Source organism: Qipengyuania gaetbuli (assembly GCF_020171365.1).
GTDB lineage: Bacteria > Pseudomonadota > Alphaproteobacteria > Sphingomonadales > Sphingomonadaceae > Qipengyuania > Qipengyuania gaetbuli_B.
The window spans coordinates 899510-956465 of the sequence record NZ_JAIUZO010000002.1 but is presented as its reverse complement, the minus strand read 5'-3'; the positions used below and the strand labels follow the sequence as shown (position 1 = coordinate 956465).

Below are 56956 nucleotides of genomic sequence, written 5' to 3'. Positions count from 1 at the left end.
GTTTCGATCTGCACAGGTTTGCCTTCGGAATGTTTCATTCCAATCCAGGTGTGTCTAACGATGCCTGCAATGGAAAACGATGTGCCCGACATGATAAAGAGAAGACTGCCTAGGGCCCTGCGCGAGAAGCTTGCTCTTTGCCATGAACAACCAGAGCGAGTGATGTTCCTCGATATCGAGACCACCGGTCTAAGCCACTACTATGATGAAATCACCGTTGTTGGCTGGGCGATGGATGGGCGTTCAGGAACCTTCATAAAGGGAGATGATCCAAAGCCAATGCTCGAAGCCGTCGAGCAGGCCGTTTCGCTGGTCACGTTTAACGGAATACGTTTCGATGCGAAATTCCTTGAACAGGAATTTCCGACTATCCAGTTACCAGAGCCTCATATCGACCTCATGTACCTTTGCCGCCGGGTCGGTCTGAAAGGTGGTCAGAAGGCAATTGAGCAAGAACTTGGCGTCAATTTCAGAGATGACATTGAAGGCGTTGATGGTTTCGCAGCAGTGCTTCTTTGGCACCGGTATCTCAGAGGTGAACTGGACGCGCTTCGGACCTTGATTACCTATAACCGGGCGGACATCGCCGCGATGGGAGCCCTGTTTGATCATGCCTTAAAAAGGCTCGGTTTCGAAGCCGATCTCCTGAGCGAACCTATCGATTTTGTGGACTTGTCCGCTCCGCAAGATCGGCATGTTTTGCCTGAAATTACAGGGGTATCTGGTAGTGAATTGGCGAGGGCGCCCACCTTTCGCGAGCTGTTCAGTGGGATGAAAGCCGAGTTTTCGCGAGTCGTCGGAATTGATCTGACTGGCTCAGAGAAGCGCCCATCAGGCTGGTGTGTTTTAAACGGGCATCGGGCTGAGACGGCAACCTTATCAAGCGATGAAGAGATTATTGCTGCAACGGTTGCAGCTAACCCTGAGCTAATCTCGATAGACTCGCCCCTTTGCCTCCCAACCGGACGCTTGTCCGTTTTTGACGACGATCCTGGTCGTGATCGATATGGAATCATGAGGGTTTGCGAACGCGAGCTGAAACGCAGGGGGGTCAACGTCTACCCCTGCCTACTTCCGAGTATGCAGAAGCTTACGGCTAGGGGGATCAAACTTGCCCAAGAGTTTCGCAAGCTCGGCTTCCCAGTGATCGAGAGTTATCCAGGTGCCGCGCAAGACATCATGAGAATTCCCCGGAAGGGGGCAGGTGAGGAATGGCTAAAGTTGGGGCTGAGCGAGTTCGGCATTGATGGTAGATACGTGCGCCAACGGGTGACCCACGACGAGCTTGATGCGATTACGTCTGCGCTCGTTGGGACCTTTCACCTTGCTGGCTTGTCAGAGTCGCTCGGTACGGAAACAGAGCCGCCCTTAATAATCCCACGCCTTCAGCGAGAAGAACTGCCTTTCGTAGTGGGTGTGAGTGGGCCGATCGCAGCAGGAAAGACGACGCTCGCGAAGGGGCTAGAAGAACTTGGGTTTGCCTACACGCGCTTCAGCCTAGTGATTGACGATCTGTTGCGGGAGTGTGGCCAACCGCTAGATCGCAGGCATCGACAGGAAATGGGAGCAGAGATCAATCGCAGTGGACGCCAACGAGAATTGGCGGAGAAAACGATTGCCAGGGTTTCAACGGCTGAACGGATTGTTGTGGACGGTTTGAGGTTTCCAGAGGATCATGCCTTCTTGAGGGAGCAATTTGGTTATCGCTTCTTCCATATTTTCGTCGATGCTGATGAGGAAAGTCGGCGAAGCCGCTACTCCAAGCGAGACGGTGGGAGCCCCACGGTCGTTGGATCAGTGTTCGACGAGGCTTCTGCGTCAGATGTTGAGCAGAAAGTTTCGGTGATGCGACCTCTCGCCGAACTCACTATATACAATAATGGACGCGAGCGAGATATGCTTTCAAAAGTGACTCGATTGCTCGAGGCCCGGGAAGCGGAGATTTAAATGCCAGTATCCATTGTCGTAGGCGGCCAATTTGGCTCGGAGGGCAAGGGTAAGGTATCTCTTGAACTGGTACGAATGGCGACTGCCCCACGGGTCGCGGTCGTAAGGGTTGGCGGCCCGAATTCGGGCCATACAGCATATGATCGGTCAGGGCAGAAATTTGCATTAAGGCAGCTGCCTGCAGGAGCAGTTGATCGCAACGTTGACGTGGTGTTCCCTGCCGGATCGTTCATCGACCTTGATGTTCTTCAGGACGAAATCGAACTCCTAGACTACCCGCGTGATCGAATTCTCATAAGCCCATACGCGAACATCATCACTCCTGAGCAGAAGGCCTGGGAAGTCGATGCTGGCTTGGTTACAGGAATTGGATCGACCGGGAGTGGTGTTGGAGCTGCGATTATGGCCTCGGTGGCTCGCGAGGCTGCCAACTTCCCACTCCAGAGGCATGAAGCTCAGCATTGTGAGCCACTGGAGCAGTATCTCTGCGACACAACCTTGAAAATGCGTCAATGGTTGAACGGCAAAGCTCGCATTGTAATTGAAGGAACTCAGGGATTTGGCCTGTCGCTCTATGATGGTGGGTTTTGGCCGAAGGCAACTTCCAGATGCACGACAGCAGCGTCAGCTCTCACAGAGACTGGGTTAAGTCCGATCGACGTTGATGAGGTCGTTCTCGTTTTAAGATCATTCCCTATTCGAGTCGCAGGGATGTCTGGCCCATTGCCTAATGAGACTAGCTGGGAAGAAATTGCGAAATCAGCTGGAATTGACCGGAGCATCCGAGAGTTCACAACTGTCACCAAAAATCTGCGTCGCGTGGGAGAGTTTGATCCTGATGTGGTCAAGTCAGCGATTTCTGCGAACAATCCGACTGCGATCGTGTTAAACCATATGGATTACATTGGTGATGAAAGAGAAATAGTCGATCAATCATCAAAAGTGACAGAATTCATTTCAAGGGTAGAGGACGAGGTAGCGGCGAGGATTGCTTATGTGGGCTTTTCTGGGAAAGCTATTATCGATCTTCGTTCGGCAAAGTGCGCCGCGGCTATCAGAGCGTAGCAAAGTGCCTTTCAAGCTAGCAGAGAACGATGCGGAGCGGCTCGCCGCTCCATTTAAGATGAGGGCGGGCCAGAAGGCAGCCCCGGACCCTTGCGGCGATATTCCAGAGGCGCTCCTTTCGGCCGATCATATCATTGAGTATGTAGAGAAGACCGGAATGATCGCTCCGTTTGATGGAGAGAATTTTAGAAAATCTCCTCTTAAAGCAGCTTCATATGAGAGCAAGATAGGGAAGTGTGCCTATCAGTTCGAAAAAGGTAAAAATTACCCTACAACGATATTTGATGGAACTCAGCAATTTCTAACGGTTCCAGCCAATTCCATCGTTTTTGTGGAATCGGAGATTTTCTTTAGGCTTCCACCATTCATTGCTGTCCGTTTTAACCTTCAGATTAATCACGTTCATCGTGGGCTGCTTCTAGGCACTGGGCCGCTGGTCGATCCTGGATTCTGGGGCAGGCTTTGCATTCCGCTCCACAATCTTACCAATGAAGACTATCTCATACCTAAAGAAGACGGACTGATATGGATTGAATTTACAAAGACCTCCTCCAACCCGGAGCATGGGCGACCGCCTTCCAATACCGAATTTCCCGAAATCAAGGATTTTATCCTGAAGGCCGCAAAGCCACAGATCCCATCGGATGCGCAGCCAATCTCAATCCGTAGTTCTATCCCCGACATGGTGGAGAAAGCAGACCAAAAATCGCAGGCAGCAGCTGACTCCGCCAAAAAGTCGGAGCAGAGCGCTCAAACAATGCGTAACTATAGTGTCGGCGGTGTGATCGCAGGCGCAATCGCGGTCGTGACCTTGGCGGCAACGGTATTTGGAATATCTATCGACTACTTTACAGGAAACCGCTCTCAAATCAGAGAATTACAGGGAATCGTGGCTGAGAACGGTGAGCAATTTGATGACCACGTGGAAGCTGTCGACGCATTCGGGGGAGCTGAATTGGAGGCGAGGGCAACCACGTCAGCGCTTCGGGCCCAGATCGAATCTCAGGAAAATGAAATCGAAACACTGAGAGCCGAAATCGACCTTCTTCAATCACAAGTTAGGCGCCTAGCTCCTTCAAACCCTGAAGGCAGCGAGAACCCGAACTAGAGAGTTAGCGACGCTCCGTTCAGCCTTAGCCACTCCTTTCGCAGCCTGAAGTTTGGCAGTACCTTGTCAACCTCATTCCAGAATGCATCGGAATGGTCACGATGCCGCAAGTGGCAGAGCTCGTGGACCACGATATAATCAATGACGGTTTGCGGAGCCATCAGCGTTTTCCAGTGGAAGTTGAGTGCTCCTCCTTTGCCGCATGATGCCCAGTGATATCCTAATTCCTTCACTGCGATTTCACCAGGAGAGACGCCAACCTTCGGCGCGAAGAGAGCAACCCTCTCGCCAAAGACTTTTCGCCCTTTCACTATGTAGAAGTCCCGAAAGGCCTTCCGCGCCCCCGCTTCCCCGGCATCCGCAGCGAACTTTTCGCAAAGCTCCCAGCGCCCATTCTTCAAGGTAAGCGGTGCCTTGGCATTGTCGACAAATTTAAGTCGATAAGATCGGCCAAGATAAGCAAAGCCCTGCCCCTGGGCGATAGGTCTCGTCCGTCTGCTGGAATTCAAGCTTTCCCACTCGGCGAGCGATCGATGGACCCAGAGCGCTCGATCAGCGACCGCTTGGCGGACCCTTCCATCGTCGATTTCGTTCGGCGCTCTTACGATAACATCGCCGGACCGCTCGATTACGATGTCCGCGGTTTTTCGGTCGCTGCGAATGAGTGTGAACTCGATGTCTTGCGCACACATCTTCATGACCGCAACAACTCCGCGTGACGTTTTTCCGCGAGCTTCGTTAGCTCGACTGCAATCCGCAGGTGATTGTCTTGCACCGGAGCAATTCCTGAAACCATGACCTCCGTATCGATGTCGGCTCTCAAACGACGAACCTGATCCGGCTTCCTCCAGAAATCGACGATGGCGATAGCCTCTTGGACAATTTCGACGATGCGCGTTGCCAGAGCATCAAGCAGAACCGCGTCCTCGTTGGAAAGCGTCATGCCGTCGCCGATCAGGTCCAACAAGTTCGCCCGGAATACTTGCACTTCGGCAGGCTGCTCAACGCCTTCGTCCCCTCGACCAGCCCTGATTTCCGCCCGAAGCTCTTCATAGTGTTCCGCCAGAGCTTTCCAATCGTCGCCATGCTTGGCGATGAGGGTATCGAGCTTTTCGCTCATCCGCTTGAAGAAAGCAGGGTCTTCATCGAAGTGTATGGTGCAGTGCTTGCGGATGGCGTGCTCCATCTCGCTCGCTTTCGCCCGCGTACTCTTTCCGGCATGTCCAGTGACATGATCGACAAACTCCGGGTCGAGAAGTTCGATCGGCGGTATTTGCGGATCGATGCCCAATTCGACGAGGTGGCGGTTGATCAGTGCTGCGACCTTCTCACCAACGCCCGCGAAGTTGATGGAATCGTCCTTGTACCGTTCTTTCGCCATGCGCATCAGATAGCCAAGGCGCCTGGCCGGGCCGCGATACTCATGTGCCGCCTTGCCTGGCAAAACCAGATCGAGACTCATCAGGAACTTCTTGAGGAATACCTCAAAGTCGGCCCGTGCCTTGATGTTCTCAAGCGCATCGACCGCTTTGTGAATGACCGATGCCTCCTCCTCGGCGCCAGCTAGAGACGCCGTCAGAAACCTTTCAATCTCATTCACACCGAGGCCCTGAAAATGCTGAAGCAATCGGCGATAGCGCTCTTCTAGGATCGGCAACTCTGAGCTGACATTCTGCAACCCGGCCTGAAGATCTTCGAGTTCTTCGTCCGCATAGATCTTGAGCGCATCGGTCAAATGATTTGCAAGACCGATATAGTCGACGATGAATCCTCGCCGCTTCCCGTGTGTTACACGGTTCACGCGGGCGATCGCCTGGAGCAGATTGTGCTCTTTCAGCTTCTTGTCGATATACATGACTTGCTCGATTGGAGCGTCGAACCCGGTCAGCAGCATGTCGCAGACGACGAGAAATGCGACGCCGGTGTTAGTCTTTTCGTAGTCGTCGGGCTCAAAAGGCTTGCAGAAATTCTCGACAGCATTTGCCGCCTTTGCCTCCTTCCGCGCATTGGTGATCTCAGCCGATTCATTCGTTCCGTCGGAGGATATGACCACCGCCACCTTCAGAAATGCGATGCGCTTGATCGCTTCGTCATCTGGTTCCGTTTTGGCCCGCTCAACCTCTAGCCGTTCATTCAATGCTTCGCGGAGAGCCTTCTGGTATCGCACGGCGGCAAGCTTTGAATTGCAGACCACTTGCGCCTTGAAGCCATTGGGCAGGATGTTGTCGATATAGTGATTGACGATATCGCGAGCGATTGCAGCGATCCGGCCTTCTGCTTCCAGGATATCTCCAGTCGCGCCATACTTCTTCTTGATCGCCAGCAATTCCTCGGGCGTGCGATCCGCAAAGAGATCTTCGAACGCCTCATCGAACTCGGCCTTGTCCCGCAGCGCAGTGTTGGCAGTGCGGCCTTCGTAGAGGATCTTGAGTGTCGCTCCGTCCTCGACCGCATCCATTAATTTATAGGTGTCGATGTACTCGCCGAAGCGCTTGACGGTCTTCCTGCCTGCATGGCGGTCGGTAATCAGAGGCGTACCGGTGAAGGCCACGCGCGCGGCATTGGGGAAGGCTTCGAACAGATTGTCACCCATGTCGCTGCCCTGCGTGCGGTGGGCTTCGTCGACCATGATGAGGATACGGTCTGACTCGTTCACCGTGCCGAAGTTTTCGGCGCTCGGTGGCGGGGCATAACGACCCAGCTTTTCGCGCAGACCGTCGGAAAGCTCTTCCTTCGCCTCTAGGAATTTGTGGACCATCACCATGTTGATGTCGGAAGCGGGCGAGGCGAGTTGGCCGCGCACATCGGCGCGGCTTTCGATCACATTCACCTTGCCGCCGATCAGCTTTGCGGTGGCGGAGAGCTGGTCTTCCAGATCAGCCCTGTCGACCACCATTAGAATCTTGAAGTCGCTTAGATCGCTGGATGCGCGGAGCATCCGTCCGACGAAGACCATCGTGAGCGATTTGCCCGAACCCTGAGTGTGCCAGACAACGCCGCTGCGCTCTTCGCGCGATTGTCCATTGCGTAGCCGCTCGACAATCTTCCGCGCAGCGCGGTGCTGTTGATAGCGGGCGAGTACCTTGATCCGCTTGCCGTTTGGCAAGTCCATGAAGACCGAGCAGGTGCGCAGCATGTCAAGAAGGGCGTGAGGGTTGAACAGGCCTTGAGCCAGTTCTTCCTGCGAACGCACGACACCGAGCGGTGGATCGATCTCGGAATATTGTTCAGGCCAGATATTGCGCCAGCTGTAGAAATGCTCAGGCGCGCTGGTGATCGATCCGAATTCCGCCGCTTCCCCGCAGGTGCGCACGACCGCCAGGTTGGTGTAGAACAGCTTTGGCTCGCCTTCGCGCAGGCCAGCCGCCTCGGTTTCGGGCCGTGCGCCGCGATAGCGTTGCAGTTGGACGAAGGCCTCGTGCATCGGGTTGGCAGTGTTGGCATCGCCAATCTTTCCCTCGATCACCACGAGCGGCAGGCCGTTCACGAACAGCACCACGTCTGGAATGATGAAGCCCTTCACGCAGCCCGGCGTATCGACGCGGAACTGGTTGATTGCGTGGAAGGTGTTGCGGGCGGGATCGGCGAAATCGATCAGGCGGACAGTCGGGTCTTCCTCGCCCGTCACTTCGTTACGATCGACCTGCGCCTTGAACAGCAGGGCCTGGACCGTCTCGTTTGCTTCCAACAGGCTGCGATTGGGCTGGCGGTAGATGTCGTCGATCAGCATATCGAGCTGACGGTCGGTCAGCCATTCCCCGCCGTCCTTGGTGCGGTTGAGCGCGCGGATCGATTGGCGAAAGGCGTCGGGCAAGTGCAGCTGGAGGAAATTGGTGCGGAGCGATTTTGCCGGATTGGTCGGGATACCACTACCCTGGTCGATCGCCGTCCAGCCCAGCCCTTCGAGCTGGTCCAACAGCGGCTTTTCGACATGGGCATATTCGCTCATGCTGGCTCCTTCTCCAGAAGAGGCTCGACGGAGACAGCGCCGGTCAGGAGATTTTGCATTAGGCCAGCTTTTTTGAGCCGAAGCTTAGCCAACTCATCCCGCATTGAAGCCAAAGCGCCACTTGAGGAATTATAGCACTGAAGTATCCGCTCCTGCTCAGGCAAGGTGGGACGTGGCAGTCGGAGGCGTTTCAAGGTCGATGACTGAATGGCATCCATAATCCCCCCCTGTGATTGCTGGCGAAACCACGAAAGCACCCACGGAGCGAAGTTAAGCTGCCAACAAACCAATTCAGGAATGACTTTGGACTTATCGAAGGTCATGGTCCATAAGTGTTTGGACGATAAAAGATCGCCATGGCCATCAGGAATGATGCAGCATCTGCCCACCGTGCCCATTATTGTGATAACAACATCGCCAGGGAGTGCGCGATAGCGTGAAAGCTCCAGAAACTTTCTTGGCGTGACAAAGCGCGAGAAGCTGGCCTCGAAACGCTCTGCATGGATGTTGTCGATGCCGAGTAGCGGGATGCCGATCTCGACCAGTTCGTGCTTAAGGAGCGCACTTCCGAATGGCCCGCTTCTCATAGGTGTAGGGCCGTCGGCCAAAAGAGATTGCACCTCGGGTGCAGACCATTCTTTGGGCAACCACCCAAGTTCGGTTTCGTGGAAGAGATGTGGGGCAACGTCGCGAGGCGGGCGCAGTTCGCCGTTTTCGTCCACGCCGCGCGTGAACAGGTCTTGCATCAACCCTGCTCGCAGTCGCTCCTGCTTCGCAATCAACGCGTTCGTCGCCTCAATCTGGGTGTCGATGCAATCAAGAACGTCGCAGATTGCCGTCTGTTCGATTTCGTCCTTAGGATATCGGAGTTCCAAAATCCGTCCGAGATCTTTTGGGACGTGCGGGACACCTGTCCCAGTACGCCTTGCCTGGATCCAGTCGAAATTTTGCCGAAGCAAGTGGACCAAGTAAGCGCCGCTCATGTCGCTCTCTGGGCGTAAGCGCATAACTGTCGAAGAGATGACGCCATCTCGACCAGGACCGACAAGGCCGCTCCGTTCACCGTCCCATAGCATCAGCGCATCACTGGAAAGACAATCGATGCCCTCCTGCGGCTTTGCCCAGCCGTCTGAGCCGCCGGTGAGTGATGAAGCACCTAAGTATGGAATATAGCCGTCGAGCGGAAATTCCGAAGTGTCGACCTTCTTGCCCTTCTTGAAAGAGGCCAACTTGCCGAGAGGCTTCTCAACCCACTCAGACATATCCAAGGGCCTTCAAATACCCGTCCAGCTCACTCGCCGCGTTAGCGCGCTGGCCTTCGATATCGCGCAGCGTCACCGCATATTTGTCGTGCAAGTTCTCGATGGCCGCTGTCACCGCGCGGCGGTCTGCCTCCAGATAACGGCGATAGGTGTCCTGAACGATCCGGTGGAAGCGCTTGAGGATTTCATCGCGCGCTTCCTCGCGGCTGATCTTTTCGCGGGCCTTTTCGACCAGCTCGTCCTTCTTCTTCTCCGCCGTGCGAAGTTCTGCCTTCAGCTCCTTCGCTTCATCCTCCAACGCCTTGTGCGCGGCCAGAGATGCCTGTGTGTGTTGCAATCGCGCGACGAGTGCTTCTCCATCCTCAACCAAGGCTGCCACGGGATTAGCAAATAGACTTTCGACATTGCCCGCGACGACAATCTGCAAGGTTCGTCGAGCGCTATCGAAATCGGGCGCTGACTGGGTTCCACCGATCTTCACGTCCCCTTTTTTGACCCCCTTGGGCCAAGCGTCGCGAACATCGAGATCGATCTTAATGAGCTTTACCTGGTCCTTCGCCTTCTTCACCAGGCCCTTCAAGGCCGCCTTGGCAACCTTCTCGTCCTCCCTAAGAGCAGAGACGTTTTCACTACCCAGAACGCCGGTATCGTCTTCGTCCTCGAAATCCTCCTCATCTGCGGCGGAGAAGAGCGCATTGAGCTCGTCGATCCGCGCCCGTTTTACCGCCATTTCCTCGATCAATTCGGGGAACATCCTCTCAAGGATTTCATTGTCCGGGATCAACTCAGGCCCCCAGCCGCTGGCGGCAATGGACTTCAAATCGACCTTCAGGCCGTCGATTGCCTTGGCCATCGCGCCCCGCAACTGGAAATCATTGAGCAGCGTCTGGTCGCCAAATGCCTGATCGATCGACGCCACCAACGCGCGGCGCACGGCATAGACATTGCCACCGCTCTGTTTCCCATCGCCCGGTTCGATCTGCTGAATTGTCGGCAGGTTCTCGGACCACCACGCGTCCAGCCGTTTCATGAATGCCGCGTGCGTCGAGGTGATGCTTTGGTGCTCGCGAACCAGCATGGCAATGTCCCGCCGCGTCCCGATGGCACCGGCGAAGTCGCAATACTTCGGATCACCCGCGCGGGGAATGAAACAGCTTTCCCGTAGGTCGGGATAGTTGCGCCAATAACGCTCCAGTCCATCGACCTCTGCCGTCGGTACGCCGCCATGAATATGGGCCCGCACGTCCTGCGGTTCGGGCGGCGGCGCGTTGTCGACATAGCGGCGAATGTTACAGTTGTAGTCTTCGCCCTTGATCTCGCTCCGCGGCACCACGCGGGCATAGCCGGGTACATCCTTGCGCTCGCGATAAACGTGAACGATTTTCGCCATATCTTCCGGGCGGAGGAAGTTTTGCGCCTTGCCTTCGCGGTATTCGCGGTCGGCATTGATAAACAAGACATCGTCTCGCTCGGCAGCGTGCTCTTTGTTCATGACCAGGATGCAGGCGGGGATGCCGGTGCCGTAAAACAGCGAAGGCGGCAGGCCGATCACTGCATCGAGCCAGCCTTTGTCGATGAACTGCTTGCGCGCCTCCTTCTCTTCTCCGCCACGGAACAGGACGCCATGCGGCATGACGCTAGCCATTCGACCGTTCGCCTTCAGCACCGCAAGCATGTGCTGGACGAACATCATGTCCGCTTTCTTGCCCTTCTCAGGCATCCAGACGGAGAAGCGACCGGGCGCTTCCATGTCCTTCTTGCTGTAGTTCTGGCTGAACGGCGGGTTGGCGAGGATGCGGTCGAAGCGCATCAGTTCGCCTTCCCCGTCACGGTGCTGCGGGTGCTGAATTGTGTCTTCCTGCCTGATATCCGCCGATTGGATATCGTGCAGGATCATGTTCATTTTGCAGATCGACCAAGTCGTGCCGATCTTCTCCTGCCCGGCCAGCGTAAGGTCTGTTGGATTTCCGCCAGTGTCACGAATATAGTCGCGCGACTGGATCAGCATGCCGCCCGAACCAACCGTTGGGTCATAGACCGACATGCCGGGTTGAGGGGCGACAATCTCGACCATGGTGCGCACGACATCGGCGGGCGTGTAGAACTCGCCTGCTTTCTTCCCGGCGGAGTCAGCGAAGTACTTGATGAGGTATTCGTAGGCCGCTCCGAGGAGGTCGGGGAACTCAAAGTTTTCGTCACGCAAAGGGATCTTTTCGAAGACCTGGATGAAGTCGACCAGCGTGTCGTCGCTTAGCGTCCGCTGGCCGATCTTGCGGTTGAAATTGATATGTTCGAGGACGTCTTCGAGCTGGTCTTTGTTGTGGCGCTCAAGCTCGCCGAGCGCTGTGTTGAGGCCGTTGCCGACATCATCCTTAAGGTGACGAACCGTCTCCCATCGCGCTTCTGGCGGGACGAAAAAGGTATACTGATCGGGGTTGTTTAGCGCGGCCTCCAACCGGTCGCCTTTAAGCCCGCGGTCGCGAAGTTCCTTCGCAAGCCTTTCGCGCTGCTGATCGAACAGGTCGCTGCACCTTTTCAGGAACAAAACGCCAAAAATGTACTCCTTGTATTCGGAGGCATCCATGTTGCCTCGAAGCTCATCGCAGGCTTTGAACAGCAGGCCGGTAAGTTGTGATAGGGTCAGCTTGGTCATGGCTGATCTATGGCATGAGGAAGACTCACTGGCTACGCCCTCATACCTGAATTCAATGGCCATTCCGGCTCTTATTCCAGCGGACAGTCGCAGGATAATATCGCGCGAATTTGTACCGCATAGACACAGGAAACACCTTGCGCACATTGGAACTTGACAGGCACACCGTACGCATCGCTGATGCAGAAAGATATTGTTTACCAATATCTTGCTCGACCTTGATCCTCAAAAACGAGGAGAAGATCGATGGACCGGAATGGCCATGTGTTACCGCAAAAATCAAGCCCGAATCATGCGCTTTCCGAAGTGCGGCGTGTGCGCGAGGATAAGGGTGAGCAGAGCATCCAGCATGTAAGATTGAACGGCAATATCGTACGGCGCAGGCTTGGCAAACGGATGATTGAATATTGGGATAGCGAGCTGCCCGGGTTCGGGCTGCGGGTGCATCCTTCGGGGCGCAGAACCTGGTTCGTGATGTTCCGCCAGCGCGGCAAGCAACGCCGTGTCTCTCTCGGAACATCGAAGCAAAAGACAGCAATTGAAGCGCGGCGACTTGCGCGAGAGAAGCTGGCGGAAGTGGCGCTCGATGGACTGCCTTCGCGCAAGACCACGAAATCTCGCGCGAAGGAAGCGCCGCTGATGCGTGAGTATGCCGAGCTATTCTGGGCTGACTATGCGCACCACTGGAAACCGAGCACGCGCAATCGGAACCGCACCGGGATCGATCGGGACATCCTCCCAACCTTCGGTGATCGCCGTGTCGACGAAATCACCAAGGCCGATATTTCGTTCTGGCGTGATGGCTTCGCCGAGCGCACAGGTGCCTTCAACCGGACCATCCCGATCCTTTCGGTTATGATGGGCTACGCAGAGAAGCTCGGATATCGCCGCCGTGGTTCGAACCCTTGCAGAGGGACGCCACGCTACAAGCGCAAACGGATGGAACGCTTCCTTTCCGCCCGTGAGTACGGCCAGCTCGCGACTGCGTTGAACCACTTTGAAACCGAGTGTCCGGCTGTCGTCGCCGCGATACGCTTGCTGATCTACACAGGCGCGCGCTGCGGAGAGATAGAAAACCTGCGCTGGGAATGGGTGCAGGAGCCGCGTATCATGCTGCCTGACAGTAAGACCGGCGCTAAAATCATCTATCTCAATCGCCAGGCTGTCGAAGTGATCGCGTCGATCCCGGATCGCACGCCGACGGGGTTGGTTTTTCCATCGGTTCGCGATCCAGAGAGGCCGATCAAGCTGGGCATGTACTGGCCAGAAATTCGCAACCGTGCTGCGCTGCCTGACGTCCGCCTACATGACCTTCGGCACAGCTTCGCTTCTACCGCGATCCGCGACAACATCTCGTTAATGGTGATCGGCAAACTGCTCGGTCATGCTCTGGCAGAGACGACTTCGCGCTATGCGCATTTGTCCGATGAGGTAATCGCCGATGCTGCCGAGCGCGTGTCGGGTTCAATCGCAAGCCTGATTGGAGTGAGCCGATGAACGCGCTTACCCTCCAGACCATCGTCACCGAAGAACTTGGCACGGCGCGTATCGGCACGGTCGGCAAGACCAAGGGCGACAGTAAATTACGACGAATAGTGTGGTCGAGACAATTGCCGGGATTCGGGACGCGCTACTACGCGAGTGGACGCACGATCTACATTGTCCAGGCGGCGATGCAGGGACGCACGCGAACCGTAACGATTGGCAACGCCAAGATACTAAGCGAAGCACAGGCGATGGATGTTGCGCGGCGCGTACTCTTGCGTGCCCAAGTCGGTCAGAATCCGGCAGAGAGGCGCAAAAAGCGCCGCAAGGTGCCGCTCTATTCTGACTATCTCGATACCTACTGGCGCAAAGTTTCGCCAACCTGGAAGACATCGACCCTGCACACGCATGGACTGTATCGGCAAAACTATCTCCAATCGGCGTTTGCGGGCATGTTTCTTGATGAGATCGAGCAGTCCGATGTGCAAGAGTGGTTTAACCGAGTAACCGAAGTTGGAGGTCCTGGCGCGGCAAACCGGTCATGCGAGATACTGCGCGCTATGATGAACAAGGCCGAGGAGTGGGGCATCAAGCCAGAAGGCTCGAACCCTTCCACTTCGATCCGAATGAACAAGCGGCGCAAGTGCGAACGATTCCTCTCCGATCAGGAGTTTCGGCGCCTTGGTGCGGCGATAGACAAACACCGTAGATCGAGACCGGTTCATTGCGCGGCATTGCAGCTCTTGATCCTGACTGGATGTCGACGATCCGAAATCACTGGACTGACATGGAGCGAGGTCAAAGGCCGCCGGCTGCTCCTGACCGACAGCAAAACCGGACCGCGGACCGTCTGGCTGGGTGAAGCCGCTTGGACCATCATCAAATGCCTTCCACGTCACAAGCGCCGCCCGGAAGTGTTCTACAATCCGAAAACGCGAAAGAGCGTTGATCTGACTTGCCTTTGGAGAGACGTTCGCGAAGAGGCGGGTCTGCATGGTGTGCGCCTTCACGATCTGCGACATAGCTTCGCCAGCCACGCGGCCGCGCGCTCGGAAACACTCCCGATGATCGGCAAACTGTTGGGACACAGGCATGTGACTACCACGGCTCGATACGCTCATCTGGATGATGGGCCGGTGATCGAAGCCGGGCAGCGCATCGGTGACCTGATCGAAGAAATGATGGGTTCGAACCGTTCATTGAACCATAATACTATGTGTGATAGATCGGCGCTGCTGTATGACTAGGAACCGGCGCACACGCATTTTTGCCAATCGCTGGTTCGCCAAGTTCGCAGCGAAGGAAAAGATCAGCGATGCAACGCTTGCTGATGCCGTGCATCGGGCTGATAGCAGCCTGATTGATGCCGACCTCGGCAGCGGTCTCATCAAGCAGCGCATCGCGCGCCAGGGCGGAGGCAAATCGGGCGGATATCGCTCGATCCTGATCTTCCGCTCGGGCGAGCGGGCGATATTCGTGTTTGCCTTCGCCAAGAGCGCCAAGGCAAACCTGAGTGCGGCCGAACTGAAGGTCTATCGCAAGGCCGCCAGGATCATGCTGGAGCTTGGTGATGGCGAGATCGAAACGGAAATTGAAGCAGGCCGATTGGTCGAGGTGAAAGACGATGAGCAAGGCTAAGGCAAAGACCTACAAGAGCGAGGCGATGGCCGCCGTCCACGAAATGATGGAAGGCCTTCACGATGCAGGCAGCATAGACAAGCGCACCATGCGCGAGTTCGATGAAGCGTGCCTTGCGCCTGCTCCGGTCCTTGCACCGGAAGAGATCAAAGCGATCCGCGAGGCAGAGCATGTCTCGCAGCCGGTGTTCGCGCGCTATCTCAACGTGTCGAAGAACCTTGTGTCCGACTGGGAACGTGGCGCAAAGAAGCCGGGCGGTCCAGCGCTACGGTTGCTGTCGATTATTGAACGCAAAGGATTGGACGCGGTGGCTTGATCTGCGCCGGTAATGGACGGTCAGGTTTAAGGCTCGAAGATATCAAGAGAAGTCATTCCCCTTGCGACCCAGTATGGGCTCTGATGCGCGATTGAGAAACGCTTCGTCTTGGCTCAGCCTTTGACGTAAGCCCCCGAAAGCTGCGAACAGACGCTCCCGCGCCTATTCCTGCACTTCAGGACTGGTTGCCACCTTTCTGGATCGTAGGTTTGCGATCATATTAGCAAAACTCTGGCGCGCGCGGCGAATGTCAGACGTTGCTGAATACGCAGCCGGGATTACCAACAAGGTGAGGAGCGTGGATGTCGTCAGACCACCGATGATGATGTAGCCCATTGCGTTACGCCATTCGGCTGCGTCGGATTGCGCGAGCGCGACCGGCATCATCCCAAAAACAGCCGCGAGCGCTGTCATCAAGACCGGTCGCAGTCGCTCCGGCGCTGCTTTGCGCATGGCGCTAGCCGCGTCCATCCCCGCCTCACGATACTGGTTGGCCAAATCAACAAGCAGGATGCCGTTTTTCATGACGATCCCCATCAGGGCGATAAGTCCGATCTGGGCAAACAGGCTCATTTCCTGCCCCGCCGCCCACATCAGGAAGTAGGCACCGGAGAAAGACAGGGGCGCGGTCAACATGATGATGATCGGCTGGCCAAAGCTGTTGAATTGGCTCGCGAGCACAATATAGAGCGCGACGATTGCGAGTAGAAAGGCGAACGCAATTGCCTCTCCGGTCTCTGCCAGACGGCGTGCGGTCCCCTCCATTTGGGTTGAAAGCTCGGTCGGGGGTGGGTTCGCCGCGATCAGCTCTTCAACCTCGGCCACCGCCACACTAAGTGCGACACCGGGCGCAGTATCCGCGAGGACAGAAACCTGTCTTGAGCGATTGATACGCTCGATCTCGGCGGCGCTGAATGCGACGTCAACTTCAGCGATCGCCGCAAGGTCCACAAGTGTCCCTTGCCCTGTCCTGAGCGGAAGCGTCTCTATATCGGCGAGACTTTGTCTTGAACCCTCGTCGAGCCGTACGCGGACATCATATCGCCTGCCATCGGACTCGAAAGTGCCCGCCTCACTTCCGCCAATTAGCGTTCGGCTCGATGCTGCCAAGCTCTGTGCCGTAATGCCGAGGTCGGCTGCGCGATCACGGTCGAGCTTAACCTGTAGCTCGGGGCGTCCCCCTTGGTAGGTTGTGCGAACGTCGACAAAATCCGGACGCGCTGCCAATTCGCCCTCAAGCCATTGAGCGTATTCGTTGATCGCATTCGTATCTGACCCGGTGACGATCAGCTCGATGGCGGTTTGTCCGACACCGGCCCCCGATACCCAGGGCACCTCAGAGACCGAGGAGTCTTGGACCTGAGCGTCACTTTCGGCGAGAACTTCGCGCGCGAATGACATTACATCGTCTTGAGAATCCTCTCGCGATCGTTTCGGTGTCAGGCCAACATAGACGTCCAATTCGTTGATCTTCGGGTTGGTCCCGCCTCCTGCGCTTATGAACACAAGTTCGACTTCGGGATTTGTCCGCAAGGCTGCATCGACACGCTGAGCGGCATCCTTGGCCCCGGCGATGCCCGTTCCGAGCTCAAGTTCCACAGTGGCCAGAAATTCTGAACGGTCCGTCGTCGACATGAAGGTGCTGGGAACGAGCGCTGCAAAGAACCCGCCCACGAAGACGCTGGCCAGCGCCCCTCCAAGAACAAGATATCGACGCCGTATGGCCCAAGCCACCAGCCCGACATAACGTTCGCGCATGCCAACATGAAATCGTTCAACGCGAGAAAGCCACCCGTCCTCGGGTTGCTCCGGTCGAAGCAGCCGGGCGGACAGCGCAGGTGTAAGGGTGAATGCAACCAGCATTGATACGCTCACCGAGAAGACGATCGCGAGACCATACTGAAAGAAGAACCGGCCAACGATCCCCTCCATGAAGGCAATCGGAACAAAGACCGCCAATGTAGCGAAGGTTCCAGCCAATACGGCGAGCGCAACGCGCTTGGTCGCAGCATGGGCAGCTTCGGTCCTGTCGGCCCCTTCGTCGACGTCGTTCTGGACAGCCTCAACCACGACAATGGCATCATCGACCAGCAACCCAATAGCGACCGTCAGGGCAAGCAAGGTAACCATGTTAATGGTGAAGTCGAATGCAGCGAAGGCGGCAAACGTCGCGACGATCGAGGTCGGTATGGCGAGCAGCACGATAATTGTCGCTCGCCAGCTCAGCAGGAATAGAAAGGTCACAGCGACGACGAGCAGCACGGCGATGAAGAGATCAAATAGGACGTCACCGATCGCCTGTTCGATAAAACGCGATGTATCCCGTGAGATAACGAAGTTTAGGCCCTCAGGCGCTGATGCCTGAACAGCTTCTATCTCTGCCCGGATTTGCTCAGCGACCGCGACCGTGTTTTCACCGCTTTGCTTGCGCACTTCGAGCACTACGCCTGGAACACCGTCCAGCTGGGCATAAGTCGTCTCGTCCTCGATCGAATCTTCTACCCGCCCAACATCTCCGATGCGCACCGTCTGGCCATTTGGCCGATAGACGATGGGAATGGCGGTGAACTCCGACGCCGTAGCTGCTTCAGCCATTGTGCGGATACCGAACTGGCGGGTCCGACCGTCTGTCACCAACTGCCCGCCGGGTAATTCGGCGTTTTCGCGCTGTAGGGCGGCCAGGACGTCATCGGCCGTCACACCGCGGGCGCGCATTGCGGATGGGTCGAGCCAGATGCGCATTTCTCGCTCGCGCCCCCCCACCAACTCGACCGAGCCGACGCCCGGTACGCGCTGTAGCCGCTCCTTCACCACCTCGTCGGCAAACGCCGTAAGTTCGCTAATCGGCATGTCGCCAGAGAGCAGGATCGAGAGGATCGGAGCTGCATCCGGATCCACCTTTTCGATCACCGGGGGTTCGGCATCCACAGGCAGGTCGGCACCCAATCGGGACATTTTGTCCCGCACCTCTTGCGCCTTGAGATCGGCATCCTCTTCAAGCTCGAACTCGAGATTGACGATGCTGACGCCTTCAGCACTGATCGAACGCATTTGGCGAAGCCCGGCGATCGTATTGAGCTGCTCCTCAATGATGTCGGTGACCTCGGTCTCGACCGTTCCAGGGGAAGCGCCGGGCAGTGCGGTCGTGACCGAAACATATGGAAATTCGACTTCAGGAAAGAGGTCCACTCCAAGCCGGTTGAACGAGACGATACCCAGGACAACCAGCGATGCGATGAGCATAGCAGCAAAGACCGGCCTGCGGATCGATACGTCAGCAAGCCACATGCTAGTCTCGGCGTGTTTGTGATTGCACGGTCACTGTTTCGCCGTCACGCAGAGTGGCGGGCGGATCGAGAACAACCTGCTCGCCATCACTCAGTCCAGAACGGATAAGAACGCGGTCTAGATCGATGCTCTCGAATGTGACGTCGCGACGCCGGACTTTGCCATCTTCAACCACGAACACATTGGCAGTGGCGCTGTCCCCCACGACAGCCGTTCTTGGCAGAACAATGGCAAGGGAGGGTGGCACCGAAATCTCGGCCCGTACGCCCAGACCGGAGCTAATTCTGTAGTCCGGATTGGCAATAGGCAGACGCAGCTCGACCATTCGTGTTTGCGGATCGACACGATCGTTGATGATATAGACGGTGCTATCGAAGGGCTCATCAAAGCCCTCGATAAAGACGCGTGCAGGCATGTTGCGACGAAATGCGTCGACGTGCTCCTGGGGCGCGTTGACGATGGCAGCTACGATGCCGAGTTCCTGAAGCTGAAGCGCAGCAGACTGCCCACCCATCGAGAATCGGTTATTGAGATAGACCCCTTCGTCCACCAAACGGGCGGTAACGACGCCATCGTAAGGCGCGCGCGTAATCGTATCCTCCAATGCCTGCCTTGCGGTGCCTAGCGCAGCTTGCGCCTGCGACCGTTGAGCCCGCGCAACCGCCAGCTCGGTCTCGACGGCATCGACATGCGCCTTCGACACGAAACCTTTGGGCGCCAGAGCCATGACCCGTTCGTAGCGTCGTTCGGCCTCGATGGCCTGCGCATTGGCTAGATCGACAGCCGCCTGGGCCTCGACTACGCGACGCCGATAGTCGGCTTGCCGCACGCGGAAAAGCGGGTCTCCTCGTGAGACACGGTCTCCGACTTTCACGAATATCCGTTCCACCGGGCCTTCTACCAGAGCTCCGATGGCACTGCTTTGTTTTGCAGCGATCGTGCCGAAAGCTTTCACCGGCTCGGCGACCGGCTCAGAGCTGACGCTGATCGTTTGGACCGTTCGCGGACCTTCTTGGTTCGCCTGGGCTGCGTCAGCGTCAGGTTTTTCGGTTGAGCACGCCTGCAGGGCGATCGGTAGAACGACTAGAAAGAAAAGAGAGAACCTTCTCAGCATGCATAGGCACCCCTGCCGCTGGCGACCAACTTGTCGTCGGGTCCCGTAATTTGGGTGTCCGCAACCGAGATCTGCCGCCCGATCTTGACCACCGTTGCGCTGGCGAGAAGGGGACCCTGCGTCGCAGGGCGGTGATAGTCCACCCTCAGATCTACGGTCGCCTTGGCCTTGTGCCCCATAGCAAGCAGCACATAAAGGCCACTAAGATCGATCAAAGAAGCGAGCACGCCGCCATGAGCGGAGCCGATCACCGGATTGGAAACGATCTCATCACGCCACGGCATTTCGAGTTGGAGTTTCCCCGGCTCAAAGTGTTTGACAGTTAAGCCGAGCCATTGATGAAACGGCGCAATAGCGAGCATGTGTTCCAGTCGATCTCGATCGATCATTGATGTCGCGTCGTTCACGATCCGGCCTCCGTGCTCTGATGGTGGCGCTTGAGGAACTTTAGGATTGTTGCGGAAAATACATCGTTCAAATCTCCGACGACCATATGTGTCGCGTCCGCAATGTCGGTGTATTCGGCATGCGGCACCAGTCCACGCAGATGGGCAACCGCCTCTTCAGAAACGAGATCGCTCGACCGCCCGCGAATGAGGTGCAGCGGAAGCTTTAGCTTGGCAGCGGCCTGGCTCAGCTTCTCGAACTGCTGTTCGTGCCGCTCAGGATCGAGCCGGTTCGATCCCATAATATTGCGGATGAAGCGCGGGTCCCAATGCCAGTAGAAGCGTCCATCGTCTGATTTGCGTAGATAATGACGCAGATTTCCTCCTGCGCTCCGCTTGCGCCGGTGTGGCATATAGTGTGCAATCACATCGGCCGCTTCCTGGGGTGACGCAAAGCCAGTCTCGACGTGCTGGTCCATGAAGCCGACCACGCGCATTACGCCGCTCTGCTCCATGCGAGGGGCAATATCGACCAAGGTCAAGGAAGCGAAACTTCCGGGAGCAAGCTCACCTTCTGCGATCATCCCGGCGAGCCCGCCCAGCGAGGCACCGACCACTGCTGGCTTGCTATCCAAACATGCTGCAATCGCAACGAGGTCTGAGGCGAAATCTGCTAGTTCGTAGGCACCGTCGGCAGACCATGCGCTTTCACCATGGCCGCGCATGTCAATCGCGATAACGCAGAAGCCGACTTCGGCCAGGTCGTGCGTGACACGCTTCCATGCTCGCCGAGTCTGGCCCCCGCCGTGAGCGAGTAGGACTGGCATGGCTTTCCCATCACCGAGCATCTCTGCAGCGAGCTTTAGCCCTCCAGCTCCTTCTATCGTGATTTGATCGCATTTCATACGTGTGCCAGTATATTGTAATCCACTTTACAGTAAATAGGTTTAATTAGACTCGGGTTTTGATAAGGGAAGGCATGTCAATGCAGATCGAACAAGATGCCGACGCAGCGGCAGCGAGCTTCCTGAACGATACGGATCGTGTCGTGTTTTTGATGGAAGAGGTGACGAGACGCCTGCGAAAAACGTTTGACGCTTCGGTAGAGCAGTTCGGTCTCACCCGCACACAGTGGCGAGCGCTTGCCTATCTTTATCGGACCCCTGGTCTGACGCAGACCGAACTCGCCAGAAAGCTGGAACTTGAACGCGCGGGCGTGGGTCAAGCGATCGATAAGCTCGAAGACCTTGGCCTCGTCGAAAGGCGCAGCGCCAAAGATGATCGACGCGTTTGGAAAATTCATTTGCTCCCAGCTGCGATCGATCTTCTGCCTCAATTACGGAAGGAGGCTGATGCGGTCTATGACCAGTTACTCAAGGGCATTCCGGCCCGTGACATTCGCACCCTGCAAGAGGTGATTAACGCTATGCAGGCCAATTTGGCAGTCGAATGATAAGATCAAAGCGAAGTCTGCTTTCATCTCCAGAGGCGGACGCTGGCAAAGTCTAGGCCAACGCCCAACTCCTGTCAGCTTTCGGTCTTTTCAGCCAGCTTGAGAGCGACTTCTATATCGACGCCAAGGTATCGCACCGTGTTTTTGATCTTGGGGCGGCGAAGCAGAATTTGGATCGCTCGTATGCGTGCTTCGTGATCAAAGAGAAAGGGGATCGCCAAAACCTGCTTTTGATTGAAGGTGCGCTTGGGTCCGATCTTCACGCCAAAATTCCAAGGGACGCAGTTTCGTACCTCTGGATTAGATTCTGAGTAAGTTATGGTCATTCTCCTTGGCCGGAATGGCCTCGGAAAATGTCTGCTTTCAGGACCTAAGATATTGAATGACTACGTCTTGGATTGCGGCACGGAGGCATCCGATTGAGTCCGATACTTGATCACGCCACCCTTCAGACCCGCACCCGATACCCATCCGGCTTTCTTCGCGAACAGTCCTGAATCAGGTCAGCTGAGGAGCCGCAACCCGTTCCTTTGACGGCCGTGTTGTCGCGCTTCGCGCGCCTGCCCGCACCACCCGTCATGAACAGGTTTCCCTTCGGCCTTTCAGGCCTGAGGTGCAGTCCTCCCATGCCCTGCTTCTTTCAGATGTTCGCAAGCCGGAGATGGTCTCCGGTTTGAGGAACTGAAGGAATACAACCATGACCAATATCGCAATCCTCACTGGCCGCATCGCCCGCGATCCGGAATCCCGCGAGACGAAGGGCGGCACCAATGTCACCGGGATCACCGTCGTCACCGATCGCCCCGCACGCGACAAGGATGGCAAGACCTACAAAGACGAGAACGGCTACACTGCCAAGGAAAGCGAGTTCCACCGGGTGACCTGCTTCAACGGCCTCGCCAAGACCGTCGGCCAGTACTGCACCAAGGGCCAGCTGGTCAGCTTCCAGGGCCGCATCCACTACACCCAGTGGGAGGACAAGGACGGGGTCACCCGCTACGGCACCGAGATCCTCGCCGACAAGGTCGACTTCCTCTCACGCGGCAACGGCTCGAGCGACGAAAACGACAACAAGGACGCTCCCGAGATCGACTGATATCCATCATCATCGATCCCCATCAGAGGGGCGCTGTCCGGACCGGACAGCGCCCCTCTCTGCATGGTCCAAACCCTATGACGGGGGAGGGGTCCTGGCTCACGGTTGTCCCATTCTGATGGGCGCGCAACCGCCGCGTCAAGGACGGCAGGGTCCCACCATTTTGCCTCCCCTTCGCTTCGCTGCAGTCCGACAAAATCGTTTCCCCTACCGCCGCTTCGCGGTCGCCCTACAGGGCGATCCCTGACCCGCCGGTCGCACGCCCATCCGTTTTGCTCCTGCCGTCAACGGCAGTCATCAGGAGGATATTATGGCTACGCAATTTCAATCTACTTCGACTTCGGATTCCTACTTTGCTGCACTGGCTGCGGCAGCGCGTCGGGCGCTGCACAGCTTCTTCGATCAGCACATCATAGAGGATCGCGAACTGGGATACTTCGCGCTGGATGAGGGCGACTACCACGCACTTCCGGCACACCTTGCAGCGCGCGTCGTCCATACGGTGCAGGGGGCAATGTCAGACGAGTTCTGACCGCATGAGCAGGGCAGGGGCGGGTAACGGTCCTGCTCTTTTTTCATGTTCGCAAACATACGTTCGATGCCCGCAGAGTTGGGCAGGACAGTACTCTTTTCGGGGCGGTATTGGTCGAGGGAAGTCATGCGCAGTTTGGCTTTCAGAAATGGCTATTTGTTACCAAACTGACGTTCAATGAGAACAAATCCCCTCTCCGACCTCTTCCCCTCAAGCCCGGTTTGGGCTAGGAAACCCGCGTGAAACCAGTGCCTTTGTCGCCATTGGACAGTCTGGGTGGTGGGGGATCATACCATGCACATATGGGGAACGACTTCGTGCACACCGTACGCAGCGGTGCCGCTCTATAACCAGATGGATTTACGCGAGAAATCGGTGTTCGCAACTTCTGGACCGGTTGCGGCACAGCGTTCTTGTGAGTGTGCCGAACTGGTCCACTTCGCCTCAAGCGACTGACAAAGAACAGAATCTTTTCGTTTTCCTACAACCCCACCCCCGGCCTAGAGTGGCACTTGCCTTTCGAAGGGTGGGCCAGGTTCCTGCAAACAAGGAACTTGGAATTATGAATAAAAGTCACTGCCTACAGACCTGCGTTACCGCACAGGTCGATAACCGGATAATGGCCAACACGCGTGAGCGCGAGGTCAGCATTAGCGGTGTGTTTGGCGACCGCATCCATGATAAATGGTCGCGCAAAACCGGAGCTGGCAGCCGCACACCTGCCACCGATCCGGTGTGCCAGAACCTTTTGATGACGGTCGCTCTGGATGCGCTACTCACATACTATCCCAAGGCTCATCTGCGTGAGCGAACGATCGCAGCATATCATGATCGACTAGTCCGTCTTGGCCTTGTCTCTCCCTGTCCAGAGGGAGGCGAACATGGCGAATGACGTGAGGCAATTGGCCATGCCATTCTTAGCCGAGGGCGACGGCGATCTGACCTCGAAACAGAGGATCGCGCGCGTCATTCGGTTGAAGGAAGTCATCCATCGTACCGGTTTGGGAAGGTCCACAATTTACCGCTGGATGGGTGAGGGGAAGTTCCCAAAGGCGGTCAAGCTCGGTGGACATACCGTTGCCTGGGTAGAGCAGGAGATCGACCGCTGGCTAACGGAACGCTGCAGATAGGAGAGCGGAACCTACAGGCTTGTCGGCCGGAAATCCCGATCATCATCGGGGCCAAACAGGTTCAGTTCGGAGAAGCGTCCTTCGAGGCCAGCTGGTGTCAGCAGCGCGCGGGTTTCATCGACCTGCCCCCGCAACCAACGTCGGAACTCTTGGACACGGCTATTGATCGTTTCTCCCGGTTGGGCGTGCGCCAACGCCAGCAGCGTTTCCAGTTTCTGGAGGCGTGACTGGGTGTCGAGAAGTAGGGCGAGTTCATCGGACCGGCGCTCCTCGATATACTTGAGTCTTGCTTCCCTTTCCCGGCGCTGGCGCTGCTCTTTGTACAGCCTCGCCTGCTCATCATCCTTCCGTTTCCGCTCGGCCTTGGCAGCGGCGACGACCGCGATTCCGATCGCAATCTTGTCCGCGAGGTCTTCAAGGCGCTGGCGCTTGCCGTCGTTGAAAGAGCGGCGCGGTGTGGGCTGACGATAATACCAGACGGGCTCGAAGGAGATCGAAAGTCGACCGGTCGGATGGTAGTCCCAGTCAGCGAAGATGGGGTGACTATCGCCATGCACATAGCGCCAACCCCGCCTCTCACTCCGCTTCTCCCAGGCGGCCCGTTCAGCTTTCTCTTTGCGGGTGAGCTCGTGTTTCTCGCGTGTGTAACCTTCCGTGATTTCAAATTGGACCGTCTGCGCTCCGTCTGAAAAACGAATGGGTTTCTCGTCCGCCGTGAGTGTGAACCCCTGGACCTCTGCCGCCATCTCAAGTCTGGGCAGGAATTCAGCGACGCGGCCTATCGATTGCTTCGCTATGCTGCAGGGCACCAGCCCGGCCTCGCGAATGCAGATCAGTCCCTGCTCATTCGCCTCTCCGCGTCGCAAGGCAGCTAGCGTGTTCCGCACGATGACGCTGCCCCGTTTCGGTATTGCTGCCGACGATTGCGGCGCAGACTTGGCCTTTCGCTCGGCCACCTCGATCGCCTGTGTCTTCCAGTCTGCTGCGGGCGCATTGCGAATGAAGATCGCGGCGGGCCGGTCGCTCTCAATCTCAGGTAAGGGGATCTGCTCAACGGCCTTTCCCGCGGCCTTCCTGGCCCACCAGCCGAGCGGAGGGTTTGGGATGTCGTGCTTTCGGCAGATTTTGTGGAGCGCGACATCGGAGACACCGAGTTCCTTCGCGAGGTGGATCATGGGTGTCGACCAGACGAGGTCGTAAATCTCGCGGCGGGTGAAGCTCAGGCTCATCAGTTTCCCTCAATTGATTTCGTCGCTTATCGCCCCTCTGGCGTCCTTGACCGCTCTGAAGCGCAGCGATTTATCCCGCATTTTCCGTTTTTCCGGTTTTGCGGGATAAGACCGGACAGGTCGGCTCAGATCTCGATGCGGCCAAGGGCATTCTTGGAACCGCCCGATATGCTCGCTACACTGACGAATCGAAGGCTCTAGCAGAAAGCGCGAATTTGAGTTTCGAGTCCTCAAAAGGCATCGAACCAATAGCTTAAATGGAAAATCGGGCCTTTGTGCGGGCCTCGTGATTTTCTGAACTGCATAAACATCGGAAAATGAACGGAAAAAGAGGCTGAATGTGATGCCTCTTCTGGCACCACTACTTTTCGAAAAATTCAAGAAATGCGGACGGAATGTTCGTTTCCAATCCGGGGTCGGGTTGGGTTTGCGTTGCACCGCGCAGCGGGCCTAGAGGGCTCGCAGCCGGTCGCGAGCGATTCCTGACGCGGCTGTGCCAGGAGAGAGAATTCGATGAAGTCACTGGTCAAGGCCAAGGCCGAACCCGGCCTGTGGATGCAGGACAGCCCGAAGCCCGAGATGGGCATCAACGACGTCCTCATCAAAGTGCGCCGCACTGCCATCTGCGGCACCGACATGCATATCTGGAAATGGGACGAATGGGCGCAGAAGACCATTCCGGTGCCCATGATCGTCGGCCATGAATTCGTCGGCGAGATCGTCGATGTCGGCGACAATGCCGGTGACTTCCAGGTCGGCCAGATCGTGTCGGGCGAAGGTCACGTGGTCTGCGGCCGCTGCCGCAACTGCATGGCGGGGCGCCGCCACATGTGCGCCCATGCGCAGGGCATCGGCGTGAACCGCCCGGGTGCCTTTGCCGAATATCTCTCGCTTCCGGCGGCCAATGTCTGGGTCCACGATCCCAAGATCGACCTCGACGTCGCCTCGCTGTTCGACCCCTATGGCAATGCCGTCCACACCGCGCTGCAGTTCGACGTGCTGGGCGAGGACGTGCTTGTCGTCGGCGCCGGCCCGATTGGCATCATGGCCGCGGCGGTCTGCCGCCACGCAGGCGCGCGCCATGTGGTCGTGACCGACCTCAACGACGAGCGCCTGGCCCTTGCCAAGCGCATGGGCGCAACGCGCACTGTCAACGTGACCCGCGAGAAACTGGAAGACGTGCAGGCCGAACTCGGCATGACCGAAGGCTTCGACGTGGGCCTCGAGATGTCGGGCAGCGAGCCGGGCTTTGCCTCCATGGTCGACAACATGGCGCATGGCGGCAAGATCGCCATCCTCGGCCTGCCCGCCGGCGACGTGCGGATCGACTGGCACAAGGTCATCTTCAACATGCTGACGCTGAAGGGCGTCTACGGCCGCGAGATTTTCGAGACCTGGTACAAGATGCAGGTCTTCGTGCAGAGCGGGCTCGACCTCTCGCCCATCATCACCCACCGCCTGCCGGCGGACGATTTCGAGCAGGGCTTCGAGGCGATGCTTTCGGGCGAAGCCTGCAAGGTCGTGCTGAACTGGGAATAGGAACGCGACATGTACGGTGAATTCCAGGCCCATCTGCAGGCCGAACTCGATTCCATCGAAGCGCAGAACCTGACCAAGAACGAGCGGTTCATCGCCTCGCAGCAGTCTGCGCGGGTGGAAGTGAACGGGCGCGAGCTGATCAACCTGTGCGCCAACAACTACCTCGGCCTCGCCAACAATCCCGAGATCATGGCGGCCGCGCGCGAAGGCCTCGACGAGCGCGGCTTCGGCATGGCCTCGGTGCGGTTCATCTGCGGCACGCAGGACATCCACAAGCAACTGGAAGCGGAACTGTCCGACTTTCTCGGGATGGAGGACACGATTCTTTACCCCTCCTGCTTCGATGCCAATGGCGGCCTGTTCGAAACCCTGCTCGGCCCGGAAGACGCAGTCATTTCGGACGAGCTGAACCATGCCAGCATCATCGACGGCATCCGCCTGTCGAAGGCCATGCGCTATCGTTACAAGAACAACGACATGGCCGACTTCGAAGCGCAGCTGAAGGCTGCCGACGAGGCCGGAGCGCGCTTCAAGCTGATCACCACCGACGGCGTGTTCTCGATGGACGGGCACATCGCCCAGCTCGACAAGATCTGCGACCTCGCTGAAAAATACGGCGCGCTGGTCCATTTCGACGATTGCCACGCCACCGGCTTCCTCGGCGAAACCGGCCGCGGCACGCATGAATATCGCGGCTGCATGGACCGGGTGGACATCACCACCGGCACGCTCGGCAAGGCGCTGGGCGGGGCGAGCGGCGGCTACACTTCCGCGAAGAAGGAAATCGTCGCCCTGCTGCGCCAGCGCTCGCGCCCCTACCTGTTTTCCAACACCGTGGCCCCGCCGGTCGTTGCCGGCAGCCTCAAGGCGATGGAACTGGTCCGCGAAGGTGCGGCGCTCGAACGGCTGCGCCGCAATACGGCCCGCTTCCGTGAAGGGCTTGAAAAGCTCGGCTTCGACCTTATCCCGGGCGAACACCCGATCATCCCGATCATGTTCTACGATGCCGAGATCGCGCAGCGTTTCGCGGCCGAAGCCATGGTCGAGGGCGTCTACGTGACCGCCTTCTCCTACCCCGTGGTGCCCAAGGGCAAGGCGCGCATCCGCACGCAGATGTCCTCTGCCCTGAGCGAAGCGGACGTCGACGAGACGCTGGCCGCCTTCGCGCGGGTCAAGGAGCGGCTCTAGCCCTTACGCCTCGGCCCGAGATAGCCGAACAGGTAGGCGGCGACCTTCCGCATCTGGATCTCCTCCGCGCCTTCCGTGATGCGGTAGCGGCGGTGGTGGCGATAGATGTGCTCGAAGGGCTTGTGCCGTGAATAGCCGATCCCGCCGTGCACCTGCATAGCGCGGTCGGCAGCCTGGCACACGAGGCGGTTCGCCCAGTAATTGCACATGGACACCTTGTCGGAGATGGTCCGCTCGATCTCCTCGTGGGGCATGTTGTCCATCTCCCACGCGGTCTTGTAGATCAGCAGGCGGAGCATTTCGCATTGGGTCGCCAGTTCGACCAGCGGGAACTGGATTGCCTGGTTGCGCGCCAGTTCCTCGCCGAAGGGCTTGCGTTCGCGGGCGTATTTCACGCTCTCCTCGACGCAATACTGTGCCGCGCCGAGCGAGGAGGCGGCCTGGCGGATGCGGTTCTGGTGCACGAAGCTCTGCGCCAGCGCGAGGCCGCGGCCTTCCTGCCCCAGGATCGCGCTGTCGGGCACCCAGACATTGTTCAATGACAGGCGCGGGTGGTCGGTGGGCATGTTGAAGGTCCACAGCCACTCTTCGATCTCCAGCCCCTCCGTCGGGTTGGGGACGAGGAAGCAGGTAATGCCGCGGGCCGAGCCGTCCTCGCCGTCGGTGCGGGCGAAGAGCGCGCAGTGGGTGGCGACATGCATGCCGGTGATCCACATCTTCTCGCCGTCGATCCGCCAGCCTGCTACCCCGTCACGCGTTTCGCGGACCGCGCGGGTTTCCATGTGGGTGGCGTCGGAGCCGTGATGCGGTTCGGTCAGGCCGAAGGCGACGCGGCGCGTGCCTTCGAAACCGCCGAGGATGAATTCCTGCTTCTGTTCTTCGGTGCCGAAAGTCTCAAACATGGCGACGAAGGGGAAATTGCCGACGATCGAATGTTCGTTCTGGAGGTCGTTGTGCAGGCCAAGGCCGCGCTGGGCGAAACGGTCGCGGATGACCGCCATCCACAGGTTCGACCCGTCCTTGCCGCCGTATTTCTTCGGCGCGGAAAAGCGCCAGTGCCCGGCCTCGTCGGCCACCTTGCGCGCCTGCCGCAACAGGTCTTCCCATTCGTGGCGCGGCAGTCCGCCTTCCTCGAAATTGGTCCGCGCATATTCGCGGCGGTGGTCGAAGAAGCGGATGTTGTCGTCCTTCGCGACCAGCGGCTCGATCTCGGCTTCGATTAAGGCGACGAGTTCGGCGTAATAGTCCTCGAGGTCCTGCGGGATCGTGAAGTCCATCAATCTGCTCCGGTCCAGAGTTTGCGGGCAACCGCCAGCGCGGGATATTTGGGCACGTCGGCGGCCAACTTGGCAAGCGCGGCGCTTTTCAGTTCGGCCAGCAGCCCCGGCGAGGACAAATCGACCTCGCCGTCCAGCAAGGCGCCGGAAAGTGCCGGGTCGTCGTTCCTGATGCGGGATGCCTGGCTGCGCGCGATCATGCCCAATGCATTGCGGGCTACGGCCAGCTGGAACCGGTCATGCCCTTCCATCCGGTCCTTGATCGTGCCGAGCCATTCGGAGATCGCTGTGGCGATTTCGCCGTCGCTCGCCTCGCCGGTTTCCTCTGCCAATTCGGGCAGTGCGATCGGGCGGGCGCGTTCTTCCTCCGGCGCGTCCTGTTCGAGCAGCAGGAGCAGGTCGACCTCCTGCTCGCTGGTCCGGCGCGAGATGACGGTGCGTTCGAGCATCCGGTCCTCGCCGCTGCGCCAGTAGGAGGCCATGCGCAGGCAGCCGATGGCCCACCAGACGGTGCGGTAGATCGTCCAGAAGCGGTACCGGGCACGGTCCACCTGCCGCCCGCCGCTTGCCTCGTAGGCATCGAGGTAATGCTCCATGCTGCCGAGGCCGAGGCCAGGGCGGTCGTATCGGGCAAAGCGCCAGACCGCCATGCAGCCGAAGGCGAGATCCTCGTGCCAGTCGCCGAGGTGGGCGAGCTCCCAGTCGAGCACGCCGGTCAGCCTGCCATCCTTGGCCAGCAGATTGCCGAGCCGGAAATCACCGTGATTGAGCACGGGCTCGACCGGATCGGGGCAATTGTCCTCCAGCCAGCGCAGGCCCAGCGCGATCACCGGGCGGTCCGCGCCCGCTTCCTCGAACTGGTCGCGCAGGCGGGCGATCGCCTCGCGGTAATCCATCACCGGGACATCGGCAGGCAGGTCGCTTGCGCCCAGCGAATGGATCCGGGCAAGCTGCGAAGCGCATTCGGCCAGCAGCGCGTCCTGCCCTTCCATCGCCTGGATGGCGCGCGGGTCGGGCGTTCCGGGAAGCGCGCGCATGACGAAACCGCTGCCGATGCCGTCGGCCTCTTCCAGCACGCAAACCACTTCGGGTGCGGTAACCCCGGCACCGCGGGCAGCCTCGATCACGGCCGCTTCGGTCGCATGGCCGAAGGGGCGGTCCTTCATGAATTCGAGGCTGGGTGCACGGCGCAGGACGAAATCCTCGCCTCCGGCCGAGAAGCGCCAGCTTTCCATCGTCGCGCCGCCTGTAAGGCGTTCTGGTGTGCCGGGGCGGGGAAGCCCGGCGCGAGCGATCGCGCGGGCCAGCCCTTCAGCCAGCTCTATCGAAGAATCTCCCATCACCCCGGCTTGTGCATCAAGGCGGGGTCCCTCTCAAGTCCCGCCTCGACTTCCCGCGAACTGGCCTTATCCTTGCCGGCATGAGCGCAGCCCCTTCCATGGTCGACAGCTTCGGGCGCCGGATCGATTACGTCCGGTTGTCGGTCACGGACCGCTGCAACCTTCGTTGCACCTATTGTATGGCCGAAGAGATGGAGTTTCTCCCGCGCCGCGATCTGCTGACGCTGGAGGAAATCTCGCAGCTTGCCGCGCATCTCGTCGCGCGCGGCGTGAAACGCATCAGGCTGACCGGTGGCGAACCGCTGGTCCGAAAGGGGTTCACGGACCTGGCGCGGATGCTGGGGCGCTTGCTCGACAGCGGCCTCGAGGAACTGACGCTGACGACCAACGGGACGCGCCTGCCTGCGATGGCGCGGGAATTGCGCGCTGCCGGGATCGCCCGCATCAATGTTAGCCTCGACACGCTCGATCCCGATACTTTCGCGCGCATCACCCGCGGCGGCGACGTTGCGAAAGTGGTCGCAGGCATCGATGCCGCACTTGCTGCGGGAATGGCGGTGAAGATCAACATGGTCGCCCTGCGCGGTGTCAACGATGGCGAGATCGTCACCATGGCACGCTGGTGCGGCGCGCGCGGCTGCGACCTCTCGCTGATCGAGACGATGCCGCTGGGCCATGTCGAGGGGGAGCGCGGCGACACCTACCTGCCGCTCTCCGAAGCGCGCGAGCTGCTGGAGAGAGAGCTGACGCTGACCCCTTCGTTCCACCGGACGGGCGGCCCCTCGCGCTATGTCGATGTGGCCGAAACCGGCCGGAAAATCGGGTTCATCACCCCGCTGAGCGACAATTTCTGCGCGGGGTGCAATCGCATCCGCATCGCGGCCACCGGGACTGTCTACGGTTGCCTCGGCCATGACCAGAAGGTCGAATTGCGCGATATCATGCGGTCGGCGGGAGCAGGCGCGCTCGACGATGCGCTCGACCTCTTGCTGCTGGGAAAGCCGCAGCGTCACCAGTTCGATATCGCCCGTCCCGAACCTGCCACGCACAGGCACATGAGCGTCACCGGCGGCTGACCGCATCGAAAAGCGTTGCAATTGCGAACCGTTTCGCCTTGTTTCCCAGCCGGAAACGAGGAGAGAATCATGGGCGAACACGCCGCCAACGGACCGCTTACCGGCCTCAGGGTCGTCGAATTCCAGGGCATCGGACCCGGACCCCACGTGGCGATGATGCTTGCCGACCTGGGCGCGGAAGTCGTGCGGATCGAACGGCCCGGCCACCAGCCCATGAACCCTGTCGTCGAACGTGCCCGCCACCGCGCGGCGGTCGATCTCAAGAGCGAGGAAGGGCAGAAATTCGTCCGTGCGGCACTGGCCCATGCCGACGTGCTTATCGAAGGCTTCCGCCCCGGCGTGATGGAGCGGCTGGGGCTGGGTCCCGATGTCCTGCTCGAGACCAACCCGCGGCTCGTCTATGCCCGCATGACCGGCTGGGGACAGGACGGGCCTCTGGCGCAGGCCGCCGGGCACGACCTCAACTATATCGCGATCACCGGCGCGCTCGATTCCATCGGCGCGAAGGGCGAATTGCCGATCCCGCCGCAGAACCTCGTCGGCGATTTCGGCGGCGGTTCGATGTACTGCGCCATGGGCATCCTCGCCGCGCTCTACGAGCGCGAGCGCAGCGGCAAGGGGCAGGTCGTCGACGCCGCAATCGTCGACGGCGTGACCAGCCTGATGAGCTTCTTCTTCGGCCAGCCGCACAGCGCCCTGCGCACGACGGAACGCGGCGCGGGCCTGCTTGGCGGGGCGGCGCATTTCTATCGCTGCTACGAATGTGCCGACGGCAAGGAAGTCAGCGTCGGGGCGATCGAACCGCAGTTCTATGCCGAGCTGCTCCAGCGTGCCGATGCACCCGAGGAATTGCGCGAAGGCCAGATGAACCCAGCCAATTGGGACGACTACACCGATCGCCTCGCGGCCATGTTCAAGACCAAGACGCAGGCCGAATGGATCGTCCTGCTCGAAGGCACCGATGCCTGCTTCGCTCCTGTCGTCCCGCTGGACGAGGCGAAGGACCATCCGCACATGAAGGCGCGCGGCGCTTTCGTCGAACATGGCGGGCGCTGGCACACCGCGCCCGCCCCGCGCTTCGACCGCACGCCGGGCACGATCCGCGACAGTGCGCAGGACGGCGAAGAGGTGGTGGCGCGCTGGAGCGAAGGGGGCTAGTGGAGCGCGCATAAGGAGAGATTTTCCATGCGCGATTGCACCAAGTTCTACATCGACGGCCAGTGGGTCGACCCGGTCACCGCCAACACCCAGCCGGTCGAAAATCCCGCCACCGAAGAGACCATCGGTCACATCAGTTTCGGCAGCGCTGCCGACGTCGACAAGGCGGTCAAGGCCGCGCGCCGTGCGTTCGAGACCTTCAGCCAGACGAGCAAGGAGGAACGCCTCCGGCTGCTGCGCGCGATCCAGGCCGAGATCGCCAATCGCAAGGACGATCTCGCGCTCGCCGTGAGCGAGGAAATGGGCGCGCCGATGAGCCTTGCGAACGGTCCGCACACCGGCCTGCTCGCAGGGCACTGCCAGACCGCCATCGAGGTGCTCGAGAAGTTCGAGTTCGAACGGCAGGACGGCCCGACGCTGCACGTGTGGGAGCCGATCGGCGTGGTCGGCATGATCACTCCGTGGAACTGGCCGCTGAACCAGATCGCCTGCAAGGTCTTCCCGGCACTGGCGACGGGCTGCACCATGGTGCTCAAGCCCAGCGAGATCGCGCCGTTCGACGCCTATATCTTTGCCGAAATCCTCGATGCGGCAGGCGTGCCGGCGGGTGTCTTCAACCTCGTCAACGGCGACGGGCCGGGTGTCGGCGAGGCGATTTCGGGCCATCCCGACATCGACATGGTCAGCTTTACCGGCTCGACCCGTGCAGGCGTGCTGATCGCCAAGAATGCGGCCGACACGGTCAAACGCGTGGCGCAGGAACTGGGCGGGAAGAGCCCGAACATCATCCTCGACGACAGCGCCTTCACTAAGTCGGTCATGCGCGGCACCACCGCGATGATGGGCAATTCGGGTCAGACCTGCACCGCGCCTAGCCGCATGCTCGTGCCGCACAAGCGCATGGAAGAAGCCAAGGTCGCCGCGAGGGAGGCTGCCGAGGGTGTCATCCCCGGCGATCCCAAGGGCAATGCCACCATCGGTCCGGTCGTTTCCAAGGCCCAGTGGGACAAGATCCAGGGCCTCATCGAAAAGGGCATCGAGGAAGGCGCGACGCTGGTCGCCGGCGGTCCGGGCAAGCCCGAGGGGCTGGAGACCGGCCATTACGTCAAGCCGACCGTCTTTGCCGATGTCACCAACGACATGACCATCGCGCGCGAGGAAATCTTCGGGCCGGTGCTCTGCATCCTCGGCTACGAGGATTACGACGATGCGATCCGCATCTCGAACGATACCGAATACGGGCTCGCCAGCCACATCATGGGCGAGGATATCGAGACCGCGAAAAACCTCGCCAAGCGCATTCGCGCAGGCCGCGTGGCGATCAACGGCGGTTACGACATGAATGCAGCTTTCGGCGGCTACAAGAAGTCGGGCAATGGCCGTGAATGGGGCGAGTGGGGCTTCCACGACTTCCTCGAGGTCAAGGCCGTCATGGGGTTCGACGCGTAATGGCGGGCCGATATTTCGATGAATGGCAGGTCGGCGACAAGCTGACCCACGAGATCCGGCGCACGGTGACCGAAGCGGACAACCTCTTCTTCACCGTGATGACCCACAATCCGCAGCCGCTCCACCTCGACGTGGAAGCAGCGAAGGCAAGCGAGTTTGGGCAGATCCTCGTCAACGGGACCTATACCTTCTCGCTGATGGTGGGCCTCTCGGTGGGCGACACGACCCTCGGCACGCTGGTGGCGAACCTCGGTTACGACAAGCTGGTCATGCCCAAGCCGGTCTTCATCGGGGACACGCTCCATGCGACGAGCGAGGTCGTGGACCTGCGCGAAAGCAAGTCACGGCCCGACACCGGCATCGTGACCTTCCTCCACGAGGCGGTGAACCAGCGGGGCGAGGTGGTTTGCCGGTGCGAGCGTTCGGCGCTGCTGAAGAAGGCACCTGCCGGCGCCGCGTAGCCTTTTTGGCAGTTCGTGCGTTCTGACCGCTTGAGGAGAGGCGCATGAGCGATCACGAACCCGAAGGCGTCGAGGACGTACTGGGCGAACTCGACGACCTTGCCGCCAAGGGCGAGAAGGTGCGTATCGGCGATGTGCTCGACGATTTCGGCGGGCGCAGCTTCGGGCCGTTCATCATGCTGCCCGCGCTGCTCGAGATAACGCCGGTCGGCGGTATTCCCGGCGTGCCGACGTTTCTTGCCGTGGTGATCGGCCTGGTCGCGGTACAACTGCTGTTCGGCAAGGACCACATCTGGATGCCGCAATGGCTGCAGGACCGCGCGGTCGAAAGCCGCAAGCTGCACAAGGGCATCGGCAAGTTGCGCGGTATTGCCCACTGGCTCGACGAACACAGCCACGGCCGGCTCGAGGCACTGACCAAGGGTATCTGGGTGCGGATTGCGGCTGCGGTCGTGATCCTGCTCTGCCTGACCGTACCGCCGCTCGAATTCCTGCCCTTTGCCAGCAGTGGACCTATGCTGGCGATTGCCGCCATCGGGCTCGCGCTGACCGTCCGCGACGGGGCCATCATGCTGCTGTCCATGCTGCTCGCCGTCGCTGCACTGGGCGGCGGCACCTACTATTATTCCACTTCGGAAGAGGGTGGTGACGGGGGCATGGCGCGGCTCGAATGGGTTTCAAACAGCATACCTGCTTGACCTGATCCCCTGCGCTCCGGCACATTCGCCGGCGGAGAGGGGAATTTGGGATGATCAAACGCTTCGGGTTGCTTGCTGCACCCGTCCTGCTCGCATCCTGCGGCATGCCCGGTGCGGGCGGTGCAGACGAGGCGAAGAGCGGGGACGGGACGAACACTATCGAACTCGCCGAGTTCCCCGACCGGCCCTATTGGGGCGACACCCATTTGCATACGGACGTGTCGGTCGATGCCTTCGGTTTCGGCGTCAGGCTGGGCGCGGAAGACGCGCTGAAATTCGCGCGCGGCGAGGAGGTGATCGCTACCACCGGCACGGCGGCGAGGCTCGACCGGCCGCTCGATTTCCTCGTCATTGCCGACCACTCGGACGCAATGGGCGCAACCCGCCGCCTTTATGACGCACCGCGCATGATGGTGCGCGACCCCACGCTGCGGCGCTGGCGCGACATGATGCACGAGAGCCCGGAGCAGTCGACCCGGGCCGTGGCAGAACTCATCACGGCAGCTGCAAATGACGAGATTCCCGAGGCGCTGCGCGATCCGGAACGGCAGGCAAAGGCGACACGCGACCTGTGGGACCGGCACCTTGCGCTGCTCGACCGGTACAACGACCCGGGCACGTTCACAGCCTTTGCGGGCTTCGAATGGACGCTTATGCCGGGCGGCAACAATCTGCACCGCGTCGTCATGTTCCGCGACGGTAGCGCGAAGACCGGCGAGGTCGTGCCCTATCCCGGGCTCGACGGCGACGTCACCGGCCTGTGGGACTACATGGAAGCCTACGAGGAGAAGACCGCGGGCAAGGTCCTCGCCATCCCGCATAATTCGAACCTGTCGAACGGCATGATGTTCGAACTGATTGGCCCTGATGGCGGCCCGATGAGCGCGGACTATGCACGGCGCCGCGCGGCCCGCGAACCGGTCGTCGAGGTGACCCAGATCAAGGGCGATAGCGAGACCCATTCCTTCCTGTCGCCGAACGACGAATTCGCCGGTTTCGGAGATGCCGGATGGGACCTTGGCAACTTGCCGCTGACGGCCAAGACGACGCCGGACATGTTCGCGGGAAGCTACGTGCGTTCGGCCCTGTTGCGCGGGTTGACGCTGGAGCAACGGATGGGCGCCAATCCTTACGCTTTCGGTCTGATCGGTTCGACCGACAGTCACACGGCGCTCGCAACTGCCGACGAGGACAATTTCTTCGGCAAGCACACGGGCAACGAACCCAAGAGCGATCGGGCCATGCTGCCGCAGAACCTCGGCACACGGCAGGGGCGTTTCGGCTGGCACTACCTCGCCAGCGGCTACGCAGCCGCTTGGGCGCGCGGCAACACGCGGGCGGAAATCTTCGACGCCTTCATGCGGCGCGAAGTCTATGCGACCACGGGCTCGCGCATGGTCGTGCGGCTCTTTGCCGGCTTCGATTTCAGCGAGAGCGACTGGGAAGGAGACTGGGTCCGCTCCGGCTACACACGCGGCGTGCCCATGGGCGGCGATCTTGTCGATGCGGGCAAGGCGCCCGTGTTCCTCGTGAGCGCGCTCAAGGATCCGGACGGTGCAAATCTTGACCGGGTCCAGATCGTGAAGGGCTGGCTCGATGCCGACGGGACCCAGCGCGAGAAGGTATACAATATCGCCTGGAGCGGCCGTGAAGGAGCCAGTGCCGATGCCTTGCCGCCGGTCGGCGATACGGTTGACCGTGCACAGGCGAGCTATGCCAACTCCATCGGTGCGGCGGAATTGCGGGCCACCTGGTCCGACCCTGACTACCGTGCGGGTCAGCGGGCCTTCTATTATGTCCGCGTGCTCGAGATCCCGACGCCGAACTGGGTGCTTTTTGATGCCAAGCGCTTCGGGCTGAAGCTGCCCTCGGAAGTGGTGGAAGCGAGCGTAACGCAGGAGCGTGCCTACTCTTCGCCCGTATGGCTCCGGCCCCGAAAGACGCCCGGCGATGCCCCGCCGATCATGAAATGATCCGCAAGGCCTTGCGCGACCCACTCGCGCATTTCCTTCTTGCGGGGGCCGTCATCTGGGGGCTGCTCGCGCTCAGGGGCGAGCCGGTCGATCCTGCCGAACGCACGATCGTGCTTTCGCGCGAGGAACAGGCGGCGCTTGCTCTCGGGTTCGAACGGACCATGGGCAGGCCGCCGACCGATGGCGAGCTTGCGGCCCAGATCGATCGCTGGGTGCGCGAGGAAATCCTCTACCGCGAAGCGCTGCGCCTCGGCCTCGACCAGGGCGACCCGGCAGTCCGTCGCCGCCTGGCCGCCAAGATGGACGAGTTGGCGGGCGCCGAGGTCGAAACCTCCAGTCCTTCGGAAGAGGTGCTGCGCCAGTGGCATTCCGCCAATGCGGAAAGGTTCGGCGGCGGCGGTGAGGTAACCTTCGAACAGCTCTATTTCGACAGTGAGAAGGGTGCACTCGATGCTCTCGACGAGCCCCGACCGCGTGGAATGGCGATCAGCCTCCCGCGCGGGATGGACGGCGTGACAATCGACGAAGCCTCGCGCGTGTTCGGTACGCAATTTGTCGGCGAGATTTCCCAATTGCCCGTGTCGCACGAATGGCAAGGGCCCTTGCCTTCGGGCTTCGGCTGGCATCTCGTGCGCCTGATGAAGCGTAGCGGTGTCGCGACACAGCCCTTCGAGAGCGTGCGCGACAAGGTCGAGGCCGACTGGCGCAACGGGACGCTGGCAAACCGGCGAGCCGAGGCCTACCGGCTGCTGCGCGACGCCTACACCGTGGAAATCGAATGATCCGCCTGCTGGCGCTCCTGCTGGGCGTGTTCCTATCGTCGCCGGCGCTGGCCGACGAGCTTCGGCCCATATCCATCCAGTTCGAACAGGTTGACGAGACGCGCTGGACCATCGGCTGGCGCGAACCCATGTCCAGGCCCAATGCGGCCAGTCAGGCGCGGCCGCAATTGCCCGAGGGTTGCAGGTTCGATGGTGAACCGGTGCTCGACAAAGCTGCCCTTGCGGTGACCGGGCGCGCGGCCGTTCGCTGCGATGGGCCGGTAGCGGGCAAGGCGATGGGCTGGCCCGCGCTGGTCGGCCAATCGGACGCTGTCCTGCGTGTCGCACCGCTGGATCGTCCTGTACAGGTCCACCGGCTGACCGCTGCAGAGCCGCTGGCACTTGTCTCGACAGTTCCATCCAGCACGCAGGTCTGGCGCAGCTACTTCGTGATCGGCGTCGAACACATACTGGCCGGCTGGGATCATTTGCTCTTCGTGATTGCGCTGGTCCTGCTCGTCGGCCGCGGCTGGGCTGTCGTGAAGTCGGCCACGGCATTTACCGTGGCGCATTCGCTGACGCTGGCAGCGACCACGCTCGGCTTCGCCGGGCTGCCCCAGCGCCCGGTCGAGGCCCTGATCGCGCTGTCGATCGTATTCCTCGCCGTGGAGATCGCACGCGGCACGCGCGAAACGCTGACGCGCCGTCTGCCCTGGCTGGTCGCGTTCCTGTTCGGCCTGCTCCACGGCTTCGGCTTTGCCGGGGCGTTGCGCGAAATCGGCCTGCCCGAAGGCGAGGTGCCGGCAGCGCTGGTAAGCTTCAACCTCGGCGTAGAGGCCGGGCAGCTTCTCGTAATCGCGGTCGTGATGGGCCTGCTGGCGCTGCTCGGGCGCGTTCGCCCGGGCGTCGAGGCACCCGCCTTGCGGCTCGCCTCCTACGCCATCGGCATCACCGGGGCTTACTGGCTGGTCGACCGCGTGATCGGCTGAGTATCGCCGCCGAGCGCCTGCCACAGGATGACCCGCGCCCGTGCTGCACGGCCGGCTACAGCCGCTGCGCGCTCGCCGCTCGCATCGGCGGCCCGGCGCGCTTCGAGCACCGTCAGGAAATCAGCGAGACCGGCGCGCTGGCGGGTTTCGGCAAGCGCTGCCGCGCGCGACAGGCTGGCTGCCTCCTGCGCTGCGGCCGAGGCCTCGAGATCCGCAGCAGCGACGAGCCCGTACGCCGCCTCCGCATCGCCAAGCGCGGTATAGACCGCACCGCGATACGCCTCGAAGGCGGCCCGCTTTTCTGCAGCGGCGCCGTCGATCTCGGCCTCGATGCGACCGAAGTCGAGCAGCGGTCCCGCAATGCCGGCAGCCAGCGAACCGACGATCGAATCCTCGTCGAACAGGTCGCCCGGGCTGAAGGCTAGCAGGCCGATGACGCCCGACAGGTCGAAAGTCGGGAAGCGGCGGCGGGCGGTTGCCGCCAGTTCGGCATCGGCCGCTGCCAGATTGGCTGCGGCAGCCAGGACGTCGGGGCGGTTGGCGAGCAATTCGCTCGGCAGGCTTGCGGGTGCATTCGCAAAGCCTGCATCCGGCGCATCAGCGGCGAGAGCCGCACGGACCTGCGCACCGCCCTGGGCGGTCAGCGTGACCAGTCGCCCGATGATCCGGGCACGCTCGCTCTCGACGGCAGCAAGGCGGCTGCGCGAGGCATTCGCTGCGCTTTCGGCCCGCACCCGGTCGAAACCGGGAGCTAGGCCAGCCCTTTCACGCACGCCTGCCAGCCTTGCCAATTCGGTGGCTGCGGCGAGGTCCTCCTCTATCGCAGCCTTGCGGGCGTCGAGCGTACGCCAGTCGATCACGCTCGCCGCGATTTCGGCCAGCAGCGCATTGCGCACGCCGCGGGCCGAGGCGTCGGCGGCGTCGATGCGGGCCAGCGCTGCGCGTTCTTGCGCCCGGAGGCGGCCGAATAGGTCGAGATCCCATCGGGCCGTGACATTCGCGGCATAGGCGATCTGTTCGGTGTCGAAGGAGATGGCGGCGGGCAGATTGCCGCCGAACTGCGCCGGATTGCTGCGCCTGCCTTCGACACTCGCATTGGCACCGACACTGGGCAGGCGTTCGGCACCTGCACGGTCGGCGCCTGCGCGTGCCTGGTCTATCCTGGCGAGCGCCTCACCAAGCGTCGGGGAGCCGGCGAGCGCCTGTGCAGCCAGCGTGTCGAATGCGGGATCGCTGGCAGGCAGCAACGTGGTGAGTGCCGTGTCCGTCGCCGTATCGGGTGCGTAAAGATATTGCGCAGGCAGGACCGGCTCGGGCGTTGCCACTTCGGGCGGCGGACCGCCCGCACAGGCGCCCAGCGCAAGGGTGGAGGCCGCGATCAGGAACGCGCGCCTCATCGTGCCTTCACCGCCGGGATATAGGCATCGACCTGCTGTCCCACGCGGAACAGGCGTTCCTCCTCGCTGTTTGCGTCGGGCAGGGCATAGAGGACCTGCAACACGCGCACATCGACGCGCTCTGCAGCAGAATTGGTGAGCGAGCGCTTGGGAACAACCAGCGGCTCGGCGCGCACGAAGCGTGCCTGGACCTGGCGATCGGACGCGCCGCGCGAGCTGACGGTGGCAGGAGCGCCCAGCTTCAATCGTGCGGCCTGCTCTTCGTCGATGTCGATCCGCACGAACAGCGGCTGGGTCTGACCCATCTCGATGAAGGGCTGGGAGCCACCGCCGCCCATGGTCGAAACATATTCGCCCTTGCGGATGTTCACCGCCAGGATTTCGCCCGCAATCGGCGCTCGGATGCTCAGGCGGCCGATTTCGGTGCGGGCGCTGGCTGCGCGGGCCTGCGCAGCTTCGAGGCGGGCACGGGCAAGCGAGAGCCGTTCGCCTGCAGCGCTCGCTTCGCCTTCTGCGCGGATGACTTCCGAGCGGCTGACCGCTGCCGGATCGTCGACGCCGCGATAGAGATCGAGCTGGCGAAGGGCCGTGCTGCGGGCGGTCTGCGCCTCTGCGATTGCCGCCCGCGCCTCGCCGATCGCTGCTTCCGCTTCGCGCAGGCCGGCGCGCGCGGCACGGTCGTCGACGGTGAAGAGCAGCTGGCCCTGGCTTACCCGGTCACCCGGCTGGACATAAAGGCCGGTAACGAGGCCCGACAGTGCAGAGCCGATCTGGATGAGTTCGCTCGACGGCTCGACCACGCCCGACCCGGCGACGCGCGGGGCATCGGCAAGCTCTTCGGGGGCACGGGGCGGATCGCGTTCCGGCTCACTCAATGTCCGGTCGGGAAGACCGCTTACGATGAAGATAGCCGCCAGCAACAGCGCGACAATCGCGATGACAGGGAGGAACTGCCTCGAAAAGCTGAGATTGCGGAGATTGAAAGCCATGTCAGTGGTCCTCGGGCATTTCGCTGCCGTCATGGATGATCTTGCCGTCCTCGAGCATGAGGATGCGGTCGGCGAGGTCGAAAACGCGGTTGTCGTGGGTAACGATGATGCAGGCGCGGTCTTCGGCCACGGCCACTTCGCGCAGGAGGTCCATCACGCGACGGCCGGATGCCGCATCGAGCGCTGCGGTCGGCTCGTCGCAGACCACGAGGCGCGGTTCATGGACCAGCGCGCGGGCGATGGCGACGCGCTGCTGCTGGCCGCCCGACAGCTGGCTGGGCAGTTTGTCGGCCTGGTCGCGGATGTTGAGCTTGGCCATCATCTCTACCGCCCGCTTGCGCGCTTCGTGCCGGTCCATGCCCTGCGCGATGAGGGGGACGGCGGCATTGCTGGCAGCGTCGATCGACGGGATCAGATTGTACTGCTGGAAGATGAAGCCGATGTTGTTGAGGCGGAATTCGACCAGCGCCGTATCGTCGAGATCGTAGATGTCGGTGCCGAACACCTTCACTTCGCCAAGGGTCGGCCAGAGAATGCCGCACATGATCGAAATGAGCGTCGTCTTGCCCGATCCGCTCTCGCCCACGAGGAACGTCATTTCGCCTGCACGAATGTCGAGGTCGATGCCGTGCAATACGGTGATGGTCTGCTGGCCGGCGGTGAAATCGCGCGTGACGCCGCGCGTGCAGATCGCGGAGTCCGGCTTGCAGCCACCGATGGCGCTGGTGTCGAGCATACGTCCCATCAGCGGAACACCGCCGCAGGTTCGGTCTTGAGCACGTTGCGCAGCGCCAGCCAGCCGGTCAGCGCGAGGATGAGCGCGACTGCCGCAAGGCTGATGAGCGGGATCTGCCAGGGGATGTAAAAACCCTTGAAGGTCGGATTGGCGGAGAAGCTCCAGATGAAAGCAATCGTGCCGAGGACCCCGAGGCCGTAGCCGGTGATCCCGACCAACCCTGCCTGCGCAATGACCATCCGCCGGATCTTCCGGTTCGTGACGCCGATCGCCTTGAGCGCGCCAAACTGCTTGATGTTGTCGCGGATGAACAGGCTGAAGGTGAGGCCGACAATCGCCACGCCGACGATGAAGCCGAGCGCCACCGTAATACCGAAGTTCAGCGGGATGCCGGTGTTTTCGATGATGAACTGCACCCCGTCGCGCGCAAATTCGTCGCGGGTCTGGGCCTTGAGGCCGGTCTCGCGCTCGATCCGTTCGGACAGGGCCTTGGCCTGCGCGGGGTCCTCTGCGCCGACGAGCACGAAGGACAGGCGGTTGCGCGTGCCGGGTACGAAATTCAGCGCCCTGCTGTACTTTGTGTAGAGCACCACCGTGCTGGTGAAGCTGGGTATCGCATCAGCAATCCCGCGAACCACCGCGCGCTGGTCGTTGAGTTCGAGCCTCTCGCCGATCGGCGACTGGTCGGGGAACATGCGCGTGGTGCCAACGTCGTCTATAATGACACTGTCGGGCTGCGACAGCACGTCGGGCGAACCTTCGACCATGGCCTTGGGAAGACCGATCAGCGTCGCGTCGTCGACGCCGATAACCGCCACGCCTTCAAGGTCCCCATCCTTGGTGCGCACGCTTGCCTGTGCCCTGAGATGCGGCACCGCCCATTCGACACCGGGTACGCCCCGCACCTTGTCGAGCGCAGTCGATGGCATCGCATAGGCAACGTCCGTCGTGCGGCTGACGGGGTCCATGACCCACACGTCGGCACTCGACACGTTGTAGACGCCGCTGGCACCGCGTTCGATCAGATTGACGAAGATGGTCAGCTGCTGGGTGATGAGCAGGGTCGAGAAGGCAATCCCGAAGACCAGTCCGTAGAACTTCTGCGCGTCCCCGGTCAGCATGCGGATGGCAATCCAGATCACGGCGCTTTCTTGCCTTCCTGCTGCGACTCGTCCATTAGTGAACGCAGGCGTTCAACTGAACGGGACCGTTCATTTTGTCAACTGCGAAGGCGAAGAAGGCAGGCCGGCCTGTAAGCACGGCCAAGCGCGAGGCGATTCTCGCGGCCGCGACGCGCGCCTTTTTCGAACATGGCTATGCCGCAACCGCGATCGAGCACGTGGCTGCCGAAGCCGACGTGTCCAAGGTCACCATCTACAACCAGTTCGGCGACAAACGCGGCCTTTTCACTGCAGCAGTAGAGGCCGAATGTGAACGTATGCGGTCAGCCTTTGCAGTGCAGCCGTCGCCGTCTGGCACGCTGCGCCAGCGCCTCACTGCAATTGGCGAAGCGATGATGGCCTTCCTCTCGAGGCCGGAGATGGTCCAGTTCGAGCGGCGTATCGCTGCCGAAACCGAGCACGAACCGGCGATCGGTGCGGCCTTCCTTGCTGCCGGCCCGCACCGGATGAAGGCAGCCTTTTCCGGCCTGCTCGGCGTGATGAAAGAGGCGGGCGAGGTGGAGATCGAGGATATCGACCTCGCGGTCGAGCAGTTCGCATCCATGTGCAAGGGCATGGGCGACCTCGAACGGCGGTTTGGTTTCCCGGCCGATCCGGTGCGCGATCGCCAGCGGATCGACGGCGCGGTGGAGGTCTTTTGCAGGGCCTACGCAGTCGAAGAGTGTAATCGAAATTAGGCGCTGCCCGGCAGATGGTCTAAACTTGCCATTCACCAGCGCCATCCTACATTCCGGGATACGTTGAAAGGAATGCCGCCAATGCGCGATCAGAATCAGGACCAGCAGCCGGATCCGGAGGGCAACGGCCCCAATCCGTGGATCAAGAGCCTCTTCGTCTGGGGCGGCGTGTTCCTCGGCCTGTTGCTGGTCGTCTCGATGTTCGGCAATTCGAGCGGCGGCAGCGGTACGCCCCTGCTCTATTCCGACTTCAAGGAGCGCGTGGCCGCGGGCGACGTGAAGTCGGTCGAGATTTCCGAAGAACAGATCGTCGGCGTGACCAAGGAAGGCGAGGCTTTCAGCACCATTCCAGTCGCCAGCGATACCTCGTTGCCCAAGCTGCTCGATGAAAACGGGGTCCAGTATTCGGGCCGCGATTCCGGCAGCCAGAACATTCTCCTTTACGCGCTTATCCAGATGCTGCCGTTCGTCCTGATCCTCGGCATCGCGATCTTCGCGCTGCGCCAGGTGCAGAAGGGCGGCGGGGCAGGCGGCGCTATGGGCTTCGGCAAGTCGAAGGCCAAGATGCTCACCGAAAAGCAGGGCCGTGTCACGTTCGACGACGTGGCCGGCATCGACGAGGCACGCGAAGAGCTGGAAGAGATCGTCGAGTTCCTCAAGGACCCCAGCCGCTTCTCCAAGCTGGGCGGACAGATTCCCAAGGGCGCGCTGCTGGTCGGTTCGCCCGGTACCGGCAAAACCTTGCTGGCCCGCGCGATCGCGGGCGAGGCGGGCGTGCCCTTCTTCACTATTTCGGGCTCGGACTTCGTTGAAATGTTCGTCGGCGTCGGCGCAAGCCGTGTGCGCGACATGTTCGAACAGGCCAAGAAGAACGCTCCCTGCATTGTCTTCATCGACGAAATCGACGCTGTCGGTCGCAGCCGTGGCCACGGTCTCGGCAATTCGAACGACGAGCGCGAGCAGACGCTGAACCAGCTGCTGGTCGAGATGGACGGTTTTGAGGCCAACGAAGGCATCATCATCATCGCGGCAACCAACCGTCCCGATGTGCTCGACCCCGCTCTGCTGCGTCCGGGCCGCTTCGACCGCCAGGTCGTGGTCCCTGTCCCCGACATCGATGGACGCGAGAAGATCCTTGCTGTCCATATGCGCAAGCTTCCGCTCGCACCCGACGTGAACCCGCGCACCATCGCGCGCGGCACGCCCGGCTTCTCGGGCGCCGATCTTGCGAACCTGTGCAACGAGGCAGCCCTGCTGGCCGCACGCCGCAACAAGCGCCTCGTCGCGATGCAGGAATTCGAGGACGCCAAGGACAAGGTCATGATGGGCGCGGAACGCCGGTCCATGGTCATGACCGAGGACGAGAAGAAGATGACCGCCTATCACGAGGCCGGCCACGCGCTCGTCTCGATCAACGAGCCGGCATCCGATCCCATCCACAAGGCCACCATCATCCCGCGCGGCCGTGCGCTGGGCATGGTGATGCGCCTGCCGGAACGCGACAACTACTCGTACCACCGCGACAAGATGCACGCGAACCTTGCGGTCGCCATGGGTGGCCGTGTCGCTGAAGAAATCATCTTCGGACACGACAAGGTCTCGAGCGGCGCGAGCGGAGACATCCAGTATGCCACCGACCTTGCCCGCAACATGGTCACCAAGTGGGGCATGAGCGACAAGCTCGGACCCTTGCAGTACGAAGCGAGCCAGGAAGGCTATCTCGGCATGGGCTCGACCCAGCGGACGATGGCCGGCGCGGAGACCAACAAGCTGATCGACGCAGAGATCAAGTCGCTGGTCGAAGGCGGCCTGAAGCGCGCGCAGGAAGTGCTCACCACGCAGGAAGACAAGCTTCACCTGCTGGCCCAGGCCCTGCTCGAATACGAGACGCTTACGGGCGAGGAAATCGACCAGCTAATGAAGGACGGCAAGATCGACCGCCCCGACCAGCCGAGCGGTCCGGTCAAGGTCGCTCCGGTTGCCGGCAGCGCGATCCCCAAGGCCGGCAAGAAGTTCGGTGGCGGCACGGCACCCCAGGGCGCCTGACAGGACCAGTCAACATTCAAACCGACAGCGCCCTTCCGTCACCTGACGGGAGGGCGTTTTTTTTGCGGGGTAGCTAATTTCTTTTCGCTCTTGCGGCGCAGGCCATGACGGTTCCGCCGGCTGCCGGCGTCAGAGTGCTCCGAGCAACAGCAGGAGCTGGAGGAAGATCAGCAGCACGACCATGATGAACAGCGAGAGCACGGAGAGCCGCCACAAGGCGCTGAACCGTGACAGGCCGTAGGCTCCGCGCAGGTGCTTGTAGATGTGGATCGGCGGGATCAGCAGGCTGCCCGCGATTATCAGGGCCTGCGGGGCGCCGGCTAATCCCAGCAATGTGACCGTGAGCGTCAGCAAGGTCATGAAGCTGAGCGAATAGGTCACGAAGATCGCATGATCGTAGGCTCCGAAGCGCCATTTCCATGCAAACAGCAGCCAGACGAAGGGCACTGACAGCGGGATCAGCAGCCAGCTGAACTTGTAGAAATTCGTCTGCAGCTTGTAGAGCATGAGGCCCGGGTTGGTGCGCCACTTGTCGAGCGCATTGTCGATCCACTCGATGTCCGAGACACCGACGTTCATCCTGAGGTCCTCGTCCTCGTTCAGCATGACGTCGGTCGAACCGTCCGGTTTTGCAGCGACGGACGGACCCGCGGCAGCAGCCTTATCGCTATCCGGCCCTGCTGCCTTCTTCAGGAACGGGACCTGCTCTTCCGCGAGGTGGATGGCGTCGAGTTGCTCCTTCGTCTCCACCAGTTGTTGCTGGATGCGCTGCCGTTCCGCGGGGTCGAGGTCCGGCTGCCCGAGATCCTGTTCGAGCGAAGCTTGCCGTTCTTCCACCTTGGCAATTTCCGACGCCGCAAGTTCGCGCATCTGGGCGCCGGTATCGCCCTGGATATCCGTGGGCGTGCTGATGCCGGCGAGCTGGAAAACCGCAAACATCAGGAAGATCGAGAAGAGGAACAGTCCCATGGGCGAAACGAAGCGCGCGCGTTCGCCCTCGATGTAGCGGCGGGTGAGTTCGCCGGGCTTGAACAGGAGCATCGGCAGGGTGCGCCAGGTCTTGCCGTCGAAATGCAGCGCGCCGTGCAGCAGGTCATGGAGGAAAGCGCCGATGGTCCGGTGGAGGTGGGCCTGCTGCCCGCAGCTGTGGCAATGCGTGCCGACCAGCGCGGTGCCGCAATTGAGGCAGGCATCCTCGGCGAAATGGCCCTTCTCGAGCGGCTGGCCTTCCTTGGGGCCGTTACCCTTGCCGCCGCCAACCACGCGCGCGAACAGCCCGCCCTCCACGGCCGTCCCCAGCGCTTCCCCGATCTCGCTCATAGGCCCTCCTGTCACAGGCGCCTTATTGTGGCGCGTCAGGGCCTGCAACGCAAAAGGCCGCCCCGAAAGGCGGCCTTTCAACCTGTTTCCGCCAATGTTCCAGTCGGTTAGCCGTCGTAGTCGGCGCCGATGGAGGTCGAGCGGGTCGGAGCCGAGGCGGTGATGCGCAGGGCTTCTGCCGACTGGCTGAGCGAACCGATTTCATCCATTTCGTCGTCATCGTCCGGCAGGATCTTCTGCAGATTGGTGACGGCGGCTTCCTGGAGGTCCTTGGGCTTGATCGTCTGTTCGGCGATTTCGCGCAGGGCGACGACCGGGTTCTTGTCGCGATCGCGATCGATGGTCAGTTCCGCACCGCCCGAAATTTCACGCGCACGCTGGGCAGCGAGCAGCACGAGATCAAAACGGTTGGGGATCTTGTCTACGCAGTCTTCGACGGTAACGCGCGCCATTGGGCACTCCGATGTAAATCAAGTGATTCCGGGAAAGCGGGCCAGATAGGCTGCCGAGGACGAAAGGTCAAGAATTTGCGCCGGGCGCGACCCGCGCTAAGGCTGGCGCTGCATGGCCGACCAAGCGATAGAGCCCGCTGCGAGCGGATATTCCGACCCACCGCCCTTTTCGGCCGAGGCGCAGGGCCAGTCGCTGACCTTTTTTCCCGCCGGCAGGGATCGCCGCGACGCGCTGCTCGAACTCGTTGCGTCCGCGCGCGAAACGCTCGACGTCTGCTTCTACATCTTTGCCGAGGACGAGGTTTCTACCAGCCTGCGCGATGCCTTGTGCGAAGCCGCCTCGCGCGGGGTCGACGTCACGCTGATCATCGACCGGTTCGGCGCTTCGGCCAAGGACGAGTTCCTGAAACCGTTGAGCGAGGCGGGCGGCCGCTATCAATATTTCAGTCCGCGCCTCGGCTTCCGCTATCTCATCCGCAACCATCAGAAGATGGTCATCGCCGACGGAAAGCGCGCCATGTTCGGCGGCTTCAATATCGAGGACGACTATTTCGCCCCACCCGAGGCCAATGGCTGGAACGACCTTGCCATCCTGCTCGAAGGCGACGCGGTGGAAGGGCTGTCGCGGTGGTTTGCCAAGCTGCGCGGCTGGACCGAGAACGAGCACGCCCATTTCCGGGCGATCCGGCACACGGTGCGCGACTGGTCGTGGAAGTCGGAGGACGGAGAGGCGCGCTGGCTGGTCGGCGGACCTACCCGCGGCCTGTCTACCTGGGCGCGGTCCGTCACGCGCGACCTGGTCGAAGGCGAGAAGCTCGACATCTTCATGGCCTATTTCTCGCCGCCTTACACGTTGCTGCGCCGCATCGCGCGGGTGGCGCGAAAAGGGCAGACGCGCCTGCTGATGGCCGCAAAGAGCGATAACGGTGCCACGCTGGGGGCGACGCGGTCGCTCTATAAGTACCTGCTGAAGCGCGGCGCGAAGATCTGGGAGTTCAGCCCGTGCAAGCTGCACACGAAACTGATCGTGCTCGACGACGCGGTCTATCTCGGCAGCGCCAATTTCGACATGCGCAGCCTATATCTCAACCTGGAGATCATGCTCCGGCTGGAGGACAAGGCGCTCGCCGACAGGATGCGCGCGTTCCTCGAAACGCACTACGCCGCATCGGAACGCATCACGCCCGAGTTGCACCGCAAGCGCGCCACTATCTGGAACCGCATCCGCTGGTCGGCAGGCTGGGTGCTGGTGTCGGTGATCGACTACACTGTAACCCGGCGCCTCAACCTCGGCATCTAGCCGCTATTCGTAGTCGTCGTAGCCACCGCGCAGTTCGGGCGAGGTGAACTTGGTGAACTCGCTCTGGAACAGCAGCGGCACGTTGCCGGTCGAACCGTGACGCTGCTTGGCGACGATCAGCGTCGCGCGGTTCACCAGTTCGAGATGCCGCGCTTCCCAGTCGGCATATTTCTGGCGCACGTCCTCGCTGCTGGTTTCGTCCGGCGTGTCGGGCTTCAGCGCGTTGTGGTAATATTCGGCGCGGAAGATGAACCACACCATGTCGGCGTCCTGCTCGATCGAGCCGGATTCGCGCAGGTCTGAAAGCTGGGGGCGCTTGTCCTCGCGCTGTTCCACCGCACGGCTCAGCTGCGAAAGCGCGATGACGGGAACGTTGAGTTCCTTGGCCAGCGTCTTCAATCCGCGGCTGATCTCCGAAATTTCGTTCACGCGGTTGTCGTTCGCGCGGCCCGAACCCTGCAGCAGCTGCAAATAGTCGACAATGACGAGCCCGATGTCGTGGCGGCGCTTCAACCGGCGGGCGCGGGTGCGCAGCGCGCCGATGGTGAGGCCGGGCGTGTCGTCGATGTAGAGCGGCAGCTCGTTGAGTTCCTGGCTGGCGAAGGACAGGCGCTGGAATTCCTCGCGGCTGAGCTTGCCCGAGCGCAGCTTCTCGCTGGAGATTTCGGCAGTTTCGGCAAGGATACGCGTGGCCAGCTGGTCGGCGCTCATTTCGAGGCTGAAGAAGGCGGTGGCGGCACCGGGGGATTCGCTGCGCGCGATACCCAGCTTCTCGTCGTCCATCAGGCGCCGTGCGGCATTGAACGCAATGTTGGTCGCAAGCGAGGTCTTGCCCATGCCCGGACGTCCGGCGAGGATGATGAGGTCGGAATTGTGCAGGCCGCTGGTCTTGTCGTTGACCGTGTCGAGGCCCGTCGTTTTGCCCGAGAAGCGCCCGCCAGAATTGATCGCCGCCTCGACCATCTTGAGCGCGCCGAGCGCGGCGGTGCGGAAATCCTGTGCCTCGCTGCCCGATGTCGCGCCTTCGGCGACCTTGTAGAGATCGGCTTCGGCCTGGCTGATGCGATCCATCGGCGCGACCTCGTCCGAGGTGTCGAGCGCGCCTTCGACGAGATTGCGACCGACGTGGACCAGTTCGCGCAGCAGCGCGAGGTCGTAGATCTGTTCGGCCAGCTTGCCGGTTGCGAGCAGGCCCTGTCCGTCCTGCGTCAGCCTGGCGAGATAGGTGACGCCGCCCAGCTGCTTGAGCGCCTCGTCGCTCTCGAAATAGGGCTTCAAGGTAACGGGCGTGGCGATCGAATTGCGGTCGAGCAGCTTGTGGATGCGCTCGTAGATCCGCTGGTGCACCGGCTCGTAGAAATGGTGCGGCTGCAGCGGCGTGTTGAGTTCCTGCACGACCTGGTTGTCGATCAGCACGGCGCCGAGGAATGCGGCTTCCGCCTCGATGTTGCTGGGCAGGGCCTGCCCCTGCTTTTCGGGAGCTGGAGTCGAATCATCGGGACGGAAAAGGAGATCGGTGTCGGCCATGTGCGGCACCATGGGCGAGGGGCGGATTCGCCACAAGCGCAGTGTGACCGCAAGACGACTGCCGCCCTTGTGGATAGCGGGAATAAAGAAGAGGCCTTGCCCCGATGTGTCGCAGTTGCGAAAGCGGGCCTGCAAGTCATGACCGAATCCGCCAGCACCTCCACCGATTATCGCATCGCCCAGATCGATCTCGACGAAGAGACGATCATCTGGCGCAATGCGGATATCGAGCAGGAACGCCGGATCGCCATCTTCGACCTGATCGAGGACAATACCTTCAAGCCGCTGCGCGCGGTCGAGCGCGGCGCGACGGGCCCCTACCACCTCAAGCTGGCGGTGCGCGACGGGCGGTTGCTGATGACCGTGGCCAATACCGATGGCGTAATGGTGGAAGAGCTTCTGCTCGGCCTTGCGCGCTTCCGCCGTCCGATCCGCGAATACTTCGCCATTTGCGACAGCTATTATCAGGCGATCCGCAAGGCGACCGCGATGGAGATCGAGACGATCGACATGGCCCGGCGCGGAGTCCACAACCGCGCAGCCGAACTCCTGCTTGAACGGCTCGAAGGCAAGGTGGAAACCGACTTCGCCACCGCGCGCCGGCTGTTCACCCTCATCTGCGTCCTGCACATCAAGGGCTGAGCATGATGGCGCGGCGCAAGAAAAAGGCCTCACGCGGCTGGGCATTCAAGCTGGTGCTGTTTCTCGCCGTGGCTGGCGCGGCCGCAGCCACGTGGAAGTGGAACGAGGATCGCAACTGGCGACCCGACGAAGAGGCCTACCCCGACCAGGGTGCGCTGGTGGGCGAAGAGGACGCGAACGTCGATTTCACCGTGCTCAAGGGGCTGGGCGCAAGCTTCGTCTACCTCGAGGCCAGCAAGGGTGCGCGAGACAAGGACGCGGCCTTCTCCGACCACCTCGCCGCCGCGCGCGAGGCGGGGCTTCAGGTCGGCGCGACCCATGAATTCGACCCCTGCGTCACGGCCGACGGGCAAAGCGCGAATTTCGTGACCATCGTGCCCCGCGACACGCAGCTCCTGCCGCCCGTCATCCGCCTGGCGCGAACGGCTGACGACTGTCCCGAGCGCGTGTCCGATGCTGCGGTACAAAGCGAGCTCCTGACGCTCGTCAACCAGATCGAAGCGCATACGGGCGCCCCGGTCATCCTTGCGCCGAGCGAGAGTTTCGAGGAGCGCTATCGTCCGGCGGCAAGGCTGGAGCGCGCGCTGTGGCTGGAAGGCGACCTGGACGAGCCCGACTACGCAGGGCGTCCCTGGACCATCTGGACAGCCAATGCCGCCCACACCAGCGAGGCCGCGGACACGCCGCTGCGCTGGCTGGTCGTCCAGCCCTGATCACGCTAAGCGGTGCGCATGAGTGACGACGACCTGATCGCCGCCGCCCGAGGGGCCGCCGCGAACTCCTATTCGCCCTATTCCAATTTCGCCGTGGGGGCCGCCCTGCTGTTTGCCGATGGCAGCGTGGTGACGGGCACCAATATCGAGAACGCCAGCTATGGCCTCGCGCTGTGTGCAGAGACGGTGGCGGTGTCCAAGGCCATGGCCGACGGTGTGCGCGGAGGCCTTGTGGCAGTTGCCGTGACCGGGCCGGGCGAAATGCCGATCACGCCATGCGGCCGCTGTCGCCAGGTGCTCAATGAACTGGCGCAGCTGGGCGGTACCGACCCGGCAATCCTGTGCGTGGGGCCCGATGAAGTGCGGCGCACCACTTTGACCGCACTGCTACCCGATGCTTTCGGCCCGGCGAGCCTCGTGTGACCACGCGCCGTGCCGCACTCGGCGGCATGGCAGCCGCATTGGGGGCGCTGGCCGCACCTTTCCCCGCGCTGGCAAAATCGCGCCGTATCGCGCCGCGCCTCAGGCAGGGCGACACCGTGGCACTGGTCGCCCCGGCAAGCGCAGCCTCGGAACGCGAAATCGCCAATTCGGAATTCACGCTGTGCGGCATGGGCCTCATTCCCAAGACCGGTGCCAATGTGGCCGCGAGGTCCGGCTACCTCGCCGGGACCGATGCCCAGCGCGCAGCCGACATCAACGCAGCCTTCGCGGACGAGACCGTGAAGGCTATCTTCGCCGTTCGCGGGGGTTGGGGCGGGGCACGGCTCCTTCCCTTGCTCGACTGGGAGATGATCCGGCGTAATCCCAAGCTGTTCGTGGGCTATAGCGACAATACCGCGCTGCACCTCGCCATCGCGGAGAAGGCCGGATTTCCCACTCTGCACTCGCCCAATGCAGCCAGCCCGTGGCCGCGGAGCAGTTGGGAGAGCCTGTGGCACCTCGCCTTTGCAGGTGCTGTCCCGGTACTTGGCGGTGCAGGAGAGGAGCCCGAATTGGCCCAAGGTCCGCAGGGACGGACTATCAGGGAGGGCACGGCTCGGGGCAGGCTGCTCGGCGGCAATCTCACCGTGCTTTCCACTTTGATGGGCACGCCATGGGTGCCGGATTTCGACGGTGCAATCCTGTTCCTGGAGGACGTGAACGAGGCGGAATACCGGATCGACCGGATGCTCCAGCAATTGCAGCTGGCGGGGGTTCTGGGCCGGTTGTCGGGTGTCGTCTTCGGCCGGTGCCGCAGCTGTGCGAGCGACGAGCCGGACTATGCCGGTTTCACGCTGGACGAAGTGCTCGACCAGCACCTAACTCCGCTCGGTATTCCGGCGTTCGTCGGATCCAACATCGGCCACCACCGCGGGCAGCTGGCGCTGCCGCACGGTGCTAAAGTGGAAATCGATGCCGGGGCGCGGACGATCCGGCTGCTCGAACCGATCGTCGCCTGACCTACTTGTCCAGCGCTTCCAGCCATTCGAGCAGGCTGGCAAGGCAATCGCGCGCCAGCATCTTGCAGCGTTCCGGCGACCAGCCCTGTTCCGGCTCGGGGCTTGCGGGATTGTCCTTGTAGGGCATCTCCAGCGTCATCGCGACCGCGCCGAACCGCTCGGCCACCTGGTTGGTGCTCATGGTGAGGTTGGCCTGGCCCGGCTTGGACTTCACATAGCCCTGCTCGGTCTGGAAATCGGGCGTGCGGCGGTCGAGGATCTTCTCGAAGCTGTAATAGCCCTCGCCCTGCTCGTCCTTCCAGCTCGGGATGCCTTCGAAGCCAGCAATGAAAGCTACGGGGATCGCCTCGTCGCCGTGGACGTCCATGGCGAAGTCGACGCCCGTTTCATCCATCCGGTTGCGGATGGCGAGAACCTCGGGGCTCTTTTCGGCAGTCGGTTCGGCCCATTCGCGGTTGAGGTTGATGCCTGCCGCGTTGACCCGCAGGTTGCCGCGGCGCGATCCATCGGGATTGCAGTTGGGCACGACATGGAGACGGCACCGCTGGCGCAGCAGGCGCCCGACGCTGTCGGCAGGATCGGTGAGGACCTCGAGCGCGCCTTCCATCCACCATTCGGCCTGCGTTTCGCCCGGGTGCTGGCGGGCGTAGAGCCAGACCTTGAATTCGCCTTCGCCCATTTCGAGGCAGTCGATCGGCTGGCCGTCGAGCGTGGTGCCGAGGCAGCGGTAGTCCACTCCTTCGCTCGACGCGGCTTCTGCGACGAGGTCGTGGTGGCGCTCCATCGAATAGGGCGCAAAGTAAGCGAACCACACCACGTCGCTTGCCGGCGTGTAGCGGATGGTCAGCGTGCCGCCGTCCTCGTCCTTGTCATAGGAAGAGGCGGCGCGGCCCCAGTAATCGCGGTCTTCCGAAACGCAGGCATCGTAGCCCGGCCAGCCGCCCGGATAGGCGCTGGTTTCGAGATCGCGGATCTTCAGCACGAGTTCGCGCCCCGCCGCGCCGGTCACGCGGAAATGGAACCACTGCTTGAACTCGCTCTTGGTATCGAGCGGGATCGCCAGTTTCGCACTGGCACCGTCGATCGACAGCACTTCGATATTGCCGCTGTCGAATTCGGCATCGATCCGGATATCGCTCACTTGGGAACCTCTACTTCTATCGTTTCGCCATTGTTGCCGGGAAAATCGCTGAACAGCGCGGCGGCGAGGGTCTGTGCGTTTGCTTGCGCTTGCGCAAGGGGCGAGTTGTCGGGAACGCGCAGGTCGGCGCGGCCTTCCCACATATTGGCTTGCGATGCGGCATCGCGGATGGTGACGGACAGTTCGCTGCCCAGCTTGTCGCGCTCGCCGCCGCCCAGGTTTATGCCGATGCCGACACCGACGCCGGAGCCATAGCTGCCGGTGCGCCCGCCGACGCCGACAGTAACCGGCGAGCGCCTGCCTTCCGCGCTCTGCACGTATCGTTCGAGGGTAACCGTGGCGATCTGGCGGGCGGAAGCCCGGTCGGTCTCGGTGTAGCCCAATGCCCGAAGCTGGGCAGCGACGGCGGACTTGTATGGCATCAAGGCGAGGCTGTCCGTGTCCTGTGTGCCGGATCCTTCCAAGAAGATCGTGCCTTCGCCGAGGCGAGCGCTCGCTTCCGGTGCGACGAATCGCGTGACCTGCACGGGGCCCGGCGCGGTGGCGCAGGCCGAGAGTGCAAGTGTGCCGAGGGCAGCGAATGTCAGGGCGATCCGGTTCATTTTGGGGGCTCTTTCGACGATGGGCGTTAAAGAAAGAAGAACGCGTGACAGGCGGCAAAGGCTCCGGACCGGAGTTTCCGGCCGCACCGATTGCGCCGCTCACGCGATCTGCTAGGCGCGGGCGAATGGATAGCATAACGAAAATTCCGGTCCTTGTGACCGGCGGCGCCGGCTACATCGGAAGCCACGCAGTGCTTGCCTTGCGCGATGCCGGCTGGCCGGTGGCAGTCATCGACAACCTGTCGACCGGGTTCAAATTCGCCGTGCCCGACGACGTCCCGCTTTATGAAGGCGATATTGCCGACTGCGACCTGCTGGCACAAATCATCGCCGAGCAAGGCATCAAGGCGATCATGCATTTTGCCGGTTCGATCATCGTGCCTGAATCGGTGGAGAACCCGCTCAAATATTACGACAACAACACGGTGAAGAGCCGGACCCTGATCGAGGCAGCGGTAAAGGGAGGGGTGGAGCACTTCATTTTCTCGTCGACCGCCGCGACCTACGGCACGCCGGAAACATCGCCGGTATCCGAGGACAGCCCCAGGGAACCCATCAATCCGTACGGCTGGTCGAAACTGATGACAGAGCAGATGCTGGCCGACGCCAGTGCCGCGCACGGGTTCAACTTCTGCGCGCTGCGGTACTTCAATGTGGCAGGTGCCGATCCGCAGGCGCGAAGCGGCCAGTCGACGGCCGGCGCGACCCATCTGATCAAGGTCGCCTGCGAGGCGGCGACGGGCAAGCGCGACGGGGTCTCGGTTTTCGGCACCGATTTCGAAACGCCCGACGGCACCGGGGTGCGCGATTACATCCATGTCAGCGACCTTGCGGCGGCCCATGTTCTCGCGCTCGAGGCGCTGATCGACCAGCCAGCCCGTTCGCTGACCATGAACTGCGGTTATGGCCGGGGCTTCTCGGTCCTCGAGGTGCTGGATGCCGTCGACCGGGTGACCAATTCGCGCATCGAGCGGCGGATGGAGCCGCGCCGCGCGGGCGACCCGGGCGAGCTGGTGTCCGATCCATCGCGCATCAAGGCTACGCTTCCATGGCAGCCCAAATACGCCGATCTCGACCAGATCATCGGCCATGCGGTACAGTGGGAGCGCAAACTCGGCGAAATTCGCGGAGATGCTTGACGGGAATCACCCCCGTCGCTAACGGGCGCGCTTGAATTTGGCGCGTCGGGGCACCAACTCCGGCGCGTATTTATTTGCTAGACGAGATATAC

At 61.2% G+C, this 56956-nt stretch carries 50 protein-coding genes; 29 read left to right on the top strand and 21 right to left on the bottom strand.

Annotated elements, in window-relative coordinates; translation table 11 throughout:
* Nucleotides 1-60 precede the first annotated feature (60 nt).
* Genes LCL94_RS05240 through LCL94_RS05230 form a run of 3 tightly spaced genes read left to right on the top strand, consistent with a single transcriptional unit; the run spans nucleotide 61 to nucleotide 4120 of the window.
* The gene (locus tag LCL94_RS05240) at nucleotides 61-1947 is read left to right on the top strand and encodes a ribonuclease H-like domain-containing protein (RefSeq protein WP_224831289.1); all 1887 of its coding nucleotides are present in this window, start codon (nucleotides 61-63) and stop codon (nucleotides 1945-1947) included.
* On the top strand, nucleotides 1948-3012 hold the full coding sequence (locus LCL94_RS05235; protein ID WP_224831288.1) for an adenylosuccinate synthetase: 1065 nt from the start codon (nucleotides 1948-1950) through the stop codon (nucleotides 3010-3012).
* Nucleotides 2942-4120: a hypothetical protein gene (locus tag LCL94_RS05230; RefSeq protein ID WP_224831287.1), complete on the top strand. Its 1179-nt coding sequence runs from the start codon at nucleotides 2942-2944 to the stop codon at nucleotides 4118-4120. The genes LCL94_RS05235 and LCL94_RS05230 overlap by 71 nt, the downstream gene beginning before the upstream one ends.
* Here the strand turns inward: LCL94_RS05230 and LCL94_RS05225 are convergent.
* Genes LCL94_RS05225 through LCL94_RS05210 form a run of 4 tightly spaced genes read right to left on the bottom strand, consistent with a single transcriptional unit; the run spans nucleotide 4117 to nucleotide 11984 of the window.
* Nucleotides 4117-4818, bottom strand: coding sequence for a M48 family metallopeptidase (locus LCL94_RS05225; protein ID WP_224831286.1), 702 nt, complete (start codon nucleotides 4816-4818; stop codon nucleotides 4117-4119). The two genes, LCL94_RS05230 and LCL94_RS05225, sit on opposite strands and share 4 nt — an antisense overlap.
* A complete protein-coding gene (locus tag LCL94_RS05220) occupies nucleotides 4815-8069 on the bottom strand; it encodes a type I restriction endonuclease subunit R (RefSeq protein ID WP_224831285.1) in 3255 nt (1084 codons plus the stop codon). Before LCL94_RS05220 ends, LCL94_RS05225 begins: the two co-directional genes overlap by 4 nt.
* Nucleotides 8066-9331: a restriction endonuclease subunit S gene (locus LCL94_RS05215; RefSeq protein WP_224831284.1), complete on the bottom strand. Its 1266-nt coding sequence runs from the start codon at nucleotides 9329-9331 to the stop codon at nucleotides 8066-8068. The genes LCL94_RS05220 and LCL94_RS05215 overlap by 4 nt, the downstream gene beginning before the upstream one ends.
* Entirely contained in the window at nucleotides 9324-11984 is a 2661-nt protein-coding gene (locus LCL94_RS05210) for a type I restriction-modification system subunit M (protein ID WP_224831283.1), read from the bottom strand. The genes LCL94_RS05215 and LCL94_RS05210 overlap by 8 nt, the downstream gene beginning before the upstream one ends.
* Before the next feature lie 246 nt (nucleotides 11985-12230).
* Between LCL94_RS05210 and LCL94_RS05205 the strand changes: the two genes are divergently transcribed.
* Genes LCL94_RS05205 through LCL94_RS05190 form a run of 4 tightly spaced genes read left to right on the top strand, consistent with a single transcriptional unit; the run spans nucleotide 12231 to nucleotide 15423 of the window.
* The gene (locus LCL94_RS05205; RefSeq protein WP_224831282.1) at nucleotides 12231-13481 is read left to right on the top strand and encodes a tyrosine-type recombinase/integrase; all 1251 of its coding nucleotides are present in this window, start codon (nucleotides 12231-12233) and stop codon (nucleotides 13479-13481) included.
* Entirely contained in the window at nucleotides 13478-14716 is a 1239-nt protein-coding gene (locus tag LCL94_RS05200; protein WP_224831281.1) for a tyrosine-type recombinase/integrase, read from the top strand. Before LCL94_RS05205 ends, LCL94_RS05200 begins: the two co-directional genes overlap by 4 nt.
* Nucleotides 14709-15107 carry a type II toxin-antitoxin system RelE/ParE family toxin gene (locus LCL94_RS05195; protein ID WP_224831280.1) on the top strand — a complete coding sequence of 133 codons (399 nt, stop codon included), beginning with the start codon at nucleotides 14709-14711 and terminating at the stop codon, nucleotides 15105-15107. Before LCL94_RS05200 ends, LCL94_RS05195 begins: the two co-directional genes overlap by 8 nt.
* Nucleotides 15094-15423: a helix-turn-helix domain-containing protein gene (locus LCL94_RS05190; RefSeq protein WP_224831279.1), complete on the top strand. Its 330-nt coding sequence runs from the start codon at nucleotides 15094-15096 to the stop codon at nucleotides 15421-15423. Before LCL94_RS05195 ends, LCL94_RS05190 begins: the two co-directional genes overlap by 14 nt.
* A gap of 162 nt (nucleotides 15424-15585) precedes the next feature.
* Here LCL94_RS05190 and LCL94_RS05185 read toward each other — a convergent pair whose 3' ends face one another.
* From LCL94_RS05185 to LCL94_RS05170, 4 genes are read right to left on the bottom strand one after another with little or no spacing between them, the layout of a single operon-like run.
* Nucleotides 15586-18711, bottom strand: coding sequence for an efflux RND transporter permease subunit (locus tag LCL94_RS05185; protein WP_224831278.1), 3126 nt, complete (start codon nucleotides 18709-18711; stop codon nucleotides 15586-15588).
* A gap of 1 nt (nucleotide 18712) precedes the next feature.
* Nucleotides 18713-19825 (bottom strand): efflux RND transporter periplasmic adaptor subunit, encoded by a 1113-nt coding sequence (locus tag LCL94_RS05180; RefSeq protein WP_224831277.1) that lies wholly within the window; start codon nucleotides 19823-19825, stop codon nucleotides 18713-18715.
* Entirely contained in the window at nucleotides 19819-20232 is a 414-nt protein-coding gene (locus tag LCL94_RS05175) for a PaaI family thioesterase (protein WP_224831276.1), read from the bottom strand. Before LCL94_RS05175 ends, LCL94_RS05180 begins: the two co-directional genes overlap by 7 nt.
* A complete protein-coding gene (locus LCL94_RS05170; protein ID WP_224831275.1) occupies nucleotides 20229-21116 on the bottom strand; it encodes an alpha/beta fold hydrolase in 888 nt (295 codons plus the stop codon). Before LCL94_RS05170 ends, LCL94_RS05175 begins: the two co-directional genes overlap by 4 nt.
* Before the next feature lie 80 nt (nucleotides 21117-21196).
* On the opposite strand from LCL94_RS05170, the gene LCL94_RS05165 reads away from it, so the two are divergent.
* Nucleotides 21197-21664: a MarR family winged helix-turn-helix transcriptional regulator gene (locus LCL94_RS05165; protein WP_224831274.1), complete on the top strand. Its 468-nt coding sequence runs from the start codon at nucleotides 21197-21199 to the stop codon at nucleotides 21662-21664.
* Nucleotides 21665-21738: 74 nt separating this feature from the next.
* Here LCL94_RS05165 and LCL94_RS05160 read toward each other — a convergent pair whose 3' ends face one another.
* Entirely contained in the window at nucleotides 21739-21927 is a 189-nt protein-coding gene (locus LCL94_RS05160) for a hypothetical protein (protein ID WP_224832728.1), read from the bottom strand.
* A gap of 434 nt (nucleotides 21928-22361) precedes the next feature.
* Between LCL94_RS05160 and LCL94_RS05155 the strand changes: the two genes are divergently transcribed.
* From LCL94_RS05155 to LCL94_RS05145, 3 genes are all read left to right on the top strand, one after another.
* Nucleotides 22362-22760, top strand: a complete 399-nt coding sequence (locus tag LCL94_RS05155; RefSeq protein WP_224831273.1) for a single-stranded DNA-binding protein — start codon at nucleotides 22362-22364, stop codon at nucleotides 22758-22760.
* A gap of 310 nt (nucleotides 22761-23070) precedes the next feature.
* Nucleotides 23071-23292: a hypothetical protein gene (locus tag LCL94_RS05150; RefSeq protein ID WP_224831272.1), complete on the top strand. Its 222-nt coding sequence runs from the start codon at nucleotides 23071-23073 to the stop codon at nucleotides 23290-23292.
* Nucleotides 23293-24173: 881 nt separating this feature from the next.
* Entirely contained in the window at nucleotides 24174-24422 is a 249-nt protein-coding gene (locus LCL94_RS05145; protein WP_318245566.1) for an AlpA family transcriptional regulator, read from the top strand.
* Nucleotides 24423-24433: 11 nt separating this feature from the next.
* On the opposite strand, the gene LCL94_RS05140 is transcribed toward LCL94_RS05145, so the two are convergent.
* Nucleotides 24434-25651 (bottom strand): hypothetical protein, encoded by a 1218-nt coding sequence (locus LCL94_RS05140; RefSeq protein ID WP_224831271.1) that lies wholly within the window; start codon nucleotides 25649-25651, stop codon nucleotides 24434-24436.
* A 513-nt stretch (nucleotides 25652-26164) separates the two neighbouring features.
* Between LCL94_RS05140 and tdh the strand changes: the two genes are divergently transcribed.
* Together tdh and kbl are read left to right on the top strand one after the other, a co-directional pair.
* Entirely contained in the window at nucleotides 26165-27190 is a 1026-nt protein-coding gene (tdh, locus tag LCL94_RS05135; RefSeq protein ID WP_224831270.1) for an L-threonine 3-dehydrogenase, read from the top strand.
* Between the two features lie 9 nt (nucleotides 27191-27199).
* Complete coding sequence (gene kbl, locus LCL94_RS05130; RefSeq protein ID WP_224831269.1) at nucleotides 27200-28378, top strand: glycine C-acetyltransferase; 1179 nt, start codon at nucleotides 27200-27202, stop codon at nucleotides 28376-28378.
* On the opposite strand, the gene LCL94_RS05125 is transcribed toward kbl, so the two are convergent.
* Together LCL94_RS05125 and LCL94_RS05120 are read right to left on the bottom strand one after the other, a co-directional pair.
* Complete coding sequence (locus tag LCL94_RS05125; RefSeq protein ID WP_224831268.1) at nucleotides 28375-29655, bottom strand: acyl-CoA dehydrogenase family protein; 1281 nt, start codon at nucleotides 29653-29655, stop codon at nucleotides 28375-28377. The two genes, kbl and LCL94_RS05125, sit on opposite strands and share 4 nt — an antisense overlap.
* On the bottom strand, nucleotides 29655-30995 hold the full coding sequence (locus LCL94_RS05120) for a phosphotransferase family protein (protein ID WP_224831267.1): 1341 nt from the start codon (nucleotides 30993-30995) through the stop codon (nucleotides 29655-29657). Before LCL94_RS05120 ends, LCL94_RS05125 begins: the two co-directional genes overlap by 1 nt.
* Nucleotides 30996-31075: 80 nt before the next feature.
* On the opposite strand from LCL94_RS05120, the gene moaA reads away from it, so the two are divergent.
* From moaA to LCL94_RS05080, 8 genes are all read left to right on the top strand, one after another.
* Nucleotides 31076-32071, top strand: coding sequence for a GTP 3',8-cyclase MoaA (gene moaA, locus LCL94_RS05115; RefSeq protein WP_224831266.1), 996 nt, complete (start codon nucleotides 31076-31078; stop codon nucleotides 32069-32071).
* A gap of 69 nt (nucleotides 32072-32140) precedes the next feature.
* A complete protein-coding gene (locus LCL94_RS05110) occupies nucleotides 32141-33229 on the top strand; it encodes a CaiB/BaiF CoA transferase family protein (protein WP_160608299.1) in 1089 nt (362 codons plus the stop codon).
* Between the two features lie 27 nt (nucleotides 33230-33256).
* Complete coding sequence (locus LCL94_RS05105; protein WP_224831265.1) at nucleotides 33257-34678, top strand: aldehyde dehydrogenase family protein; 1422 nt, start codon at nucleotides 33257-33259, stop codon at nucleotides 34676-34678.
* Nucleotides 34678-35139, top strand: a complete 462-nt coding sequence (locus LCL94_RS05100; protein WP_224831264.1) for a MaoC family dehydratase — start codon at nucleotides 34678-34680, stop codon at nucleotides 35137-35139. The genes LCL94_RS05105 and LCL94_RS05100 overlap by 1 nt, the downstream gene beginning before the upstream one ends.
* Nucleotides 35140-35183: 44 nt before the next feature.
* Nucleotides 35184-35837: an exopolysaccharide biosynthesis protein gene (locus LCL94_RS05095; protein WP_224831263.1), complete on the top strand. Its 654-nt coding sequence runs from the start codon at nucleotides 35184-35186 to the stop codon at nucleotides 35835-35837.
* A gap of 50 nt (nucleotides 35838-35887) precedes the next feature.
* The gene (locus LCL94_RS05090) at nucleotides 35888-37810 is read left to right on the top strand and encodes a DUF3604 domain-containing protein (RefSeq protein ID WP_224831262.1); all 1923 of its coding nucleotides are present in this window, start codon (nucleotides 35888-35890) and stop codon (nucleotides 37808-37810) included.
* An 11-nt stretch (nucleotides 37811-37821) separates the two neighbouring features.
* Nucleotides 37822-38592 (top strand): peptidyl-prolyl cis-trans isomerase, encoded by a 771-nt coding sequence (locus LCL94_RS05085; RefSeq protein ID WP_224831261.1) that lies wholly within the window; start codon nucleotides 37822-37824, stop codon nucleotides 38590-38592.
* The gene (locus LCL94_RS05080; protein WP_224831260.1) at nucleotides 38589-39560 is read left to right on the top strand and encodes a HupE/UreJ family protein; all 972 of its coding nucleotides are present in this window, start codon (nucleotides 38589-38591) and stop codon (nucleotides 39558-39560) included. The genes LCL94_RS05085 and LCL94_RS05080 overlap by 4 nt, the downstream gene beginning before the upstream one ends.
* On the opposite strand, the gene LCL94_RS05075 is transcribed toward LCL94_RS05080, so the two are convergent.
* From LCL94_RS05075 to LCL94_RS05060, 4 genes are read right to left on the bottom strand one after another with little or no spacing between them, the layout of a single operon-like run.
* Entirely contained in the window at nucleotides 39530-40957 is a 1428-nt protein-coding gene (locus LCL94_RS05075) for an efflux transporter outer membrane subunit (protein WP_224831259.1), read from the bottom strand. The genes LCL94_RS05080 and LCL94_RS05075 overlap by 31 nt on opposite strands.
* Nucleotides 40954-41946 carry an efflux RND transporter periplasmic adaptor subunit gene (locus LCL94_RS05070; RefSeq protein ID WP_224831258.1) on the bottom strand — a complete coding sequence of 331 codons (993 nt, stop codon included), beginning with the start codon at nucleotides 41944-41946 and terminating at the stop codon, nucleotides 40954-40956. The genes LCL94_RS05075 and LCL94_RS05070 overlap by 4 nt, the downstream gene beginning before the upstream one ends.
* Nucleotide 41947: 1 nt before the next feature.
* On the bottom strand, nucleotides 41948-42691 hold the full coding sequence (locus LCL94_RS05065) for an ABC transporter ATP-binding protein (protein WP_224831257.1): 744 nt from the start codon (nucleotides 42689-42691) through the stop codon (nucleotides 41948-41950).
* Complete coding sequence (locus tag LCL94_RS05060) at nucleotides 42691-43824, bottom strand: ABC transporter permease (RefSeq protein ID WP_160608289.1); 1134 nt, start codon at nucleotides 43822-43824, stop codon at nucleotides 42691-42693. The genes LCL94_RS05065 and LCL94_RS05060 overlap by 1 nt, the downstream gene beginning before the upstream one ends.
* 74 nt (nucleotides 43825-43898) lie before the next feature.
* Between LCL94_RS05060 and LCL94_RS05055 the strand changes: the two genes are divergently transcribed.
* Nucleotides 43899-44540 carry a TetR/AcrR family transcriptional regulator gene (locus LCL94_RS05055; RefSeq protein ID WP_224831256.1) on the top strand — a complete coding sequence of 214 codons (642 nt, stop codon included), beginning with the start codon at nucleotides 43899-43901 and terminating at the stop codon, nucleotides 44538-44540.
* A gap of 81 nt (nucleotides 44541-44621) precedes the next feature.
* On the top strand, nucleotides 44622-46586 hold the full coding sequence (gene ftsH, locus LCL94_RS05050) for an ATP-dependent zinc metalloprotease FtsH (RefSeq protein WP_160608287.1): 1965 nt from the start codon (nucleotides 44622-44624) through the stop codon (nucleotides 46584-46586).
* Between the two features lie 129 nt (nucleotides 46587-46715).
* Here the strand turns inward: ftsH and LCL94_RS05045 are convergent, their stop codons facing one another.
* A complete protein-coding gene (locus LCL94_RS05045; protein WP_224831255.1) occupies nucleotides 46716-47906 on the bottom strand; it encodes a DUF3667 domain-containing protein in 1191 nt (396 codons plus the stop codon).
* A gap of 107 nt (nucleotides 47907-48013) precedes the next feature.
* Nucleotides 48014-48358 (bottom strand): DNA-directed RNA polymerase subunit omega, encoded by a 345-nt coding sequence (gene rpoZ / locus LCL94_RS05040; protein ID WP_160608284.1) that lies wholly within the window; start codon nucleotides 48356-48358, stop codon nucleotides 48014-48016.
* A gap of 112 nt (nucleotides 48359-48470) precedes the next feature.
* Here rpoZ and LCL94_RS05035 point away from each other — a divergent pair, with 112 nt between their 5' ends.
* Nucleotides 48471-49658 (top strand): phospholipase D-like domain-containing protein, encoded by a 1188-nt coding sequence (locus tag LCL94_RS05035; protein ID WP_224831254.1) that lies wholly within the window; start codon nucleotides 48471-48473, stop codon nucleotides 49656-49658.
* 3 nt (nucleotides 49659-49661) lie between these two features.
* Here the strand turns inward: LCL94_RS05035 and LCL94_RS05030 are convergent, their stop codons facing one another.
* Nucleotides 49662-51185: a replicative DNA helicase gene (locus LCL94_RS05030; RefSeq protein WP_224831253.1), complete on the bottom strand. Its 1524-nt coding sequence runs from the start codon at nucleotides 51183-51185 to the stop codon at nucleotides 49662-49664.
* Between the two features lie 138 nt (nucleotides 51186-51323).
* Here LCL94_RS05030 and LCL94_RS05025 point away from each other — a divergent pair, with 138 nt between their 5' ends.
* Genes LCL94_RS05025 through LCL94_RS05010 form a run of 4 tightly spaced genes read left to right on the top strand, consistent with a single transcriptional unit; the run spans nucleotide 51324 to nucleotide 53982 of the window.
* On the top strand, nucleotides 51324-51827 hold the full coding sequence (locus LCL94_RS05025) for a UPF0262 family protein (protein ID WP_160608282.1): 504 nt from the start codon (nucleotides 51324-51326) through the stop codon (nucleotides 51825-51827).
* A 2-nt stretch (nucleotides 51828-51829) separates the two neighbouring features.
* Nucleotides 51830-52540, top strand: coding sequence for a glycoside hydrolase family 25 protein (locus tag LCL94_RS05020; protein ID WP_224831252.1), 711 nt, complete (start codon nucleotides 51830-51832; stop codon nucleotides 52538-52540).
* A gap of 18 nt (nucleotides 52541-52558) precedes the next feature.
* Complete coding sequence (locus tag LCL94_RS05015) at nucleotides 52559-52963, top strand: cytidine deaminase (protein ID WP_224831251.1); 405 nt, start codon at nucleotides 52559-52561, stop codon at nucleotides 52961-52963.
* Entirely contained in the window at nucleotides 52960-53982 is a 1023-nt protein-coding gene (locus LCL94_RS05010) for a S66 peptidase family protein (RefSeq protein ID WP_224831250.1), read from the top strand. The genes LCL94_RS05015 and LCL94_RS05010 overlap by 4 nt, the downstream gene beginning before the upstream one ends.
* 1 nt (nucleotide 53983) lies before the next feature.
* Here LCL94_RS05010 and LCL94_RS05005 read toward each other — a convergent pair whose 3' ends face one another.
* Both LCL94_RS05005 and LCL94_RS05000 read right to left on the bottom strand, forming a co-directional pair.
* Nucleotides 53984-55123: a M14-type cytosolic carboxypeptidase gene (locus LCL94_RS05005; RefSeq protein ID WP_224831249.1), complete on the bottom strand. Its 1140-nt coding sequence runs from the start codon at nucleotides 55121-55123 to the stop codon at nucleotides 53984-53986.
* Nucleotides 55120-55725, bottom strand: a complete 606-nt coding sequence (locus LCL94_RS05000; RefSeq protein ID WP_224831248.1) for a DUF4136 domain-containing protein — start codon at nucleotides 55723-55725, stop codon at nucleotides 55120-55122. The genes LCL94_RS05005 and LCL94_RS05000 overlap by 4 nt, the downstream gene beginning before the upstream one ends.
* Nucleotides 55726-55850: 125 nt before the next feature.
* Between LCL94_RS05000 and galE the strand changes: the two genes are divergently transcribed.
* A complete protein-coding gene (gene galE, locus LCL94_RS04995; RefSeq protein WP_224831247.1) occupies nucleotides 55851-56864 on the top strand; it encodes a UDP-glucose 4-epimerase GalE in 1014 nt (337 codons plus the stop codon).
* Nucleotides 56865-56956: the final 92 nt, after the last annotated feature.

What these genes read in the sequence shown, in the direction of transcription:
- LCL94_RS05140 (WP_224831271.1), bottom strand. Translation starts at nt 25,651, where the DNA reads ATGAGCCTGAGCTTCACCCGCCGCGAGATTTACGACCTCGTCTGGTCG.
- LCL94_RS05215 (WP_224831284.1), bottom strand. Translation starts at nt 9,331, where the DNA reads ATGTCTGAGTGGGTTGAGAAGCCTCTCGGCAAGTTGGCCTCTTTCAAG.
- LCL94_RS05210 (WP_224831283.1), bottom strand. Translation starts at nt 11,984, where the DNA reads ATGACCAAGCTGACCCTATCACAACTTACCGGCCTGCTGTTCAAAGCC.
- LCL94_RS05170 (WP_224831275.1), bottom strand. Translation starts at nt 21,116, where the DNA reads ATGAAATGCGATCAAATCACGATAGAAGGAGCTGGAGGGCTAAAGCTC.
- moaA (WP_224831266.1), top strand. Translation starts at nt 31,076, where the DNA reads ATGAGCGCAGCCCCTTCCATGGTCGACAGCTTCGGGCGCCGGATCGAT.
- LCL94_RS05145 (WP_318245566.1), top strand. Translation starts at nt 24,174, where the DNA reads ATGGCGAATGACGTGAGGCAATTGGCCATGCCATTCTTAGCCGAGGGC.
- LCL94_RS05080 (WP_224831260.1), top strand. Translation starts at nt 38,589, where the DNA reads ATGATCCGCCTGCTGGCGCTCCTGCTGGGCGTGTTCCTATCGTCGCCG.
- LCL94_RS05230 (WP_224831287.1), top strand. Translation starts at nt 2,942, where the DNA reads ATGTGGGCTTTTCTGGGAAAGCTATTATCGATCTTCGTTCGGCAAAGT.
- LCL94_RS05075 (WP_224831259.1), bottom strand. Translation starts at nt 40,957, where the DNA reads ATGAGGCGCGCGTTCCTGATCGCGGCCTCCACCCTTGCGCTGGGCGCC.
- LCL94_RS05205 (WP_224831282.1), top strand. Translation starts at nt 12,231, where the DNA reads ATGGACCGGAATGGCCATGTGTTACCGCAAAAATCAAGCCCGAATCAT.
- LCL94_RS05015 (WP_224831251.1), top strand. Translation starts at nt 52,559, where the DNA reads ATGAGTGACGACGACCTGATCGCCGCCGCCCGAGGGGCCGCCGCGAAC.
- LCL94_RS05090 (WP_224831262.1), top strand. Translation starts at nt 35,888, where the DNA reads ATGATCAAACGCTTCGGGTTGCTTGCTGCACCCGTCCTGCTCGCATCC.
- LCL94_RS05190 (WP_224831279.1), top strand. Translation starts at nt 15,094, where the DNA reads ATGAGCAAGGCTAAGGCAAAGACCTACAAGAGCGAGGCGATGGCCGCC.
- LCL94_RS05165 (WP_224831274.1), top strand. Translation starts at nt 21,197, where the DNA reads ATGCAGATCGAACAAGATGCCGACGCAGCGGCAGCGAGCTTCCTGAAC.
- LCL94_RS05105 (WP_224831265.1), top strand. Translation starts at nt 33,257, where the DNA reads ATGCGCGATTGCACCAAGTTCTACATCGACGGCCAGTGGGTCGACCCG.
- LCL94_RS05240 (WP_224831289.1), top strand. Translation starts at nt 61, where the DNA reads ATGCCTGCAATGGAAAACGATGTGCCCGACATGATAAAGAGAAGACTG.
- LCL94_RS05045 (WP_224831255.1), bottom strand. Translation starts at nt 47,906, where the DNA reads ATGAGCGAGATCGGGGAAGCGCTGGGGACGGCCGTGGAGGGCGGGCTG.
- LCL94_RS05025 (WP_160608282.1), top strand. Translation starts at nt 51,324, where the DNA reads ATGACCGAATCCGCCAGCACCTCCACCGATTATCGCATCGCCCAGATC.
- LCL94_RS05150 (WP_224831272.1), top strand. Translation starts at nt 23,071, where the DNA reads ATGGCTACGCAATTTCAATCTACTTCGACTTCGGATTCCTACTTTGCT.
- LCL94_RS05120 (WP_224831267.1), bottom strand. Translation starts at nt 30,995, where the DNA reads ATGGGAGATTCTTCGATAGAGCTGGCTGAAGGGCTGGCCCGCGCGATC.
- LCL94_RS05095 (WP_224831263.1), top strand. Translation starts at nt 35,184, where the DNA reads ATGAGCGATCACGAACCCGAAGGCGTCGAGGACGTACTGGGCGAACTC.
- LCL94_RS05030 (WP_224831253.1), bottom strand. Translation starts at nt 51,185, where the DNA reads ATGGCCGACACCGATCTCCTTTTCCGTCCCGATGATTCGACTCCAGCT.
- LCL94_RS05185 (WP_224831278.1), bottom strand. Translation starts at nt 18,711, where the DNA reads ATGTGGCTTGCTGACGTATCGATCCGCAGGCCGGTCTTTGCTGCTATG.
- LCL94_RS05100 (WP_224831264.1), top strand. Translation starts at nt 34,678, where the DNA reads ATGGCGGGCCGATATTTCGATGAATGGCAGGTCGGCGACAAGCTGACC.
- LCL94_RS05035 (WP_224831254.1), top strand. Translation starts at nt 48,471, where the DNA reads ATGGCCGACCAAGCGATAGAGCCCGCTGCGAGCGGATATTCCGACCCA.
- ftsH (WP_160608287.1), top strand. Translation starts at nt 44,622, where the DNA reads ATGCGCGATCAGAATCAGGACCAGCAGCCGGATCCGGAGGGCAACGGC.
- LCL94_RS05200 (WP_224831281.1), top strand. Translation starts at nt 13,478, where the DNA reads ATGAACGCGCTTACCCTCCAGACCATCGTCACCGAAGAACTTGGCACG.
- LCL94_RS05180 (WP_224831277.1), bottom strand. Translation starts at nt 19,825, where the DNA reads ATGCTGAGAAGGTTCTCTCTTTTCTTTCTAGTCGTTCTACCGATCGCC.
- LCL94_RS05020 (WP_224831252.1), top strand. Translation starts at nt 51,830, where the DNA reads ATGATGGCGCGGCGCAAGAAAAAGGCCTCACGCGGCTGGGCATTCAAG.
- kbl (WP_224831269.1), top strand. Translation starts at nt 27,200, where the DNA reads ATGTACGGTGAATTCCAGGCCCATCTGCAGGCCGAACTCGATTCCATC.
- LCL94_RS05220 (WP_224831285.1), bottom strand. Translation starts at nt 8,069, where the DNA reads ATGAGCGAATATGCCCATGTCGAAAAGCCGCTGTTGGACCAGCTCGAA.
- LCL94_RS05225 (WP_224831286.1), bottom strand. Translation starts at nt 4,818, where the DNA reads ATGAAGATGTGTGCGCAAGACATCGAGTTCACACTCATTCGCAGCGAC.
- rpoZ (WP_160608284.1), bottom strand. Translation starts at nt 48,358, where the DNA reads ATGGCGCGCGTTACCGTCGAAGACTGCGTAGACAAGATCCCCAACCGT.
- LCL94_RS05070 (WP_224831258.1), bottom strand. Translation starts at nt 41,946, where the DNA reads ATGGCTTTCAATCTCCGCAATCTCAGCTTTTCGAGGCAGTTCCTCCCT.
- LCL94_RS05065 (WP_224831257.1), bottom strand. Translation starts at nt 42,691, where the DNA reads ATGGGACGTATGCTCGACACCAGCGCCATCGGTGGCTGCAAGCCGGAC.
- LCL94_RS05125 (WP_224831268.1), bottom strand. Translation starts at nt 29,655, where the DNA reads ATGGACTTCACGATCCCGCAGGACCTCGAGGACTATTACGCCGAACTC.
- galE (WP_224831247.1), top strand. Translation starts at nt 55,851, where the DNA reads ATGGATAGCATAACGAAAATTCCGGTCCTTGTGACCGGCGGCGCCGGC.
- LCL94_RS05110 (WP_160608299.1), top strand. Translation starts at nt 32,141, where the DNA reads ATGGGCGAACACGCCGCCAACGGACCGCTTACCGGCCTCAGGGTCGTC.
- LCL94_RS05195 (WP_224831280.1), top strand. Translation starts at nt 14,709, where the DNA reads ATGACTAGGAACCGGCGCACACGCATTTTTGCCAATCGCTGGTTCGCC.
- LCL94_RS05235 (WP_224831288.1), top strand. Translation starts at nt 1,948, where the DNA reads ATGCCAGTATCCATTGTCGTAGGCGGCCAATTTGGCTCGGAGGGCAAG.
- LCL94_RS05000 (WP_224831248.1), bottom strand. Translation starts at nt 55,725, where the DNA reads ATGAACCGGATCGCCCTGACATTCGCTGCCCTCGGCACACTTGCACTC.
- LCL94_RS05155 (WP_224831273.1), top strand. Translation starts at nt 22,362, where the DNA reads ATGACCAATATCGCAATCCTCACTGGCCGCATCGCCCGCGATCCGGAA.
- tdh (WP_224831270.1), top strand. Translation starts at nt 26,165, where the DNA reads ATGAAGTCACTGGTCAAGGCCAAGGCCGAACCCGGCCTGTGGATGCAG.